Annotated in this window: 56 protein-coding genes and 1 pseudogene; 34 read left to right on the top strand and 23 right to left on the bottom strand. The window is 44.7% G+C overall.

The window, feature by feature from the left end:
• Positions 1 to 88: 88 nt before the first annotated feature.
• The 4 genes from C7Y66_RS07195 (at position 89) to C7Y66_RS07180 (ending at position 4,692) form a co-directional block, all read left to right on the top strand.
• Positions 89 to 514, top strand: a complete 426-nt coding sequence (locus C7Y66_RS07195; protein ID WP_106545036.1) for a DUF1824 family protein — start codon at positions 89 to 91, stop codon at positions 512 to 514.
• Entirely contained in the window at positions 514 to 1,119 is a 606-nt protein-coding gene (locus tag C7Y66_RS07190; protein WP_106545035.1) for a pseudouridine synthase, read from the top strand. Before C7Y66_RS07195 ends, C7Y66_RS07190 begins: the two co-directional genes overlap by 1 nt.
• Before the next feature lie 290 nt (positions 1,120 to 1,409).
• Positions 1,410 to 3,464: a serine/threonine phosphatase gene (locus C7Y66_RS07185; RefSeq protein ID WP_106545034.1), complete on the top strand. Its 2,055-nt coding sequence runs from the start codon at positions 1,410 to 1,412 to the stop codon at positions 3,462 to 3,464.
• A gap of 4 nt (positions 3,465 to 3,468) precedes the next feature.
• Positions 3,469 to 4,692, top strand: a complete 1,224-nt coding sequence (locus C7Y66_RS07180) for a protein kinase (protein ID WP_106545033.1) — start codon at positions 3,469 to 3,471, stop codon at positions 4,690 to 4,692.
• A gap of 266 nt (positions 4,693 to 4,958) precedes the next feature.
• Here the strand turns inward: C7Y66_RS07180 and C7Y66_RS07175 are convergent, their stop codons facing one another.
• From C7Y66_RS07175 to C7Y66_RS32845, 4 genes are all read right to left on the bottom strand, one after another.
• Entirely contained in the window at positions 4,959 to 5,177 is a 219-nt protein-coding gene (locus C7Y66_RS07175; protein WP_015154334.1) for a DUF4327 family protein, read from the bottom strand.
• A 280-nt stretch (positions 5,178 to 5,457) separates the two neighbouring features.
• The gene (locus C7Y66_RS07170) at positions 5,458 to 6,033 is read right to left on the bottom strand and encodes a Uma2 family endonuclease (RefSeq protein WP_106545032.1); all 576 of its coding nucleotides are present in this window, start codon (positions 6,031 to 6,033) and stop codon (positions 5,458 to 5,460) included.
• Between the two features lie 260 nt (positions 6,034 to 6,293).
• Positions 6,294 to 6,542 carry a type II toxin-antitoxin system ParD family antitoxin gene (locus tag C7Y66_RS07165; protein WP_106545031.1) on the bottom strand — a complete coding sequence of 83 codons (249 nt, stop codon included), beginning with the start codon at positions 6,540 to 6,542 and terminating at the stop codon, positions 6,294 to 6,296.
• Positions 6,543 to 6,599: 57 nt separating this feature from the next.
• Complete coding sequence (locus C7Y66_RS32845) at positions 6,600 to 6,728, bottom strand: hypothetical protein (RefSeq protein WP_255409943.1); 129 nt, start codon at positions 6,726 to 6,728, stop codon at positions 6,600 to 6,602.
• A 215-nt stretch (positions 6,729 to 6,943) separates the two neighbouring features.
• Here C7Y66_RS32845 and C7Y66_RS07160 point away from each other — a divergent pair, with 215 nt between their 5' ends.
• Positions 6,944 to 7,369: a M48 family metallopeptidase gene (locus C7Y66_RS07160; RefSeq protein WP_233222561.1), complete on the top strand. Its 426-nt coding sequence runs from the start codon at positions 6,944 to 6,946 to the stop codon at positions 7,367 to 7,369.
• Positions 7,370 to 7,506: 137 nt separating this feature from the next.
• Here C7Y66_RS07160 and C7Y66_RS07155 read toward each other — a convergent pair whose 3' ends face one another.
• The 4 genes from C7Y66_RS07155 to C7Y66_RS07140 all read right to left on the bottom strand — a co-directional run bounded on the left by C7Y66_RS07155 (position 7,507) and on the right by C7Y66_RS07140 (position 11,088).
• Positions 7,507 to 8,298: a hypothetical protein gene (locus C7Y66_RS07155; protein WP_106545029.1), complete on the bottom strand. Its 792-nt coding sequence runs from the start codon at positions 8,296 to 8,298 to the stop codon at positions 7,507 to 7,509.
• Positions 8,298 to 8,807 carry a type IV pilin-like G/H family protein gene (locus C7Y66_RS07150; protein ID WP_106545028.1) on the bottom strand — a complete coding sequence of 170 codons (510 nt, stop codon included), beginning with the start codon at positions 8,805 to 8,807 and terminating at the stop codon, positions 8,298 to 8,300. The genes C7Y66_RS07155 and C7Y66_RS07150 overlap by 1 nt, the downstream gene beginning before the upstream one ends.
• 112 nt (positions 8,808 to 8,919) lie before the next feature.
• Positions 8,920 to 9,465 (bottom strand): type IV pilin protein, encoded by a 546-nt coding sequence (locus C7Y66_RS07145; protein WP_106545027.1) that lies wholly within the window; start codon positions 9,463 to 9,465, stop codon positions 8,920 to 8,922.
• A 306-nt stretch (positions 9,466 to 9,771) separates the two neighbouring features.
• Entirely contained in the window at positions 9,772 to 11,088 is a 1,317-nt protein-coding gene (locus tag C7Y66_RS07140) for a methyltransferase domain-containing protein (RefSeq protein WP_106545026.1), read from the bottom strand.
• A gap of 251 nt (positions 11,089 to 11,339) precedes the next feature.
• Between C7Y66_RS07140 and C7Y66_RS30935 the strand changes: the two genes are divergently transcribed.
• Positions 11,340 to 11,483 carry a hypothetical protein gene (locus C7Y66_RS30935; RefSeq protein WP_158265879.1) on the top strand — a complete coding sequence of 48 codons (144 nt, stop codon included), beginning with the start codon at positions 11,340 to 11,342 and terminating at the stop codon, positions 11,481 to 11,483.
• Between the two features lie 72 nt (positions 11,484 to 11,555).
• Here C7Y66_RS30935 and C7Y66_RS07135 read toward each other — a convergent pair whose 3' ends face one another.
• Together C7Y66_RS07135 and C7Y66_RS07130 are read right to left on the bottom strand one after the other, a co-directional pair.
• Complete coding sequence (locus C7Y66_RS07135) at positions 11,556 to 11,900, bottom strand: DUF86 domain-containing protein (RefSeq protein ID WP_106545025.1); 345 nt, start codon at positions 11,898 to 11,900, stop codon at positions 11,556 to 11,558.
• On the bottom strand, positions 11,897 to 12,187 hold the full coding sequence (locus C7Y66_RS07130; RefSeq protein WP_106545024.1) for a nucleotidyltransferase family protein: 291 nt from the start codon (positions 12,185 to 12,187) through the stop codon (positions 11,897 to 11,899). The genes C7Y66_RS07135 and C7Y66_RS07130 overlap by 4 nt, the downstream gene beginning before the upstream one ends.
• Positions 12,188 to 12,249: 62 nt before the next feature.
• Between C7Y66_RS07130 and C7Y66_RS32840 the strand changes: the two genes are divergently transcribed.
• Positions 12,250 to 12,378 carry a hypothetical protein gene (locus tag C7Y66_RS32840; RefSeq protein WP_255409942.1) on the top strand — a complete coding sequence of 43 codons (129 nt, stop codon included), beginning with the start codon at positions 12,250 to 12,252 and terminating at the stop codon, positions 12,376 to 12,378.
• Positions 12,379 to 12,451: 73 nt separating this feature from the next.
• Here C7Y66_RS32840 and C7Y66_RS07125 read toward each other — a convergent pair whose 3' ends face one another.
• The 3 genes from C7Y66_RS07125 to C7Y66_RS30455 are packed head-to-tail and all read right to left on the bottom strand — an operon-like array spanning position 12,452 to position 13,242.
• Positions 12,452 to 12,697 carry a hypothetical protein gene (locus C7Y66_RS07125; protein ID WP_106545023.1) on the bottom strand — a complete coding sequence of 82 codons (246 nt, stop codon included), beginning with the start codon at positions 12,695 to 12,697 and terminating at the stop codon, positions 12,452 to 12,454.
• Positions 12,666 to 12,947: a BrnT family toxin gene (locus C7Y66_RS07120; RefSeq protein WP_106545022.1), complete on the bottom strand. Its 282-nt coding sequence runs from the start codon at positions 12,945 to 12,947 to the stop codon at positions 12,666 to 12,668. The genes C7Y66_RS07125 and C7Y66_RS07120 overlap by 32 nt, the downstream gene beginning before the upstream one ends.
• A gap of 43 nt (positions 12,948 to 12,990) precedes the next feature.
• Positions 12,991 to 13,242, bottom strand: coding sequence for a hypothetical protein (locus C7Y66_RS30455; RefSeq protein ID WP_146149747.1), 252 nt, complete (start codon positions 13,240 to 13,242; stop codon positions 12,991 to 12,993).
• A gap of 155 nt (positions 13,243 to 13,397) precedes the next feature.
• Here C7Y66_RS30455 and C7Y66_RS32315 point away from each other — a divergent pair, with 155 nt between their 5' ends.
• The 3 genes from C7Y66_RS32315 (at position 13,398) to C7Y66_RS07105 (ending at position 19,848) form a co-directional block, all read left to right on the top strand.
• On the top strand, positions 13,398 to 18,041 hold the full coding sequence (locus C7Y66_RS32315; RefSeq protein ID WP_106545021.1) for an SNF2-related protein: 4,644 nt from the start codon (positions 13,398 to 13,400) through the stop codon (positions 18,039 to 18,041).
• A gap of 21 nt (positions 18,042 to 18,062) precedes the next feature.
• Positions 18,063 to 18,938 (top strand): SWIM zinc finger family protein, encoded by an 876-nt coding sequence (locus C7Y66_RS07110; RefSeq protein WP_106545020.1) that lies wholly within the window; start codon positions 18,063 to 18,065, stop codon positions 18,936 to 18,938.
• Positions 18,939 to 19,173: 235 nt separating this feature from the next.
• Positions 19,174 to 19,848 carry a VWA domain-containing protein gene (locus C7Y66_RS07105; RefSeq protein WP_199197283.1) on the top strand — a complete coding sequence of 225 codons (675 nt, stop codon included), beginning with the start codon at positions 19,174 to 19,176 and terminating at the stop codon, positions 19,846 to 19,848.
• Positions 19,849 to 20,032: 184 nt separating this feature from the next.
• On the opposite strand, the gene C7Y66_RS07100 is transcribed toward C7Y66_RS07105, so the two are convergent.
• Entirely contained in the window at positions 20,033 to 21,844 is a 1,812-nt protein-coding gene (locus tag C7Y66_RS07100; RefSeq protein ID WP_106545019.1) for a polysaccharide deacetylase family protein, read from the bottom strand.
• A gap of 419 nt (positions 21,845 to 22,263) precedes the next feature.
• On the opposite strand from C7Y66_RS07100, the gene purC reads away from it, so the two are divergent.
• From purC to C7Y66_RS07055, 9 genes are all read left to right on the top strand, one after another.
• Complete coding sequence (gene purC, locus C7Y66_RS07095; RefSeq protein ID WP_106545018.1) at positions 22,264 to 23,007, top strand: phosphoribosylaminoimidazolesuccinocarboxamide synthase; 744 nt, start codon at positions 22,264 to 22,266, stop codon at positions 23,005 to 23,007.
• A 157-nt stretch (positions 23,008 to 23,164) separates the two neighbouring features.
• Positions 23,165 to 25,657, top strand: a complete 2,493-nt coding sequence (locus tag C7Y66_RS07090) for a BamA/TamA family outer membrane protein (protein ID WP_106545017.1) — start codon at positions 23,165 to 23,167, stop codon at positions 25,655 to 25,657.
• An 11-nt stretch (positions 25,658 to 25,668) separates the two neighbouring features.
• A complete protein-coding gene (gene lpxC / locus C7Y66_RS07085) occupies positions 25,669 to 26,592 on the top strand; it encodes a UDP-3-O-acyl-N-acetylglucosamine deacetylase (RefSeq protein WP_106545016.1) in 924 nt (307 codons plus the stop codon).
• 140 nt (positions 26,593 to 26,732) lie between these two features.
• Positions 26,733 to 27,269: a 3-hydroxyacyl-ACP dehydratase FabZ gene (fabZ, locus tag C7Y66_RS07080; RefSeq protein WP_106545015.1), complete on the top strand. Its 537-nt coding sequence runs from the start codon at positions 26,733 to 26,735 to the stop codon at positions 27,267 to 27,269.
• Positions 27,270 to 27,463: 194 nt separating this feature from the next.
• Positions 27,464 to 28,297 (top strand): acyl-ACP--UDP-N-acetylglucosamine O-acyltransferase, encoded by an 834-nt coding sequence (gene lpxA, locus C7Y66_RS07075; protein WP_106545014.1) that lies wholly within the window; start codon positions 27,464 to 27,466, stop codon positions 28,295 to 28,297.
• A gap of 88 nt (positions 28,298 to 28,385) precedes the next feature.
• Positions 28,386 to 29,585, top strand: a complete 1,200-nt coding sequence (gene lpxB / locus C7Y66_RS07070; protein WP_106545013.1) for a lipid-A-disaccharide synthase — start codon at positions 28,386 to 28,388, stop codon at positions 29,583 to 29,585.
• Between the two features lie 288 nt (positions 29,586 to 29,873).
• The gene (locus tag C7Y66_RS07065) at positions 29,874 to 32,030 is read left to right on the top strand and encodes a M48 family metallopeptidase (RefSeq protein WP_106545012.1); all 2,157 of its coding nucleotides are present in this window, start codon (positions 29,874 to 29,876) and stop codon (positions 32,028 to 32,030) included.
• A gap of 672 nt (positions 32,031 to 32,702) precedes the next feature.
• A complete protein-coding gene (locus tag C7Y66_RS07060) occupies positions 32,703 to 33,200 on the top strand; it encodes an RNA-binding protein (protein WP_015154302.1) in 498 nt (165 codons plus the stop codon).
• A gap of 698 nt (positions 33,201 to 33,898) precedes the next feature.
• Positions 33,899 to 35,179: a glycosyltransferase family 1 protein gene (locus C7Y66_RS07055; RefSeq protein ID WP_106545011.1), complete on the top strand. Its 1,281-nt coding sequence runs from the start codon at positions 33,899 to 33,901 to the stop codon at positions 35,177 to 35,179.
• A 72-nt stretch (positions 35,180 to 35,251) separates the two neighbouring features.
• On the opposite strand, the gene alr is transcribed toward C7Y66_RS07055, so the two are convergent.
• Entirely contained in the window at positions 35,252 to 36,457 is a 1,206-nt protein-coding gene (gene alr / locus C7Y66_RS07050) for an alanine racemase (protein WP_106545010.1), read from the bottom strand.
• A 245-nt stretch (positions 36,458 to 36,702) separates the two neighbouring features.
• Here alr and C7Y66_RS07045 point away from each other — a divergent pair, with 245 nt between their 5' ends.
• From C7Y66_RS07045 to C7Y66_RS07005, 9 genes are all read left to right on the top strand, one after another.
• Complete coding sequence (locus C7Y66_RS07045; RefSeq protein ID WP_015154299.1) at positions 36,703 to 37,200, top strand: HNH endonuclease; 498 nt, start codon at positions 36,703 to 36,705, stop codon at positions 37,198 to 37,200.
• 211 nt (positions 37,201 to 37,411) lie between these two features.
• Positions 37,412 to 38,701, top strand: coding sequence for a bifunctional oligoribonuclease/PAP phosphatase NrnA (locus C7Y66_RS07040; protein ID WP_015154298.1), 1,290 nt, complete (start codon positions 37,412 to 37,414; stop codon positions 38,699 to 38,701).
• 125 nt (positions 38,702 to 38,826) lie between these two features.
• Positions 38,827 to 39,363, top strand: a complete 537-nt coding sequence (sixA, locus tag C7Y66_RS07035) for a phosphohistidine phosphatase SixA (protein ID WP_106545009.1) — start codon at positions 38,827 to 38,829, stop codon at positions 39,361 to 39,363.
• Positions 39,364 to 39,454: 91 nt separating this feature from the next.
• Positions 39,455 to 40,594 (top strand): citrate synthase, encoded by a 1,140-nt coding sequence (locus C7Y66_RS07030; RefSeq protein WP_015154295.1) that lies wholly within the window; start codon positions 39,455 to 39,457, stop codon positions 40,592 to 40,594.
• Between the two features lie 355 nt (positions 40,595 to 40,949).
• Positions 40,950 to 42,068: an NADH-quinone oxidoreductase subunit NuoH gene (gene nuoH / locus C7Y66_RS07025; protein ID WP_015154294.1), complete on the top strand. Its 1,119-nt coding sequence runs from the start codon at positions 40,950 to 40,952 to the stop codon at positions 42,066 to 42,068.
• Between the two features lie 91 nt (positions 42,069 to 42,159).
• Positions 42,160 to 42,753 (top strand): NAD(P)H-quinone oxidoreductase subunit I, encoded by a 594-nt coding sequence (gene ndhI, locus C7Y66_RS07020; protein ID WP_015154293.1) that lies wholly within the window; start codon positions 42,160 to 42,162, stop codon positions 42,751 to 42,753.
• 137 nt (positions 42,754 to 42,890) lie between these two features.
• The gene (locus tag C7Y66_RS07015) at positions 42,891 to 43,538 is read left to right on the top strand and encodes an NADH-quinone oxidoreductase subunit J (protein ID WP_015154292.1); all 648 of its coding nucleotides are present in this window, start codon (positions 42,891 to 42,893) and stop codon (positions 43,536 to 43,538) included.
• A 28-nt stretch (positions 43,539 to 43,566) separates the two neighbouring features.
• Positions 43,567 to 43,872, top strand: coding sequence for an NADH-quinone oxidoreductase subunit NuoK (gene nuoK / locus C7Y66_RS07010; protein WP_015154291.1), 306 nt, complete (start codon positions 43,567 to 43,569; stop codon positions 43,870 to 43,872).
• 4 nt (positions 43,873 to 43,876) lie between these two features.
• A complete protein-coding gene (locus C7Y66_RS07005) occupies positions 43,877 to 44,797 on the top strand; it encodes an NAD(+) kinase (protein WP_015154290.1) in 921 nt (306 codons plus the stop codon).
• 6 nt (positions 44,798 to 44,803) lie between these two features.
• Here C7Y66_RS07005 and C7Y66_RS07000 read toward each other — a convergent pair.
• The 3 genes and pseudogenes from C7Y66_RS07000 to C7Y66_RS30925 all read right to left on the bottom strand — a co-directional run bounded on the left by C7Y66_RS07000 (position 44,804) and on the right by C7Y66_RS30925 (position 45,784).
• Positions 44,804 to 45,028: pseudogene (locus C7Y66_RS07000) on the bottom strand (type II toxin-antitoxin system HicA family toxin).
• Positions 45,021 to 45,248: a type II toxin-antitoxin system HicB family antitoxin gene (locus tag C7Y66_RS06995; RefSeq protein ID WP_106545008.1), complete on the bottom strand. Its 228-nt coding sequence runs from the start codon at positions 45,246 to 45,248 to the stop codon at positions 45,021 to 45,023. Before C7Y66_RS06995 ends, C7Y66_RS07000 begins: the two are co-directional and overlap by 8 nt.
• Positions 45,249 to 45,301: 53 nt before the next feature.
• Complete coding sequence (locus tag C7Y66_RS30925) at positions 45,302 to 45,784, bottom strand: ATP-grasp domain-containing protein (protein ID WP_158265877.1); 483 nt, start codon at positions 45,782 to 45,784, stop codon at positions 45,302 to 45,304.
• Positions 45,785 to 46,041: 257 nt separating this feature from the next.
• Here C7Y66_RS30925 and C7Y66_RS06985 point away from each other — a divergent pair, with 257 nt between their 5' ends.
• The 3 genes from C7Y66_RS06985 to C7Y66_RS06975 all read left to right on the top strand — a co-directional run bounded on the left by C7Y66_RS06985 (position 46,042) and on the right by C7Y66_RS06975 (position 49,356).
• Positions 46,042 to 48,054, top strand: coding sequence for a serine/threonine-protein kinase (locus C7Y66_RS06985; protein ID WP_106545007.1), 2,013 nt, complete (start codon positions 46,042 to 46,044; stop codon positions 48,052 to 48,054).
• A gap of 181 nt (positions 48,055 to 48,235) precedes the next feature.
• Entirely contained in the window at positions 48,236 to 48,883 is a 648-nt protein-coding gene (locus C7Y66_RS06980; protein ID WP_106545006.1) for a ParA family protein, read from the top strand.
• Positions 48,877 to 49,356 carry a hypothetical protein gene (locus C7Y66_RS06975; protein ID WP_015154285.1) on the top strand — a complete coding sequence of 160 codons (480 nt, stop codon included), beginning with the start codon at positions 48,877 to 48,879 and terminating at the stop codon, positions 49,354 to 49,356. Before C7Y66_RS06980 ends, C7Y66_RS06975 begins: the two co-directional genes overlap by 7 nt.
• Positions 49,357 to 49,437: 81 nt before the next feature.
• Here the strand turns inward: C7Y66_RS06975 and C7Y66_RS06970 are convergent, their stop codons facing one another.
• The 5 genes from C7Y66_RS06970 to C7Y66_RS06955 form a co-directional block, all read right to left on the bottom strand.
• Entirely contained in the window at positions 49,438 to 51,273 is a 1,836-nt protein-coding gene (locus C7Y66_RS06970) for an ABC transporter ATP-binding protein (protein WP_106545005.1), read from the bottom strand.
• 63 nt (positions 51,274 to 51,336) lie between these two features.
• Complete coding sequence (locus tag C7Y66_RS06965) at positions 51,337 to 51,717, bottom strand: hypothetical protein (RefSeq protein ID WP_106167036.1); 381 nt, start codon at positions 51,715 to 51,717, stop codon at positions 51,337 to 51,339.
• Positions 51,684 to 51,878: a hypothetical protein gene (locus tag C7Y66_RS30450; protein ID WP_146149746.1), complete on the bottom strand. Its 195-nt coding sequence runs from the start codon at positions 51,876 to 51,878 to the stop codon at positions 51,684 to 51,686. The genes C7Y66_RS06965 and C7Y66_RS30450 overlap by 34 nt, the downstream gene beginning before the upstream one ends.
• Positions 51,879 to 51,902: 24 nt before the next feature.
• Positions 51,903 to 52,544, bottom strand: a complete 642-nt coding sequence (locus C7Y66_RS06960; RefSeq protein ID WP_106545004.1) for a hypothetical protein — start codon at positions 52,542 to 52,544, stop codon at positions 51,903 to 51,905.
• The gene (locus C7Y66_RS06955; protein ID WP_106545039.1) at positions 52,541 to 53,212 is read right to left on the bottom strand and encodes a DUF2834 domain-containing protein; all 672 of its coding nucleotides are present in this window, start codon (positions 53,210 to 53,212) and stop codon (positions 52,541 to 52,543) included. Before C7Y66_RS06955 ends, C7Y66_RS06960 begins: the two co-directional genes overlap by 4 nt.
• 1,083 nt (positions 53,213 to 54,295) lie before the next feature.
• On the opposite strand from C7Y66_RS06955, the gene psaB reads away from it, so the two are divergent.
• From psaB to C7Y66_RS06940, 3 genes are all read left to right on the top strand, one after another.
• A complete protein-coding gene (psaB, locus tag C7Y66_RS06950) occupies positions 54,296 to 56,521 on the top strand; it encodes a photosystem I core protein PsaB (protein ID WP_106545003.1) in 2,226 nt (741 codons plus the stop codon).
• A gap of 454 nt (positions 56,522 to 56,975) precedes the next feature.
• Positions 56,976 to 57,461, top strand: coding sequence for a photosystem I reaction center protein PsaF subunit III (locus C7Y66_RS06945; RefSeq protein WP_015154279.1), 486 nt, complete (start codon positions 56,976 to 56,978; stop codon positions 57,459 to 57,461).
• Between the two features lie 72 nt (positions 57,462 to 57,533).
• Positions 57,534 to 57,671 (top strand): hypothetical protein (locus tag C7Y66_RS06940; protein WP_106545002.1); only part of this gene is annotated, 138 nt, incomplete at its 3' end.

Here is a 57,671-nt window from a genome sequence, read left to right as displayed (position 1 = left end):
CCCTCCGTGTTGCTTGGCATAGACTGTTCTACTATGGCAACAAGCAGAGCTTCAGGCGTTATTTCATGCATCTCATGCATCGCTGCTTATGTCTCAGCCACTTTCGGATCGTTTCGCGATCGCCTCAGCCCAAAAATTACTGGAAGCTTTCAGTTGTTTGGAAGTTAAACCGGTAGAATCGGCAGCAGAAGCCGCCCAGTTGCAACAAGCATTAGTACTCCTAAGTACGCAAGCAGATTTTGTCAACTTGGGAATTTGTGCTGACACGCCAGAGCTAGGGCTAGCAGCATTAGCATCTTATGCCAAAGCTTTAGGATCTACAGTCACGATCGCGCCTACCGATTTAGCTGCGGCGATCGCTCCGGTATATATTAAATTCAACGGTCAAAGACAGACGTACTACCTCGACTCCTACACGGGTACGTATCGCGGCGTGCTGGTATCCTATCATTCATTGGTAGAAGAATCAGTCAACGGTACTTACGGTTATTTACCGTTGGATTTGTTTGAGTAATGGGTAAACACCGATACATTTTGTTTAACAAACCCTACGGGGTGTTGAGCCAGTTTAGCGATGGCGATCGCGCTGGCGCAAAAGAGCGGCGCACGCTTAAAGATTACATTCCCATTCCCAAAGTTTATCCTGTCGGTCGCCTCGACTGGGATAGCGAGGGATTGATGCTACTAACCGATCGCGGACAACTTCAACATCGACTTGCCGATCCTAAATTTGGACATAGCCGCACTTATTGGGCGCAAGTAGAACGAATTCCAAATGCATCAGCGATTCAGCAGTTAGAACAAGGAGTGATAATTGAGAATTATCGAACTCGACCAGCCAAAGTTAAACTGCTAGAACCCGAACCAACCTTACCACCAAGAGATCCGCCAATTCGCGATCGCAAAAGCGTGCCTACAGCATGGTTAGAACTAGTCTTGACAGAAGGTAAAAACCGCCAGGTAAGGCGGATGACGGCTAAAGTAGGATTTCCCACCTTACGCTTAATAAGAGTGGCGATCGCTCACCTACACATAGGAGATCTGCCACCCGGTCAATGGCGCGATTTGACTTCTCAGGAACTGGAATTACTTTTAAAAAGTGTAGGGTGTGGGATGTAGGGACAAGGAGGACAAGAAGACTTGGGGGAATTTAGATATATTCTTCTCATTCTGGCTCCTGACTCCTGACTCCTGACTCCTGTTCGCTAATAACTGATAACTGCTAAGCTGAACAAAGTATTGATTTTTTAAGCCTCGTAGCTCTACTTGGGTATATCCTGCTATTATCTATAGCTCGAACTATTCCTGAGTAGGGAAAAGTGACTTGTGATGACTTGGATGGGTAGCCAGTTTTCTGCCGTCATCGGGGTTAAAACGGCTCCTAAAATGGGAAGACAAGGAAGTTAAAGATGCTGATTTGCCCCCAGTGTCAGAGCGAAAATGCCAATACCAACAAGTTTTGTCAAGGTTGTGGTACTCCCCTGACCTTCAAGTTTTGTCCTGAGTGCGGGACTCAGGTGGCTTTAAATGCAAAATTATGCCACAACTGCGGCGCTCAAACGGGGACAGTGTGGTGGGCGATCGTGATGGGAGTTGTAGAGGCGCAGGAAAGTTCGCCTGTTAGCAACTCAGGAGTCGTAGAAGTGCTGGACGTAGCAGGAGAACCAAAAATTGTAGAATCGCTCCCCAGCAGTATATCTCAGCAGAAATCAGAGGGAACTGCACCGCCTGCTCCCTTGGCTCTCTCACTTACCACTCACCACTCACCACTCACCACTTCTGCTTTACCAGCAGGAGCTTATTTAGATCTACAGCAGCGCTATCAGTTGCTCGATCCGTTGGAAATGCCTTTGAATCCAAGCGATCGCGTAGAGACGCAAGTGAGAGTCCTAGACTGCCAGCCATTTCAACTATCGCCCTTAGAAGCAGGCGCAAACGTGATGGTGGCGCAATCAATTCCCGCGATCGCCAAAACCTACATTGCCCTCAACTCTAAATTTGGGGAAAAATATCGTCAAAAGCTACCGAAAATCCACGATGCTTGGCAGCAGGGAAACCAGCAAGTGATCCTGATTGCCGATCGCTCCGATTGGCAAGACCTGATGCAGATGTGGCACGAACGCAGCACGACTCCAATACAGATTATGCAGTGGTTTGAGGATATGGTACGGCTGTGGCACGAACTGGAGCCTTGGCATTGTCGCCAAAGTCTATTGGAGCTATCTAACTTGCGCGTGGATGCGACTGGGAGTCTTGGATTGCAACGCTTGTATCCCGATCCACCTCAAGAAAATTTAACCTTGCAAGATTTGGGGCAGATTTGGCAGCAGTTATTTCAAGAATCTCAACGCACTAAATTTGGTTCCTTGGTAGAGCTACTGTTAGATTTAACTGCGGGCGACATCCAGACAACAGATGAGCTACAATCGCGCCTGCAAGCTACGAGTAGTGAATTACAATTAGATGCGATCGACGCACCTTATTCTCCTTCAGTATTGAATACACAGGAGGCAGCTGCCGATCGAGGAAAAGTTGGAGTAACTTTAAATAACTCTGCTGCACCAACTGTTATTCAAATGAACGAATCTCAAGAGAATTTTATGAAAAGCGAGGAGTTACCGACTTTAGTGCTGCCAATGCATTTGGTTAGCATTGAGGATGCGGGTAACACTGATGTCGGTCGTCAAAGGCATCATAACGAGGATTGTTTTGGTATCATCACCAAAGTTGATAAATACGTGTTTCCTAGCGATCGCACGATTGAGGCACAAGGTATTTATATTCTTTGTGATGGCATGGGCGGACACGCTGGCGGTGAGGTAGCCAGTGCGTTAGCAGTGAAGAAGCTACAAGAATACTTTCACGCTAATTGGCAACCGTACCAAGCTTTACCCAATGAAGCTTCCATCCGCGAGGCAATTCGCATTGCCAATCAAGGAATTTTTGACCTCAACCAGCAGGATGCCCGTTCGGGTGTCGGACGGATGGGGACGACTTTGGTACTCGTTCTCGTCCGCAACAATCAAATGACTGTAGCTCACGTTGGCGATAGCCGTCTCTATAGCTTCAGCCGCAAGCGCGGATTAGAGCAAGTCACCTTGGATCACGAAGTCGGACAGCGAGAGATTCTGCGGGGTGTGGAACCAGCGATCGCTTATGCTCGTCCTGATGCCTACCAGCTGACGCAAGCATTGGGTCCAAGGGACGAAAATTATGTCAATCCTGATGTCAGCTTTGTGGAATTGAATGAAGACACTCTGTTGATATTAGTATCGGATGGAGTTTCAGATAATGGGCTACTTGAGCAACATTGGGAAACCCATATCGAGCCATTACTTAACTCAGGCGCTAGTTTAGAACGAGGTGTCAGCGAATTGATTGAATTAGCGAATCAGTACAACGGGCATGACAATATTACCGTTGTCTTAGTACGGCTGAAAGTGCGCCCGAAGTTGGAGCATTAATCGTGTGGTCACGCTATATCTGCTACATCCAGAACAATCCAAACCCCTGCAACAATGGCAATTTAAGGATGCATCAATTATTCGGATTGGTCGCGCTCCTGACAATGATGTAGTTTTGGCAGATCCCCTAGTTTCCCGCCATCATTTACTGCTCCAGCAGCAAAATGGAGAAGATTCATCAAGTCACGTTTGGCAGCTGATCAATCAGGGGACGAACGGGACTTTTCTGGATGGCGTGTTAATCTCTCAAAGCGCGATCGTCGATGGGTCGATAATTCAACTAGCAAAAGGCGGACCTACTCTCAAGTTTCAATTTCAACCTGTCAGCACAGGAGCAGGGGAGAAGATTTGCACCCATAGCGGTAATGCGCCACAGAACCTATTCTGCATTCACTGCGGTCAGCCCCTTTCAGTACAGCAGACGATTCACCAGTATCAAGTGCTACGCATCTTGGGACAGGGGGGGATGGGAACGACATATCTTGCTTGGAATCCCAGCCAGAAAAACCATCTGGGGAACAATTCAACTCGCAAGTCTCAACCTCAATTACTCGTCCTGAAGGAAATGAATGCTGAAATTGCCAAGGTTGCCAAGGCTCAAGAACTGTTTGAGCGGGAAGCTAATGCCCTGAAGCATCTAAACCATGTAGGAATTCCCAAATATTACGATTTTTTCGTCGAAGATGGGAAAAAATACTTGGCGATGGAACTAATTCACGGTCAAAATTTAGAACAGATAATTTATAAATACGGTCCTGTCACCCCAGCAAAAGCGATTGGTTGGATGCTGCAAGCGTGTGAAATTTTAGACTACATTCACAGCCAAGAGCCACCGCTAATTCACCGCGATATTAAACCCGCTAATTTGATGTTGCGATCGCTCGATCATCGGATTGTGGTGCTAGATTTTGGTGCGGTGAAAACTGGTGGAACCGCTTTTGTGACGCGGATTGGGGCTGAGGGATATTGCGCTCCCGAACAAGAACGCGGACATCCATTAATTCAGTCTGACCTTTACGCGATCGGACCTACTTTAATTTTTTTGTTAACAGGTGAAGCACCGTATAAATTTTATCGTCCTAGTAGTAAAGGCTATCAATTTCAGTTGGATAGCATCCCAACTGTCACCCCCGAATTGCAGGCTGTCATCACACGGGTGACAGAGACTAAACCTAGCGATCGCTATGCCACGGCTAAAGAACTGGCAATAGCACTGAGCGAGTGTTAATTCAATATATCTCGGTTAGTGATGCAAAGATCCTGGAGATCCCCCAACCCCCTTAAAAAGGGGGCTTTAAGTTCCCCTCTTAAAAAGGGAGGTTAGGGGGGATCTTGCCTTAACCAAAAAGTATTGAGCGTTAATTCTGGAATTCATGTCTACACAAATAAAATCTGTTGCCGCAGACTGAATAGTAAGGTAGCCTACGCAGGTAGGCTTTGTTTGTATGCGCCTCAGACCTAATCGTCTGAGGGCAAATTTAATGCGGACAGAATTTATTCTTCGTCCCAAGCTTCTACCGATAGCAGTTCGCTGACGGGATCTTGCATGGAAAAGCCGAAATCCGTTAATTCCTGCTTCCAATAAGACCATTCATTACCAAATACGAGGGCAATTTTCCAGATACTATCTGTTGGTCTAACAATTTTGGATTCTACGAGCGAACGGATCTGGTGCTGGAACTTCACCATTGGGTGAATAACAGGCTGAGCCATAAGTTTTACTTAGATTTTCGATTGAGTTTGCTAAATACCTAACCTGAAACGCTTCCGAATTTTGATTAACACCGATGCGTGGAGTTTTTCTTCGGCGCAGAAGCAATTCTCTACTCTTGGTTCGGGAATTACTACTGTGCCAGTTGAGTAACTGGAATGCAGGGAAGTGAAATTGGACGCTAAAAGCGATTGGGTTTTCTTAGCTATGTAAAATATGATAACAATAATTGCTGCTCTTTGATGCAGTACGGTTAATTAGTATTAGGCGATCGCCCCCAACTTAGACAAAAATTCGCTGTAAATTTAACACGAAACCGGGCAGCACATCTTCACCAGATAAAGTTAAAGGAGCTAGCAAAACTTCTACTGGTTGTCCCAGGCGATAGATTTCAACTTGACGATCTTGAGGATTAATTAACCAACCCAAACGCGCACCATTATCCATATATTCCTGCATTTTAATTTGCAGATCTTCCAGAGCATCAGTGGGGGAGCGTAACTCGACTACAAAGTCAGGACATAGGGGAACGTAACCATCTTGCTGCTGTTGGCTCAAAGCATCCCAGCGCCGTCTTTCTACCCAAGAGGCATCAGGAGAACGTTTTGCCCCGTTTGGCAGCACGAACAAGACGTTGGAATCAAATCCTTCTCCCAAATTCAAGTTTGCTTCTACCCATGTATCTAATTGTCCAGTTATACTGCGATTCTTGCGGCTAGATGTTCCTCCTGTGGGTAGCACAACAATTAAATCTCCTGCTGCTGTTTGTTCAAAATTCCACTCTGGATTAGCTCGGACGATGCGATCGAACTCTGCATCCGAGAGTTTTAATGAATTTATCGTCAGGCTACTGTTCATTGCTGTGTTAAATCTACAGGCAATTCTTTTAATTCAAATGTATCATTGACTGGCGATCGCAGAATTCTAGTTTTGTTCGGTTGCGATCGCGTATTCTTTTTATATGCGATCGCAATTCTTTCTATGAAACTTGCTATATTTAGCTACAAGGGCAAACTAATAAAACCTCACCTCAATTATTTTCTCTCATATCATCGTCCAAAATTGCTTCAATATCTCTGGCACTATGAATGACTCGAAGAATTTCGATTCCTGAGTCACTAGTTAGTAATTCTCTCACGCACGGTTTGGCGAATGTCTTGCCAATCTTGAGCAGTAATCGGAGTTTCTTGACCAGAGGCTAGACCCTCCAATAATAAAGCTTCCAAACGCTCTTGGGCTTTACGCCCTCGATCTTGGCGCACTAATTCGCGAAAATACTCGCTAATTGTACTATAGCTACCGTTTGCCACTTGTTCTTCAACATAGGCTCGCATAGCATCAGGTAATGAGATATTGATGCTTTTCACAAGATTCCCCTAATTAACTTCTCTCTATATTTTGACAATTCTTGCCATTTCTTGTCACTACATATTTTTAGGCACGATCGCCATTAAGTACTCTTTAAGCAACTTGCTACATTGAACTGCAAATGCGAGTTGATAAGAAGCCACTGTTGTAGCAGAGTGCGATCGCACCTTCTCTGTAGAATGCATCTTTTTCTTAAACAAGTATTAAGTATTGAAGTCTCTTCCCGTAGAATTACTGAATTATGACTTTGTAATTGGTAAATAGATTGAATCTCTCCGTAAAATTGCGCTTGAGTAACCCCAGAAGGTAGCGTTAAATAGCTATGTCAGGGTGCTAAATCTACTTAAGTGCAAATACTTTGTAATTAATAGTAATGGAGGCGATCGCTCTTACATGAGAAGTGGGTAATTTAGAGCTATCCTTTACCCACAGTTTTTATATGCCTAAAAGACGAATCGAACGGATAGCTGCTGTTATATCAATTGTCTCATTCGGTGGCTCGATGATTTTTGGAGCTGTGCAGGCTGTTAGTAGTGTGAATCAGGCTGAAGAGATTCCTCCAGCAGTAGCTTCCACTGAATCATCATCTGTATCGTTACCAAAATCTGAAATGCAGGCTCAAGCACGGGAGTACGAAATTGTTTTAAAAAGCGAACCGAATAATCAAATTGCGTTAGAAGGATTGTTAAAAATTAGAATGCAGGCACAAGATCGCAAAGGAGCAATTCAACCATTAGATAAGTTAATTAAACTTAATCCTAACAAGCAGGAATATAAAACATTATTGGCGCAATTAAAACAGGAGGTCAGTAAAGGAAATAGATAAAAATTTATTGATTTAGCGTAGTAATATTGAGAACAATCGAAATCCAAGTAAATAATTTAAAATTTACTTCTTGCAGACAATTTAGACTTTATAGATCAAAAAGATATGTACTAGCTTCGCTTTTAGCGATAAAACATTCATTCTTTTGGTGCTATAACCTTGAAACCTCCATCTGCTCTTGTAACGATTTTCCCACCTAAAGCTTTAATTTGACTAATTGCTTGTTGCTGAGTTTTTTCATGTGGAGTACTCGATAAAACCAGCGCCCAAGCACCAATTCGAGATATTTTGCTTTTTGGATTTTTAGCCAAAAATGCAGCAGTCTGCCTAGTGCTAGCTGCTATTCTTTGGGCATCTGGGGTGTTGATTTTTTCTGCCCATTCTGCTGCCGTTTGATAGGATTCTTGAGCTGCTTTTGTGTCTCCCAAAAATAGCATTTCATCTACTCCTTTATATACCCAGATATAATATGACATGTAGGACATTTCAGGAGAAATTGACTGCAGAGCTTTTCCAAGTAGTGCAACGCTTTTCTGAGGTTGTCCAGCAAATATTGAAGTGGCTGGAGTAAGAAACCTATATGCTTCAACTAGGCGCGGATTGCGATCTACCACACCTTCAAAATATTCTGGACTGAGGGAATAGCCAATTTTTTCACGAACTTCGCTGTCACCAAAATATTGGATAAATCTTAAATAAATCCAATCTCCTAGTAAGTTACTAAATCCAAAAGAGGGAAGGTTTTTTAGTACATCTAAGCCAATTTTTTCAGTTTGCTCTTGCCTAACGTATTCAACCTTAGTAAGTGGAGAATGTTTTAGTTGCAGCCTGTTATGTTGAATTAAAACAACGCTACCTAGACAGAATACAATGACTGTAAATGTACCTGTAAGATGAGTCAGCTTTTGTACTTGCAGACTTAGTTTCATTAAAGTCTATTGCCACTCCTACAAGGATCTGTACTGATGTCAGGTGCTTCAGCAGCCCCGCCGATATTCTGGCTTTGGCAGAGGACAAGGCTAAATTGACCAGAATTATTATATATTCCTAAACTATAGTTTCTGGTAATACTAGCAGCAGGGTTTAGAGAAGTTGCTTGATGCTTAACTTTATTTGCATCGGCTACAGTTGGATTGGGGAAAGAATAATAGTTTCCTCTATTATCCTTTATAGCAATATCCAATTTAGTTAGATCGTCAGCAAAAATTGCTTTTTCAAAAAAGTAAGCTTGTTGAGCTTGTCCGAGCGCACTAAGCATTTCTCTTGCCTCTGCTTCTCTTGCTTTTCCAACTTGCGCCATTAAGTTAGGTAAGGCAACAGCTGATAAAATGCCAATGATAATAATAACAACCAGTAATTCAATTAGAGTAAATCCTTTATTCTTTCTCTGCTGTTTCAATTGAAACAGCAGATGGAGGACTAGGAGTTTGAGTTTCATAATTGTGGTTCCCCTAGCTCTTGCTTCATGTTCTTTCTAAAAAAGAACAGGTGGAGAGTTGTCCCTACCACCTGTTGGTTTGGATTAAGCAAGAGATGCTTGCTGGCTAGCTTTACTTAATTTCCTCGGCATTACCACTGCAACCTAGAGGTGTTGCGGCTCCATCAACAACAGAGTCAGGGTTAACGATATCACCCACAACTAGGGCAAAGTTAGGTCCTTGAGCATTGTTGGCGCGGCACATGATAGTATCAAAAGCCCGTGTTTTTTGATCGTACTGAACACCGCCAGCATAGTCTCTTGTACCATTGGCTGGATTACCTTTACCATTAGCAAGCTGAACTGCTGCTGCTGCTACGCTAACATTGTAGTAATCTTCTTTTCCTACTGGCACTTCTAGTTCGGCGATGGCGGCTGTAAAAGCTCCTTTCTCAGTAAATCGAGCTTGCTGAGCGCGGTTCAAAGCACCAACAACATTCTTCGCTTCAGATTCTCTTGCTTTACCAACTTGACCTAACAGGTTAGGTAGAGCAACAGCAGCGAGAACACCGATAATGATAACTACAACTAGTAGTTCAATTAGGGTGAAGCCTTCATTTTGATCTTTTTTCTTACCGAGGAAGAATTGCAGAAATTTAACTTTAAGTTCGGTCTTCATGAGATTCTTTTCCTTAAGGGGGCGAAGTGTGTGGCTCATTGCCTTGTTACAAGTAACTTACCCTCGTCCAAAACGGATCATGTCACCCTAAATCAAAATTCAGTGAATACCCACAGCTAGGAAATAGAACATAAAGAACCTATAAATTTTTTAGAAGGAATGCAGAAAGTTTTGTAGATATACTGAGCAAGGGTAGCTAAATGAGCAGGGGTAGGCTCAACAGGTATGCTTGAAACACAAGCAATACAGAGAAACCTACCCCTACATCTAATAGCGTAATTTGACCGATCTAGAAGCGATACTCAGTCAACAACGTTCGAGAAAAACATAACCGAGACTTTCTAGAGTAATCATGGTATCGATCAGTATTGCCCATGCTGCCTCTGCTGTAGTAGGTTCTAGGTTAACAGGGTTCAAGGGTCGTAACTGCTGCCACCGCGATACCAAAGCCTGCATTGACTGCGCCGCTTCCCATAATGGTAGAAGGCAAGCTGCTGTCATATTTTCTATTAGTAAAGGCTCATCGGTAACTGTCAAATGCATACCTAGTTCAAACTGCGATAGCTGTCTAATACATTTGATTAAATCTGCCTTCACTTCTGGCGTTTTCAGTTGAGGAACTATGTGTACCTTGGCTGCTTGCCAGTCAGTTCGCGTCCAATCAGCAATTGGGACAACGGGTTGACCTTGGTTAGGATGACCACACCAAAAGTCTAGCAGTCGGTGAGCCGGGTTTAATAGTTCAAATAAGTGGAGTTGTTCTTCTACAGTCGCTTCTGGCAAACTCATTGCCAAAAATGCTGGTAGATTGTCCGGTTCTTTGAATAGTTCACTCAACTTCCACTGTCGCCAATTCACCATGCTGATAAATTCCAGCTCGGCTGCTCTAATAATAGAAAACATCTCTGGAATAGTGAATCCTTTATCACCCTGAAGTAGATAATTCATCAGAATCCGCTCGTCATCGGTTTCCATTTTGGAATTCCAGGTAAGAGCTTTGAGCCTGACATTATCTTTCAATGCTTTCATCATCTCTCGCACCAATTCAACTTCCAAATCTTCAGGATTACCATCTGTCATCCCCATCATTTGGAAAACTTCTTGAGCGCGGAAATATAATACTCGCTGTAAGGCACTATGGAGATTGGCGCGGATAATTCCATCTGGTTTCAGCACTGACTTCATTGCCTGCAAGCCAGCGGATGGATCGGGCAGAAGATACAAAACTTCGTCACAATTGATATAGTCAAACTCTATACCTAGTTTAGGTAAGTCTTCAATTGAAGCTACATGAAATTCAGTATTTTCAAATCCATGATGTTTTAATCGTTGTTGCGCCAGTTCAACCGATGCTTCTGATATATCTACTCCAACTATCTTGGCTCCTGGATTAGCTTCAGCTAGAACCAGAGCCATGTAGCCACTTCCGCATCCGGCATCTAAAATTATTTTGCCTTCTGTCTCAATAAATTTTTGGTTTCTTGAATAGTAAGCAATAGAAAAGTTGTGGAAATAGAGCAACTTAGTATTGTTCTTAGGTGAAGCTTCTAATGGAGTTCTGGGATAAGGACCAGCATTGTACTGCTGGCGAATTTTCTCGGCAATTTCAATTACATTATTCATGGGCGATCCGCTCCTGATGCTGATTTCGTCACTGACTTCAGCTAGTATGCCCACAACTACACCAAATCTCCTAAAGTCTTAATGGAGTGAAACTTTCAGGGAATAGTTATTGAGTCAAAAGTCAAAAGCATGGGGCGAATAGAATTCGCGGCTACACAGGCAAAGTCCGCCTTCGCAGACTATTAAGGTTCGCCCTTTGGTAAAGTTGGGATGCGATCGCCCTTTGGTAAAAGTAGAAATGCGATCGCCCTTTGGTAAAAGTAGAAATGCGATCGCCTATTGGGAAAGTAGCAATGCGATCGCCTGTTGGTCAAGTAGAAGTGCGATCGCCCTTTGGTGAAGTAGGAGTGCGATCGCCCTATAGAAGAGTAGAAATGCGATCGCCCTTTGGGTAGAATTGGGGTGCGATCGCCTGTTGGTAGAGTAGAAATGCGATCGCCTTTAGTAGAGTAGAAATGCGATCGTCGTCAAAGTCTCTCGTCCAACTCCCGCAAAATCAACGAAACTTGCTGCTTTAGGTCTGGTAAGTTACGTTCTACCACATTCCAAACTTCATTAATGTCTACGCCTAGATAGTCGTGAATCAATACATCTCGAAACCCAGCAATCCGCCGCCAGGGAACTTCTGGATATCTCTGCTTCAAATCCTGAGAAACCCGTTTAACTCCCTCTCCAATCAACTCAAAATTGCGGCTCACTGCATCTTGAATGATGAGAGACTGTAAAAAAACATCCCTTCCACCCTGAGTATAAAGCTCTATGCGCTGGATACGCTCAGCAATGTCTGTCAAGTAAAATCGATCGTCTCTCACAAAAGTAATGCCTCGTTGAGAATGCGATCGCGTAAGCATTGCCGTAGTCCTTGCTCGGTCGCCACATCTACCTTTATTCCTAAAAGATCTTCTAAATCTTGAATAAGTGCGATGCGATCCAAAAGACTACGACTCGGCTCTAGTTCTACTAGAAAATCCACATCGCTATCTGGTCTGGTTTCCCCACGAGCTACCGAGCCAAAAATTCGTACATGAGACGCACCGTGCTGGGCAGCAATGCGGAGAATGTCTTTCCGCCTTTCTTGCAACAGTTCATGAACACTCATGGCTTAACTATCTCTAATGCTCTTGTATTATTATCTCGACTTTAAAGCAACAGGGAATATTTGTGGCAAAATCAACCATGCAAATACGCGATCGCCCGTTGGTAGAGTCGGAATGCGATCGCCCTATAGTAGAGTCGGAATGCGATCGCCCTATAGTAGAGTCGGAATGCGATCGCCCTATAGTAGAGTAGAAATGCGATCGCCCTTTGGGTAGAGTTGGGATGCGATCGCTTGCGAAAAAATAACGATACTTAGTCTAGTAACTCAGTCTTTCGTTTCTGACTTGCTCTCAGGTCTAGAGATGAGTTCTCCATAAACGGCTTGCTCTGCATCCCATGTTTCTCGCGCATGTTCTGGAACCATATTTCGTTGGATGCCTCTTGCCAACCGAGGTGTATACTTGCCTCGCACTCCACCTCGAAAATCGTACTCATCGCGTAGATCTAAATCTGAGTTAGTCTTTTCATCTTGAGGAGGTTTAGGTACTTTCTTCGTAGGTTCTGCGTTCATAGCGTGTAGCTCGTCGGGCGCTGATGATACGAATATTGTCTCCCCGATCGACGAATACGACAACCAACAGCCGTCCTCGGTTGGAAGAGCCGATAATTATATATCTTTGTTTGCTCTGCGAATGGTTGGGATCGTCAATCGCGATCGAAAGTGAGTCGAGAAATACTGTAGTGGCTTCTACAAACGAGATCTCATGCTTAACTAAATTCTGCTGCGCCTTGTTTTCATTCCACTCAAAGCCCTCAATCATCTAAAAACTGAATTCCTCAACACCATTTCGTGTTAAACCCGAGCTAACACTCAAGACTAATTATGTCAGACAACGCTAATGTAAAAAACAAATTGCACCTTGTGGTAAAAGTAGAAATGCGATCGCACCTATTGGTAAAGTTATAAACGCGATCGCCTGTTAGTACAGCGGGAATGCGATCGCTGGGTAAGATGTCATGGCAGAAATGAGATCGTCTTGTGGTGAAGTATGAATGCGATCGCCCTTTGGTAGAGTCGGGGGTGCGATCGCCCTTTGGTAGAGTGGATGAGTACATGAGTCCGATAACTCCGCTAAGCTATGATAATGCCCCATCGGTATTCTGCGATCGCGTCACGACAAAAATAATTGTATTTCTTCTAGAATAAGTTATTCAGCTATTCAGCCTAAAATACAACTCATCAGCCTGGTGCATATTGACTCGTCGAACATATGGCAATTTTACACTGTAATTGGATTCAAAAAGACCAGCAAAGCTATCTATTTGTTTGGGGTGAAGTTTGGCGTTCTTTAGTAGGAGATATCGAGATAAACTCGGCTACAGACGTTCCCGTTCACCCTTTAGCAATGACAGCTCACGAACTATTAGAATGGTGGCGTGGCTCAGATATTTCTATTCCTAAATCTTTATCTTTATCAGAGCAAAAGCAGGGGCGATCGCAGAAAAATAGCGAACCGTCACCGACGAGCGACCTCCCAATTTTAAACCAAACTCTTGCCTTACCAAGCATAGAGACTCAGAAACAAAAAAAAATCTCGCTCCGTCCATTGTATTCTGCTCCTATAACGGAAGAAAACGACGAACGAGAAACTACAAAATCTCAATTTTTCTATCCGTGGCAAGTTGAAGGTTTTTACCTAAAACCGCAAGAGGCGATCGCATTTTTAACATCACTACCTTTAGCCGTCGATCGCCCAGAAAATTCGTGGATGGGAGGCGATTTACGCTTTTGGTCGCAAGTAGCCCGATGGAGTTTAGATTTACTCAGTCGAGGCAAATTCGTTCCTACTTTGAGTCAACAAAATCACGATTCTAACAATAATGTTATGGCTCGTTGGCGATCGCTCCTCGACAGTGCGATCGATTCCTCGCGGTTGGCAAAATTTGCCAAAGCAATGCCTGCAGTTTGTTGTTTTTATCAGAATACAAGAATTGTAGGGGCGCACAGCCGTGCGCCCCTACAGATCGAATTCCCATTACTGCCGCAGGAATTAATCTTAGAATTTCTCAACGATACAATTGACGCACAGGTTAGAGCGATCGCCCAAAATAATTCACAAAATAATTCTTTCTCTACTGTACCTTCACCACTGAAAGAATGGTTACAAAGTTTGGTTGCTGTTGACGCAAAAATAATAGCAGAGCTAGCACAATTAGAACGCTTAGACGTAATTGTCAAAGCTTGGACTGCACCAATTCAATATCAATTAGAAGGGCGAAGTTTATTTCGGACTTGTTTTCAGTTATCTCCTCCAACTGAAGGTAAGAATAATTGGACTCTAAGTTACTATCTACAAGCAGTAGACACGCCCGAATTTATTATTGATGCAGCTACAATTTGGCAGCATCCAGTTGCTAATTTAGAGTATCGTGACCGCACGATCTCGCAACCGCAGGAAACTTTACTGAGGGGTTTGGGATTAGCTTCAAGACTTTATTCTCTAATTGCACCAAGTTTAGAACAACCATTTCCTCAATCTTGTAGCCTCAATCCCCTACAAGCATACGAATTTATTAAATCAGTCGTATGGCGATTTGAGGATAGCGGTTTGGGTGTGATTTTACCCTCCAGTTTAGAGCGCGAGGGTTGGGCAAATCGCTTAGGATTAAAAATTAGTGCCACAACTCCGAAGAAAAGCGATCGCCTGGGATTGCAAAGCCTACTGAATTTTAAATGGGAATTGGCGATCGGCGGGCAAACTTTATCGAAAGCAGAATTCGATCGCTTGGTGAAGTTAAACAGTCCCCTAGTCGAAATTAACGGCGAGTGGGTAGAATTGCGTCCCCAAGATATCAAAACAGCCCAAGCTTTCTTTACGGCGCGTAAAGATAACTTGAATTTAAGTCTAGAAGATGCTCTGCGATTGAGTACGGGCGACACCCAGACGATTGAAAAGCTTCCTGTCGTCAGTTTTGAAGCATCAGGGGCGCTGCAAGAATTAATGACAGCACTAACAGATAACCAAGCGATCGCACCTTTAGCCACACCAGAGGGCTTTCGCGGCAAATTGCGTCCCTATCAAGCACGGGGTGCGGGGTGGTTGAGTTTTCTCGAACGTTGGGGCTTAGGTGCGTGTCTGGCGGACGATATGGGGTTGGGTAAGTGCGTAGCGAAAGATACTTTAATTTATATTAACGGTACGCTCCAGCCAGCAGAAAAAATTTGGGACAATTATGCCACAGAGACACAATTTGATGGCGAAGGATTCTGGGCTAGTTCTACACAGCAGTTACTAGTTAATTCAATTGATGAAAACACTGGCAAAATTGTCCAAGCTCCTATCCGCAAATTATATCGGCAGCTAGTGCATGAAAAACTCAGAAAAGTGACGCTGCAAGATGGCAGCAGTATCACAATTACTCATCGTCACAAACTATTGACCGATCGGGGTTGGACAAATCAGTTGCAGGTGAACGATTATGTGTGCGTACCTGCAAAAGCAGAGTGGAAAGGCAAGCCAGAAGATTCAGATTTAATTAAGTTTGTGGCTTGGCAAATTGCCGAGGGACATGAATTATCCGATCGCGCTACCGTCAACATTTCGCAAAAAGATACTACGCTTTTAAAAGAACTACTGCAAATCTTTCAAAATCTTAGCGATCGCTACCACTTGAAAATTAATCAGCCTAGCATTTGTTATTTTCCTGACAAAGTTCCCACACTTCGGATCGATAGTCAAGCCTATCGAAGATTTTTAGAAGCTAAAGGGTATGTTTGGGGCAAGCTATCGGCAGAAAAAACAATTCCATCTTTCATTATGCAGGCTGATTTGGATAGTATACGTATCTTTTTACGTAACTATTTTGATGCTGAGTCATCTGTTATCTCTAATATGCGAACTCTTGAAGTTTCAACAGCTTCACCAATACTGATTCAACAGCTATCAATACTGCTACGGCAGTTTGGAATCTGGCTACAAATTTCACCTAAACAGAAGTGTGCAACAAATGGAAGTCGCATATATCGCACTTACTATATAGGTACTATTGGAGGTAATAGCATTCGGAGATTTTTGCAAGAAATTGGATTGGACATCTCTAAAAAACGGCAGATTCTAACAGCAATTTGTCAACCTGTCAGCAACACAAACATTGAAGGAATTCCTGCTGTCGATATTGATGCTCAAGCGGTTAAAGTCACTGGAATTCCTTTGAGACACTTCGGTATGCATAACACTGTTTATATCAATGGGACGCAGCAATTTTCTAAAGATAGCTTAGAGCGAGTTGTAGCTGGAATGAATTCCATTATTAGTGGAGAGTCTCAGCAACAGTATCAGATGCTAAAACCTTCTAAATGGACAGTTCAAACTCTTGCGGCGTATGCTCGATTAGATATAGAACAATTATCACTTGCAAAGCAATCTTTAGAAAATCTGCTCACTCAGGAAGTATTCTACAGTAAAATTAAAAATATCGAAGAGGTCGAATATGAAGGATGGGTTTATGATTTTGAAGTGAGCGATTATCACAATTTTGTTGCCAATAACATTATTTGTCATAATACAATTCAATTCATCGCTTTTCTGCTCAATCTCAAGCAAAAAAAAGCATTAGAAAAACCAACTTTACTAGTTTGTCCTACTTCTGTATTGGGAAACTGGGAACGGGAGGTAAGAAAATTTGCCCCACAGTTAAAAGTATTGATGTATCACGGGGATAAAAGACCAAAAGGTAAGACATTTGAGCAAACTGTCGCAGGTAAGGATTTAGTTATTACCAGTTATGCTTTGATATATCGCGATTTAAAAACTCACCAAAGTGTTTCTTGGCAAGGAATTGTTTTAGATGAAGCACAGAATATTAAAAATTCTGAAGCCAAGCAATCTCAAGCAGCGCGTCAATTAGAAGCCCAATTTCGGTTTGCTTTGACGGGTACGCCAGTAGAAAACAGATTGCAAGAATTGTGGTCAATTCTAGATTTTATCAACCCTGGTTATTTAGGACAAAAGCAATTCTTTCAAAGACGATTTGCAATTCCAATTGAGAAATATGGCGATGCAGCTTCTTTAAAAACATTGCGATCGCTAGTTCAACCTTTTATTTTGCGACGATTAAAGAGCGATCGCAGTATTATTCAAGACTTGCCTGAAAAACAGGAGATGACTGAATTTTGTGGTTTATCTCCCGAACAGGCAAAACTGTACGAACAATTAGTTGAAACATCCTTAGCTGAAATTGATGCTGCTGATGGAATTCAACGCCGAGGGATGATTTTGGCACTACTAGTAAAATTAAAACAACTATGCAATCATCCAGGGCAGTTTTTGAAAGAAACAACGCTGAAAGAACCACAGCGATCGGGTAAATTGATTCGGCTACAAGAGATGTTAGAAGAAGCAATTTCAGAAGGCGATCGCGCTTTAATTTTCACTCAATTTGCGGAATGGGGCAAATTATTAAAACCGCATTTAGAACAAAAGTTAGGTCGAGAAATCTTTTTCCTCTATGGTAGTACTTCCAAGAAACAAAGAGAGGAAATGATCGATCGTTTTCAGCACGATCCACAGGGTCCACCCGTGATGATTTTGTCTCTCAAAGCTGGGGGAACGGGATTAAATTTAACGCGGGCAAACCACGTATTTCACTTCGATCGCTGGTGGAATCCAGCCGTAGAAAACCAAGCCACAGATCGGGTATTTCGGATCGGACAAACTCGTAATGTTCAAGTTCACAAATTTGTTTGCACGGGAACGTTGGAAGAGAAAATTAACGACATGATTGAAAGCAAAAAAGCCTTAGCAGAGCAAGTGATAGGCGCGGGTGAGAATTGGTTAACTGAATTAGATACAGACTCTTTACGTCAATTATTAGTGTTGGAACGCAATGCGGTAATTGAAGAGAATGAGGATTAACAATAACTGTAGGAAGATACAATGACTACAAACCAAAGCTTTCAAGCCAGCCGAGAATGGTGGTCGCAACGCTGGTTAGATTTATTAGATTCCTATCGGTTTAAAAAGCGGTTAGAACGCGGTCGCAACTATGCACGACAGGGAAACATTTTAAATATCAAATTTGAAGGTTCTCAAGTATTAGCACGGGTGCAAGGAACAGATCCAGAACCATATAAAGTTTCACTATCTTTAGAAAAATTTGATGACGAACAGTGGGGATATGTTGTAGAAACTATGTCTCAAAAAGCAGTTTATGCAGCCAAATTACTAGCAGGAGAAATGCCGCAAAACATAGAAGAAGTTTTTACTGCTAATGGTTTATCTTTATTTCCTTTTACCCTATCAGAAGTCAAAAGTCACTGTTCTTGTCCCGACAAAGCCAACCCTTGCAAACACGTCGCTGCAGTTTACTATCAACTCGGCGATCGCTTCAGCGAAGATCCCTTTGTGCTGTTTCAACTACGGGGACGCACTAAGGATGAAGTTCTGACTTCCTTAAGAGAATTTCGGAGTAAAGAAGAAAAGTCAAAAGTCAAAAGTCAAAAGTCAAAAGTTAAAAGTCAAAATTTCCCAACTCCTGACTCCCGTATGGGCGGGTATGGAAACCCACCCCTACTGACTCCCTCATTTTGGCAATACAATGAATCACTCGACCCATCATTAGTAGTCATAGCACCGTCACTCAGCGGCGAAACAGTTTTAGATGTCTTAGGAGAAATTCCTGTGGCAGAATTAGAGACTGATGAAGCAGATCGAGGTGATGCTACTGCATCTGAAATGGTACAAAAATACTTAACTGACATTTACCAACAAGCCAGCCAACAAGCCGCGATCGCAGCGATGAGTACTGGATGAGGGGCTGGAGAATTCACGCATTCACGTATTCACGCATTCAAAATTCGCCACTCTCTCCCCAACTACCAAATATCCATTACCAATTACCGCATCCCATACTCCACAACCTATTAGCCGACAACTGACAACTGATAACCGATAACTGATAACTGACAATGGGTGGAATATATGGCGATCGCGTCGTTTAATAAACTAAGGTCTTAAATCTTAATGTTGTTTATTTTCTGACTCAACTATGGCTGAAGCTTTGAAACTTGAAGATGCGGTGGAATTTGCCGAAAACCCAGAACCGCGCTGTCCGTGCGTCCTACTGTTAGATACTTCTGGCTCCATGCAGGGAGTCGCTATTGACGCTCTTAATGAGGGTTTGCGCACTTTCAAAGAGGAACTCGACCAAGATAACTTAGCGCGAAAGCGGGTTGAAGTGGCGATCGTCACGTTTGGTAGTGACGTGAAAGTAGCGCAGGATTTCGTCACGGCTGACATATTTGAACCACCTAGCCTATCAGCTCAAGGCTTAACTCACATGGGTGGGGCAATTCTTCAAGGGCTAGATATGATCGAAGCCCGTAAAGGTCAATATCGTAGTAATGGCGTGAATTACTATCGTCCTTGGGTGTTTTTGATCACGGATGGCGAACCGCAAGGAGAACCAGACAGTATCATCGACCAAGCTACCCAGCGGATTCGCGACGATGAGGCAGGTAAGCGAGTTGCTTTCTTTGCTGTAGGGGTAGAATCAGCTAACATGACGCGCTTGAGTCAAATCGTCGTCCGCAGCCCCTTAAAGTTACAAGGATTAAACTTCAAAGAGCTGTTTATCTGGCTATCGGCAAGTATGCAGCGGGTTTCTCAATCCAAACCAGAAGATCAAGTTGCTCTCCCACCGCCTGGGTGGGGCGTAGTCTAAATCAGTGACCAGTGACCAGTGAACAGTGACCGATATTTGTCTGTTGCGATCGCTGTCAAACCTTACGATTCTGTTTCTCTTGACAATAGATTTACCTCTCTTTTGCCCCCCTTAAAAAGGGGGGTTGGGGGGATCTTCCAAGGCACAGTTTCAGTGAAATAGTAGGGCGACTGTTTACAGCCTCTCATTTAGCATTCACTACCAAACAACTAGCTTTCTCTTCTCCGTCTGGTGGCAGTAGGGCGACAACGTGAGGCACGGGACGGGGGGTATAAGGAACTAATAATTCACCCTTGTAGACAAGCGAAGAACTGTCGCCAGAGTCGAGCATCACCGCATCTCGCAACCCAGCTTTAGCTAATACTGCACCTAGCCTTACAGCATCGACATTTCTCGGAGCCACGCCAATTGTGGGCTGTCCTGCCTGGTTAATTCCCCAGAAAGCTCGACGACGCGCCGCATCGAAACCAAATAAGTTACCAAAAGACTCTCGCGATCGCGGTTGTCCGTCTTTTACCAGCCAAGCAGCAGCGACAAAAGCATCTGTTACGTCTGACATCTCCGCCTGGATTCCTTCTAACGTGTTGTGTAAGAAGGGATCGAAGGGAATATATTTAACTGCTTGAGTCCCAATTAATACTAACGGTCTACCTGCAAGCCTAAGATTCTCACTTGCATTACCAGGGACAAAGTTACTCGCTTTTTGACTGAGTACGGGACCGATCATAATGTTGGAATTGATGACTTTGAGCGAGAAAAAGCCCCCATCTACGCCCGCAACTGCGGCAGTATCAGCTAAGATCTCCGGGACTTGATAGCGACTTTTGGCATGGATCGTCATTGGTCTACCACCAGAGATTAATAACAAGTAGGTGCGATCGATGGTGGTTTTGTTGACGGTGACATTGGCAGAAAAATCGAATTCTTCTCCCCACTTAGGAATTTTCATGCCACCTGAAGTTTGAGAGAGAATGCTAGATTCTGGGTTGGCGATCGCCCGTGCTAAATTAGATTGACCGAAGCGATCGATGGCAAGTAAACTTTCCGAGTCGCCAGCAAAGCGTTCGTCGTTGTCGTTCATCGTCAGCGCCGATAGATAACCAGCCTTCTTGACTGCTGCGGCAACTTTTTGGTTATATTTCCCAGCCGGATAAGTAAAGTAGCGGATCGATATACCTAGCTTAGTTTCCAAAATCTGTTTGGATTTAGTCACTTCCATCTGGAGTTTGTCGTCGGACAGGCGACGCAAATCTTCAGGATGAGTGACGCTGTGAGCTGCAACAGTAATTAACGGATCTGCTGCCATTTCCTTCAGTTGTTCCCAACTGACATGACTTCTACCGACGTTGTTGCCTACCCCAGAAGTATAAATAGAAAACACGGCTGGATAGCCATATTTTTTTAGAAGTGGATAAACATATTCGTAATGTCCCCCGTAGCCGTCATCAAACGTTAACATAATCGGCTTTTCTGGCAAGGGTAAACCCGTCCGCAGATGAATGACGAGTTGGTCGTAACTGATGGGGGTAAAACCCTGTTGTTTAATAAATTGAAGATGCTGCTCGAATTCTTGGGGCGTGACATCAAAAAAGACTTGTTTTTTGGGCAAGATGTCGTGATACATCAAGATGGGAACCTTTGCCAATTTTGCCCTTTCATTGATAGTGGGGTAAGGGCTGGAATTGAAATAGGCAGCTAATTGGGGTCCCAACTTCAAGCTGAGAAACTCAAAGAGTTTGGTTTTATCTTCTGTCCAATTTGTCGTCTGAAGCAACTGAGTTGCCAAGCTAGTAAGTTCGGTTCCATAAGGCGAAGCTTGCGGACAATGACTTAAAGACGGTGCTGGTGTTGAGGAATTGTTTTGCTTTTCTTGCGCTTGAGCTACAGTTGCAAAAAGCGACACGGAAAAAGTCAGCGTTACTGACAGAAGTAGTTTTGACAGCACCGGACTGAAATATTGAGCAGTAAAAAACCGATAAAAGCAAGTTGACAACATGGGTATCTACAAAAACGAGCGAGACTCTTAGATTCTGAGCCAATAAAGTTTTAGCCAAGTGTAAGCCATTCCCAAAAGTGAGACAATTACACCCTAATCGCAATGCATTAAAAGTCTAATATCTACTGCTTAAGTTCCCGCTAAGGCAGCTTTAAGTTAGTGCAAATACCGTGAGGAATATAAGTCGGGAGTCGGGGAAGAGAGCAGAGGGGTTTCAGGGGCTTCAGGTGCAAGAACTGTCTTCACGCAGTGTAGCGTAGCGTTTACTGTCAACCAACTACCAATTACCAACTACCAATTACCAATTACCAACTACCATCAACTCCATTCCCTGACTCCTCATTTAAGTGTCCAATAGTGGCTAAAATGATTAAGCCTGTACCTGGCAAGCTAGAACGCTAATCAAGAGTAATCCTGAAATGGTTGCACGATCGCTGCTCTACGAAGGCAAAGCCAAAATTGTTTACACGACAACAGAGCCAGAAATATTACTGGCACATTTCAAAGACGATGCCACTGCCTTTAATGCTCAAAAGCGAGGCAGTATTGTCGGCAAAGGAGAGATTAACTGCACCATCTCCACTGTGTTGTTTCAGTATTTAGAAAAGCAAGGCATTCCGACACACTGGCTGGAAAGCATTAGTGCCAATCAAATGCGCGTCAGGCGATTGCAAATCTTGCCGTTAGAGGTGGTCGTCAGGAACATTGCCGCAGGGAGTCTCTGTCAACAAACAGGATTACCTCTAGGGACAGTTTTGAAACAGCCGTTGGTAGAGTTTTATTACAAAAACGATAGTTTAGGAGATCCCTTATTGACGAGCGATCGCCTCTTTTTGCTAGAGCTAGCAACTCCAGAACAAGTCAACCAATTACAACAAATGGCGCGCCAAATTAATCGCTATCTGAGCGAATTTTTCCAGCGTTGCGATATGACCCTGGTAGACTTCAAGCTAGAGTTTGGGTACGATGCTCAGGGACAGTTACGGCTGGGTGATGAAATTAGCCCCGATACTTGTCGTTTATGGGACGTAGCTGAAACAGACCCTAATCGGCGAGTCATGGACAAAGACCGTTTCCGTCGCGACTTAGGCAATGTCGAAACTGCCTACCAAGAGGTGCTGCGTCGCGTGTTAGCTCAAGGTAATGAGGGAGACGGGAATTAGGGAGTCGGGAGTCGGAAGTGGGAGACAAGGAAGACAAGGGGGACAAGGGAGACAAGGGAGATAATTTTAACCTCAACGTTCAAAAATAATTGCGAATTACGAATTACGAATTACGAATTTTGATTGGTGTGCGGACGTGCTAAATAGGTGAAACATAATGCGTTTATTTCGAGTATGGGTGGCGATCGCGGCGATCGCGAGCTTTAGGCAAGTCATGCTGGTGCAAATGCCAGCAACATATGCATCTCCTGCCAACCAAAGTGTGACAGAGGAGCAAGGAAAACAATTTAAAGTCAAAAGTCAAAAGTTAAAAGTTAAAAATAAGTCTGAAATTGCCAGAATTCCGAATTCCGAATTCCGAATTCCGAATTCCGAATTCCGCTATGGTGCAGCGGCACTCAAAACGCGAGCGATCGCCCAACTCGACTCGCAGGACGAAACCCCCAGAGGAATTGAAATTCCGATTAACCGCGATCGCCAGCCAGCACCGGATTCTAAACCAGCAACAGAACCAGCTACGCCGCCAACAGTACCAGTGCAACCTGCTCCAGGTACGGAATCTCTACCGCAGCAAGAAACACCCAATCGCATTCAAGTGCCTGTTACTCCTAACGGCGCACCTGCACCAGGCAGCGTTCCCAATCAGCCAAATCCACCTATTCCTCCATCCACTCCCACACCAGAACAAAAACCGCCAACAGATGCGCTTCCTCCTACGCCAACTCAGCCAGGAACGCCGGGAGAAACTCAACCCACGCCAACTCAGCCAGGAACGCCGGGAGAAACTCAACCCACACCAGAAACTCAACCCGAAGCCGCAGAACCTAGAGTTCTTGTCGCAGAAGTTGCTGTGAGTAGCGAAACTGGCACTTTGACTGAAGAATTACAAAACGAAGTTTACCAAGCAATTCGTACCGCTCCAGGGCGAACGACAACGCGATCGCAATTACAAGAAGATATCAACGCCATTTTTGCGACAGGCTTTTTCGCCAACGTCCGGGCTATACCGGAAGATACACCCTTGGGCGTGCGGGTTGCCTATATCGTGCAACCCAACCCAACCCTTCAGCGAGTCCAAATCGAAGCTAACCCTGGTACAAATGTTCCGTCTGTCTTGCCTCCCAAATTAGTTGAGGATACTTTTAAGCCGCAGTACGGCAACATTCTCAACTTCCGCCGCTTGCAGGAAGGAATTAAGCAGCTCAACGAGTGGTATCAGAAAAACGGTTATGTCTTGGCACAAGTGATTGCCGCGCCCCAAGTTGCACCGGACGGCACGGTGACGCTCCAAGTATCGGAAGGGGTTGTTGAAGATATCCAAGTCCGTTTCGTGCGCGAAGGGGAAGCAACCGACGATGAAGGCAAACCAATTCGCGGTCGGACGCGAGATTTTATTATCACGCGAGAACTTGCTCTAAAGCCCAATAACGTATTCAATCGCAACGTGGTTCAAAGCGACTTGCAGCGAGTTTACGGACTAGGGATCTTTGAAGATGTAAACGTTGCCCTCAACCCCGGTCAAGACCCCCGGAAAGTGGTTGTCGTGCTGAACGTAGACGAACGCCGCAGCGGTAGTTTGGGATTGAGCGGTGGTATTAGTTCTGCTAGTGGCTTATTTGGAGCAGTCAGCTTTCAACAAAACAATTTGGGTGGCAACAACCAAAAATTAGGGGCAGAGTTGCAGGTTGGTACGGAACGGAGCGAGTTGCTGTTCGATCTTCGGTTCACAGACCCCTGGATTGCTGGAGACCCCTATAGAACTTCCTATACAGTCAACTTATTCCAGCGGCGATCGATTTCGCTGATTTTTGATGGAGATGACGAGAATATCGAGGTAGGCGACCCCGATGATGGCGTGCGTCCCCGCGTGCGGCGACAAGGTGGCGGCGTTACCTTTACCCGTCCTTTGTCTCGCAATCCCTTGGCTCGGTCAGAATGGACGGCATCCGCAGGCTTGCAATATCAGCGTATTTCCATCCGCGATGATGATGGTGAAGTCACGCCAGAAGGTAGATTTAACGGTAGAGAAGATATCCCCTTGAGTTTTTCTGACGACGGTTCAGACGATTTGCTCACCGTACAGTTAGGAGCAGTGCGCGATCTCCGAAATAACATCACGACACCTACTGACGGTTCTTTCCTGCGATTAGGCGTAGAGCAATCGATTCCCATCGGTAGCGGCAGCATTCTCCTGAATCGATTGCGGGGTAGCTACAGTCAATACGTTCCGGTCAACTTTACTAGTTTCAATGAAGGACCGGAAACTTTAGCTTTCAATATTCAAGCTGGAACGGTCATTGGCGATCTACCTCCCTACGAAGCCTTTTCCATTGGTGGTAGTAATTCAGTACGGGGTTACGGAGAAGGAGAATTAGGCAGCGGACGCAGTTTTGTCACTGCTACAGCCGAGTATCGCTTTCCGATTTTCTCGGTTGTCGGTGGCGCTCTATTTGTCGATTTTGGCTCCGATTTAGGGACGGCAGGTAACGTACCTGGAGAACCAGCAATTCTACTCGATAAACCAGGTACGGGAGTCGGCTACGGTGTTGGCGTGCGAGTCAATTCTCCCTTGGGACCCCTGCGCCTAGACTACGGCTTGAACAGCGACGGCGATAGTCGCATTCAGTTCGGTATTGGGGAGAAATTTTAGGGGTAGGGGTTATGGATAGGACACAGGAAATAGGAGGACAAGGAGATAAGGGTGACAAGCGAGAAATTAATTCCAAATTCCGAATTCCGAATTCCGAGTTCTCCTCACAACAACACACTCTCGCAGGTACGATAAGTCAGTCGGGAGTCGGATTGCATAGTGGAGAGACTAGCCAAGTTCGCATTTTACCCGCCGCAGCGGGAGAAGGGCGCTATTTTGTGCGGGTCGATTTGCCAACTCAACCAATAATTCCTGCTCGCGTTGAGGCGGTTAGCCAAACCGTACTTTCAACGCAGCTCGAAACTGGAACGGCATCCGTTCGCACCGTAGAGCATTTGTTAGCAGCTCTAGCAAGCAGTGGAGTCGATAATGCCAGGATTGAAATTGACGCGGCAGAAGTGCCGCTGTTAGATGGTTCTGCTCGGATTTGGGCAGAGGCGATCGCCAAAGTTGGGCGATCGCCTCTGCCAGCGCCTACTATTATTCCCCAATTACTAGAACCTGTTTGGGTACGCGAAGGCGATACTTTTGTCGCAGCTTTGCCCGCACCAGAAACCCGCTTTACTTACGGAATTGACTTTGAGACTGAGGCGATCGGCAATCAATGGCATAGTTGGACGTATAATACATCTACATTTGCGGCAGAAATTGCCCCAGCACGCACTTTCGGTTTGGCAACCCAGATCGAATTCTTGCGATCGCAAGGGTTAATTAAAGGTGGAAGTCTTGAAAATGCTATTGTTTGTACCCCCCAATCATGGCTGAATCCACCATTGAGATTTGCAAATGAACCAGCACGTCATAAAATTTTAGATTTAGTGGGAGATTTGTGCTTACTGGGGACATTCCCCAACGCTCATTTCCTTGCTTATAAAGCAAGCCACAAACTACACGTTCAACTTGCCCAACTGCTGGAGCAAAAAATGAAATCATGAAGGAGACAGGAGACAGAGACAGGAGACAAGAAAGACAAGGGGGTAATTCTAGTCACTAGCCACCAGCCACCAGTCACTCACCTGACTCCCTGCTCCCTAATCCCTTCTCTGCACAGCCCCGATCTTTGAGAAATTCAGCCATGTCAACCCTGATCCAAGTCAATTCCCCAGATTCTCCTGCTAGCGATGATGCTAATCTTCAGCATCTCGATCGTCAAACTGAAGTTACTCCTACCCCAGATAAAACAACCCTCACAGTCGAGCAAATTCATGCACTTTTGCCTCATCGCTATCCTTTTGCCCTGGTAGATAGAATTATTGAGTACATCCCAGGGAAAAGAGCGGTTGGGATCAAAAATGTGACTTTCAACGAACCTCATTTTCAGGGACATTTTCCCCAGAGACCATTGATGCCTGGAGTTTTGATTGTAGAAGCTATGGCACAAGTCGGTGGAGTCGTGTTAACTCAAATGCAAGAAATGGACGGCAATTTGTTTGTCTTTGCTGGCATGGATAAAGTTAGGTTTCGGCGACAAGTAACTCCCGGAGATCAGTTGGTGATGACAGTGGAACTGTTGTGGGTAAAGCGTCGTCGTTTTGGGAGAATGCAAGCCCGTGCTGAAGTTGACGGTCAACTGGCAGCAGAAGGTGAATTACTCTTTTCCCTTGTAGAGTAATTTAGCAGAAGTCAGAAGTCAGAAGTCGGAAGTCAGAAGTCAAAGGTCAAAAGTCAAATGTCAGAAGCGATTTACGCACCACTCACCACTCATCGATCGCTGATAACTTTGTAGAGACGTTACATGTAACGTCTCTACACTGATAACTGATAACTGACAACTGATTTTCTAGCGCCTCGATTGGAGATGCATCCTTGAAAACACTCATTCATCATACTGCTGCAATCCATCCAGGAGCAGAACTACACCCGACCGTAGAGGTAGGTCCCTACGCGGTTATTGGTCGGGAAGTCAAAGTTGGTCCCGAAACTACCATTGGCGCTCATGTTGTGTTGGAGGGACCAACAGAAATTGGGGCGAGAAATCAAATTTTTCCGGGAGCGGCAATTGGACTAGAACCACAAGACCTTAAGTACGATGGCGGTTCCTCAATGGTAAAAATTGGTGATGGCAATCGTATCCGCGAGTATGTCACCATTAATCGCGCCACTCGCACGGGAGAAACTACGATTATTGGTAACAATAACTTATTAATGGCTTATGCTCATGTAGGTCATAACTGTATCATTGAAGACTCTGTGACGATCGCCAATGGTGTGGCTCTAGCCGGACACATCCATATTGAATCACGCGCCACAATCAGCGGCGTTTTGGGCGTACATCAATTCGTGCATATCGGAAAACTAGCAATGGTGGGTGGTATGAGTCGTATCGCTAGGGACGTGCCACCCTATATGTTAGTAGAAGGCAATCCCGCACGAGTGCGATCGCTTAACATTGTAGGCATTAAACGCGCAGGTATTGCCCAAGCAGAACAAGGACAAGTCTATCGTTCCTTGAAAAAAGCTTTTCGCATTCTTTATCGTTCCGATCTCACTCTCAGTCAAGCTTTGGAACAATTAGAGCTAATTGCAGATAACGAACACGTACAGCATCTGTTGCAATTTCTGCGAATGTCCCAAATCAAACCTAGGCGCGGTTCCATTCCTGGGCGACAATTGCCTAACAGTGACGAGGAAATATGTTAGGCAAAGTCAAAAGTCAAAAGTCAAAAGTCAAAAGTTAAAACACAATTGACAACCAACAACCAACAACTTATCAAATGACAAATGACGAATGACAAATGACTACAGAATTTTCATTAGTACGGGCGAAGTTTCGGGCGATCTTCAAGGAGCTTTACTTGTAGAAGCATTGCACCGTCAAAGCCGCGATCGCAATCTGCCTCTAGAAATTGTTGCCTTGGGAGGCGATCGCATGGCAGCATCCGGCGCTCGTCTTTTGGCTAATACTGCTAGCATTGGCTCTGTTGGTACTGTCTGGGAAGCAATTCCATTTGTCTTACCTACCCTCAAAATTCAAAGTCAAACTAAACAATATCTTCAACAACATCCCCCCGATCTTGTCGTACTCATAGACTATGCCGGACCCAATTTGGCTTTAGGCAGCTACATCCGACGAACTTTTCCCCAAGTTCCAATCGTGTATTTTATTGCTCCCCAAATGTGGGTCTGGTGGTCTAATCGGGGAGAAATCGATCGCTTAGTCAAGATGACGGATCGGTTGTTGGCAATATTTCCCGCAGAAGCCAGTTATTTTGAACGCTTGGGCGTGTCAGTTACTTGGGTAGGGCATCCTCTACTCGATCGCGTGCAGGCAGCACCTAGTCGCGAAGTAGCAAGGGCTAAGCTAGGTATTGCACCAGAGGCTCTGAGCGTAGCGTTAATTCCTGCCTCTCGTCACCAAGAATTAAAATATCTGCTGCCAGCAATGTTTCAAGCAGCAAAAGCAATTCAGGCAAAACTACCACAAGTAAGTTTTTGGATTCCCCTATCTTTAGAAATCTATCGCCAACCGATCGCCCAAGCAGTAAAAGATTACGGCTTACAAGCAACTATACTTTCCGGTCAAACTTTAGAGGCGATCGCGGCAGCTGATTTAGCAATTACTAAATCTGGTACGGTCAATCTAGAAATTGCCTTGTTAGACGTGCCGCAAGTCGTAATTTATCGCGTCAGTCGGTTTACAGCGTGGATTGCCCGCAATCTCCTCAAAATTAACTTACCCTTGATTTCGCCACCGAACTTAGTTGTCGATCGCGAGATCGTCCCAGAGTTACTTCAAGATCGAGCCACACCGGAAAATATTACCCAACAAGCTTTAGAATTGCTGCTCAACCCAACTCGCCGCCACCAAGTTTTAACAGACTATCAGCAAATGCGATCGCTTCTAGGAGAAACAGGCGTAGGCGATCGTGCTGCTACAGAGATATGGCAAATGTTGTTAGCTAGAAGTCGGGAGTCGGGAGTCGGGTGAGTGGCTAGTGGTTGGTGGCTGGTGGCTAGATGGTTCTGACTTGTGACTTGTCCCCACACCCTTTTCTTCGCTACTCGCGACTCACTTTCTACTCATATCTAGCTGATTGTGCCAGAATCGGTGGCGATAAGGTCAGGAGTTACGCACAAGAAAATCTGAGATCTCGATCCCCCCTGGCTCCCCCCTTAAAAAGGGGACTTTAAGCCCCTTTTTAAGGGGGTTTGGGGGATCGGCTGCGTAAGTTCTGAAGGTATTGGCGATCGGTGAAAGCAAGAAAGTTTATGGTTTATGGCTATGACTGGCGATCCTGAAATGTTGCTAGAAGCAACAAAAACAGCACTCCAACAAGAAGACTATCAAGGGGCGATCGCTCATTTAGAAATCCTCTGTCAGACAGAAAATATTTCCATCGCCGAGCAACAAACTCAGCCAGCAACTTCTAGTAGCAATATCAAATACCTGCTCTCCCTTTGCCGACTCTTAGCGCAAAGCAGCAATCTCCAAATCGAAGAGCTGAGGGAGTTTCTAAGCAGAAGAGCAGAGGAGACTATGAGACTAGGAGCAGAGGGAGCAATTCTAGCCACCAGCCACCAGTCACCAGCCACTTTTCTCCAATTCAAGCAAGCACCAAGAGCGCAACGCTGGCAGCCATTACCAACTATTAATTTGATTCCATTTTGGTTGTTACAGTGCGGTAGCGCGATCGCTCTATTTTGGTCGATCCAACAACTCATTGAGTTGGCGATGGGATTGACTAACGATTTATTGGTAAAACTCCCCTATCTAGAACCGTTTCAGCCGTTCTATCACGACCATACTACCAAGATCGTATTCGTATTAGTGCTGTTGCTAGCTCTATCTCCTTGGTTTTTAGATGGGTTACTGAGATGGTGGCACGGGCTTCAACACCTATCTCTGGAAACTTTGGCAATTTCCAGCCCAGAAGCTAGCAGGCTGCTACAGCGCTTTAGTCGGCAGCACCACTGTCGTTTACCTCAGTTACGTCTGTTACCTACAGCCGTGCCGCTTATTTTCACTTATGGCAACCTGCGCCGCACGGCAAGAATAGTCGTAAGTCAAGGTCTGCTAGAGCAACTCGCAGATGATGAAATTGCCGCTATCTATGCAACACAATTAGGGCAGATAGCTAATTGGGATTTTATCGTTTTATCTCTATTTTTATTAGTTACTCAGTTACCCTACATAACCTATTCCCAGTTATCGCAGTGGGGCAACAAGATATCGAATAAAACTCTCCAAGCTTTTATCGCGATCGCCGCTAACTTTGCTTATGGACTTTGGTTGCTTCTGCGTTTACCAGCGTTTTGGCTCTCTCAGTTACGCATATACTACAGCGATCGCCATGCCGCAGAATTAACTGGCAATCCTAACGCCCTCAGTCGCGCCATACTCAAAATTGCCCGTGGTGTGGCTCAAGATATTCAACAGCAAGGACATACCAGTTGGTTGCTAGAAGGTTGGGACTTACCCACAATTATCAGTTACAAACAAGCGATCGCCCTGAGTAACCTACATTCATTACCCGAATTAGAAGTAGCTTTAGCCTGGGACTGCACGAATCCTTTGCGCTACTGGCTTAGCATCAACCAAGCTCATCCCTCAATGGGCGATCGCCTCCAACGGCTGAATCAAATTGCCCACTTTTGGCGCTTGGATACTGAATTAAATTTACGAATGAGTCGGGAGTCGGGAGTCGGGAGTCGTTGGGGGACAAGGGGGACAAGGAAGCTAGAGGAGAACGATCGCGCACCACACCCCACACCCTTCTTTCTTCACGACTCGCTATTATTACAAGTTTCTCCTTACTTAGGAGTTCTCCTCGGTGCTGCTTTTAGCAGTTTTATGTGGCTAATTGGATGGCTCGGCGGTTACTGGTTGGGTAATCCTTACTTAGCGTGGATGTGGGGTGATTGGTGGATCGTGCGCGGTAGCTTGGCGATTGGCTTGAGCCTCGGTATTTTTCTGCGGCTAAATGCTTTATTTCCAGAAACAAAGTCTACCAGCTTGCTAAATCGTCCCAATCTTGCCGAGCTGTTGTCTAATCCCGATTTATTACCAGTTGTCCCGCAGCCTCTCCGCCTCCAAGGTAAGTTGTTAGGACGGCGCGGTATTGGCAACTGGTTCGGACAAGATTTACTGCTGCATTTACCAACTGGCTTAGTCAAGCTGCATCATGCTTCTTGGCTGGGACCCCTCGGCTGTCTTTTGCTTAGACCCTCTACCGACCCTACCGATTTAATTGGAAGGCATGTTATTTTAACAGGCTGGTTCCGCCGTGGGGCTACGGCTTGGATCGATATTGAAATTTTACGAACTCAAGCCGGTAAAACCAGTACCAGCAGCCATCAGGGTTGGTCGATCGCCAGTGCGATCGCCGCTACAATTTGGGGCGTGTACGTGATTGTAAAGGGAAGCAGTTATTAATTATCAGCTATCAGTTATCAGAGAGCAGGGAGCAGAGGAGAATAACAACCAATTACCGATTACCAACTACCAATTACCAACCAATAATGTAAAGATTAATTGCAAAATCCTAGTTGTTTATGTTACATTTATTTACATAAATAACTAAAGTCCAGATCTAGCTGCAAGTTAAAGCGACCTAACGTCTTACGCTTCGGTTAGTTTGGGTCAGGTTTTTCTCCTTCCAACACAGCAACAGCCAGACCAGCCACAGGCTGGTTTTTATTTCAGGAGTTAGTGAGACAGGTATCGCATTTCTGTACTCAATAGCCCGATCCGAAGTTAAAAAACTGACAATAAGCACAAATCTATTTTGAAAACAATATCTATAGTGTCAACCGTGATATTTTAGAAGATGGTGTCAACTTTCCAGGCGATCGGAAATATCATCAGGAGTCAAACGCCGTTGCGATCTAACCGCCAAAACTGCGCAGTCAAGCTTTTAGATCGTACCGTAGCATGATAAACTTATCAGTCTTTGCCAATACAATGAATTGGATTTTAGAAGTTGACAGTTTAAGGCAAAAGTTAGTTGGCGACGGTTTGCGGCGATTCTTGCCACTATTCACCTCACCCTCCTGTCAGAAATTTTGTTAACAACCTTAATTGCATCCAAGTTGAGAGGTACATTTCATGCCAGTCCGTTTATACATTGGTAATTTGCCAAAAGATGAAGTCGATCGGCAAGAGTTGCAAGCAGTTTTTGCTGATGCGGGTAGTAACGTGACTACAAAAGTCATTAAAGACCGCAAGACCGGAAAGTGCCGTGGTTTTGGTTTTGTTACTGTCAATAATGACGAGCAAGCAGACGAAATCATCGAGAAATATAACGGCTATATGTTTAAGGAAACGCCACTAAAGATTGAGAAGGCGTTGCCTCGTAACAAAGGTCAAGAAGAGGAAGACCAAGCCCCTGTTGCTAGTAGTGCTAACACTGGAGATGCTCCTGTTAGTAGCAACGCAGAAAAAAGCGGTGGCAATAAGCGTAGTGGGAAAAAACCTCGTCGTGGTGGTTCTGCCGGAACTTCTACAGGCTCGTCTGATGCTGAGGGAATTCGTCCCGATCCTCGTTGGGCTTCTGAACTAGAAAAGCTGAAACAGATGTTGGCAGCTCAAACTACTAATGGATAGGCATCTGATTGAGGGTTAGGTGTTGGGAGTCAAGGATTGTTTGCAATTAGCGGTTGACGATTAGCGAATAGTTGTTGTCAGCTGTTTCTCATCTGCACTCCTACTCTCCCCCTATACTCTCTGAGTGGGCGTTCTAGTTGTTAGAGTGACTGCGACATGAACTCAGCCTTGCCTCAGAATCTTCTGGGAAAAAATGTGCTAAGCGATCGCTCTAGAGGCATATGGAAAAAGTCGGATATTGAATGTATTCAATTAAATTTTTAAATATTATATAGAAAATAAACTTATACGTTAAGTCAAAAATTATACAAAATCAACCGGAGGTTTTGCTCGTATACTTAGTTGTTTTTATACTTAAATTTCATAGAAAAACTCGCTCGTCAGTTAACTCTTGCCAACAATAACTAATTGAAGCTGTGCTTTAGGTAAAGAGAACTTGCAGCCATGCAACCTTTCTTAAATATTTTTTGACATACCTAACTGTCATCAATAAAAAGTAACAGTAGAAATCTATCTTTTGGAGCGGATAATCCCTAAGGAAGATTTGTATGCATGGCAATTCATCCACCTAGAGGATGCGATCGCGTGTGGTATTGTGTAAATTAAACTTAATAAACTTTAGGGGTAAAGACAGAAGCCTTTGTAAAGTCTCCTTACATTCACCCCTGTTACGGTGCAAATTCAATAGCCACAAAGCTATGAACAACAAAAATCAAAAGCGAATTGCCCTAATTTCAGTCCACGGCGACCCTGCGATTGAGATTGGGAAAGAAGAAGCTGGAGGGCAGAACGTTTATGTCCGCCAAGTGGGTGAAGCATTGGGTAAACTGGGATGGCAGGTTGATATGTTTACCCGCAAAGCTAGCGCCGAACAAGCAAAGATTGTCGAACATAGCGAGAATTGTCGGACAATTCGCTTAACCGCTGGTCCTGAGGAATTCGTTCCGAGGGACAATATTTTTGGTTATGCCTCGGAGTTTGTCGAAGCATTCCTCCAGTATCAACAGCAAACTGGTTATCGATATCCTCTAGTGCATACCAACTACTGGATTTCTAGCTGGGTGGGCATGGAATTGAAGAAAGCCCAATCCATCAAACAAGTCCATACATATCACTCTTTAGGCGCAATTAAATATAAGTCGGTTGCAACCGTACCACTGATTGCCTCGAAGCGGTTGGAAGTCGAAAAAAGGGTACTAGAAACAGCAGAGCGAATTGTTGCCACTAGCCCGCAAGAAAAAGAACACATGCGATCGCATGTCTCTACCAAAGGTAATATTGACATTATTCCTTGCGGTACAGATATTCATCGCTTTGGCGCGATCGACAGCAAAATTGCCAGACAACAGCTAGGAATTCCCCCACAAAGCAAAGTTGTCTTTTATGTCGGACGATTTGACGAGCGCAAGGGAATTGAAACTTTAGTGCGAGCAGTTGCCCAGTTGCAATTGCGTGGCAAAGAAGACATCAAACTGATTATCGGTGGTGGTAGCCGCCCAGGACAAAGCGATGGCATCGAGCGCGATCGCATTGAAGGTATTGTCAAAGAATTAGGGATGAGCGATTTTACCTCCTTCCCCGGACGGCTAGGCGATGTCGATCTACCTGTTTATTACGCCGCTGCCGATGTTTGTGTCGTTCCCAGTCACTACGAACCATTTGGTCTAGTTGCCATTGAAGCAATGGCAAGCGGTACGCCAGTGGTGGCTAGCGATGTCGGCGGATTGCAATTTACTGTCGTCCCAGAAGAGACAGGTTTACTCGCTCCACCTAAAGATGATGCAGCCTTTGCTGTTGCTATTGACCGAATCTTGAGCGATACTGCCTTCCGAAATCGCCTCGGCTCATCAGCAAGACAACGGGTAGAAGATATGTTTAGTTGGGAAGGAGTCGCCAAACAACTAGGCGAGCTTTACACCAAACTGATGACAGAAACATCAACCGTCGTACCCACGAAGAAAAAAGCTATTAGCGCGTAATGAGTGGTGCGTGGTGAGTGGTGAGTGGTGAGTGGATGATTTCCTTGCCAATTGCCACTCGTCACTCTTTTCCTACTCCCTGCTCCCTGCTCCCTGCTCCCTATTCACAGCAACCCGAGGCAGACGGTGCTTAAAGCCGCAGAGGATTTCCCAAGAAATTGTTTTTAAGACTGCTGCCCAATCATCAGCAGTAATTTGTTCTTTACCTTCTTGTCCGAGGAGAGTGACGACTTCTCCAACTGCTACATCTGGAATTGCCGTCACATCTAGCATTAACTGATCCATAGTAATAGCACCAATTTGGGGGATGCGCCGACCGCAAATCAGAGCCTCCATGCGGTTAGAGAGATTGCGCGGTACGCCATCAGCATAACCAATTCCCACCACAGCCAAGCGGAGTTCGCGATCGCTGGCAAAATGATGTCCGTAGCTCACGCCTGTATTGGGGGGGATAGTTTTTACCTGCGTAATTCGCGCTTTGACTTGCAGTACGGGTTTCAACTGGACAGAACTGCTGAGATGAGCTGCTGGGTAGAGTCCATACATTGCTAACCCCACACGTACCAAATCGTAATGTAGATCGGGGCTAGTCAAAGTAGCAGCTGAGTTGGCTAAATGCAGCAATGGAAGAGACATACTAGCTGCTTGAACCTGTGCGATCGCCGTTTCAAATCGCTGCTGTTGTTGCTGCATTATCCTGCGGTCTGGGTTTTCTGCCGTTGCCAGGTGAGAATAAATACTAGCGATTTGCAAATGCGGTAAAGAATGGACTAGCTGCACGAACTCTGTTGCTTGTTCCCACAGAGGTCCAAGGCGAGACATTCCCGTATCGAGTTTGACATGAACTGGTAAATTACCACCCGTAGTCGCAGCCAAAGTTTCAGAGAAGACCAAAGCTTGTTTGGGGTCGCACAGCGTCGGTTGAAGTTGCCAGTGGGCGATCGCCTTTAGTTGTTCCGGCGTATACGTTGCACCTAAAATCAAAATCGGCGCGTCAATTCCTGCTTGGCGCAGTTCAATTCCTTCCGGTATAGTTGCCACACCCAACCAATTTGCTCCAGCATTCAAAGCTGTACGTGCCACCGTCACCGCTCCGTGACCGTAAGCATCTGCCTTCACAACCGCCATTAACGCTGTTTTAGCCGCTAGCAAGCCCTTGAGTTGCCGCACGTTATGGGCTAAAGCACCTAAATTGATTTCCACCCAGGCTCTTTGACGCAATCCACCCACGACATCATTACTAAAAACCGTCTTCTCACTCTGCTCCTGACTCAGCATCCCCACTCCTCTTGTTTTCAGTGACCAGTGACCAGTGACCAGTGACCAGCTAATTCCGAATCCCTCGGACTTTCAATTTTCAAAGCAGGTCTAAATATAGGCAAATATTTGCTTTATCACAAGATGGGACAATTTTGTTTCTTTTTTCTTACCACGCACCACTCACCACTTAATTAATGACAAATGACGCAAATATGAGTAATTATGTTAATATCTTGTAAAAAAGTTGGCTGCTGCGATACTCAATGGCTAAGGTATTAGTCCTGAACGCCTCTTACGAGCCGATTAACATCACGAGCTGGCGACGGGCAATTGTATTGCTAATTAAAGGCAAAGCGGAGCAAGTCGAACACAACGGCAAAGTCATTTACGCCGAGTTTCCCTTGCCGACTGTCATCCGCCTGCGTCACTACGTTCGCGTCCCTTACAAAGAAATTCCCCTTACCAGACGTAATATCCTCCATCGAGACAGTCACAGTTGTCAATACTGCGGCTACATCGGGGAGGATTTAACGTTAGATCACGTTCTACCGCGATCGCGTGGCGGGATGGATACTTGGGAAAACATCGTTACTGCGTGCGTCCGCTGCAACGTCAAGAAAGGTAGCCGCACTCCATCTGAGGCACACATGCATCTGCGCCATCCGCCGCGCAAGCCCTACAGCAGCCTCTACTTTGAAGTCACCAAGCATCTCAAGAGCGGTCTGCATGATGAGTGGCAAAAGTATGTCATCGGTCTTTAATCGACCTCTGGCTGAATAGTTGCTATAGAGCTATGATGAGAAATAGAATTTGTATTTCATCCCAGCGCCGGATTGAGTAGCATAACCGTTGATGCCTAAAATAATTGCAGTAAAAAATTGCAGTCACTGTGCGATGAGGCTGATACAGTTTATCGAGTAATAGTAACATTTTTGACCACAATTTTCGCTTCACACGCATACGATAGTATTTATGCCCTTGAACTCGTTCAAGCAGCTTAATAGTCTGCCTTCCACTTCCAATAGCGAGTCTTCTGTTGAAGAAGTTGAGATAGATATGGGATCTGCGGTCGCAACCCAAGAACCATCTCTCGCTCCCTTGTCCGGCGATTCTGGGACTCAACCAGTTGGACGCAACAACAATGGTTCTTCCACCACGTCAAAAGTGGAAGCATTGCGGCAAGTTTTAGAGCGACATCAGCACGAACGACATTTAGTCTTATTGCAAGACTTCCCCGACCCCGATGCTCTTTCGTCGGCGTGGGCGTACCAACTCATCGCGCAGCAATATGATTTGCAGTGCGACATCGTTTATGCCGGAACCTTGAGCCATCAAGAGAATATTGCTTTAGTCAAACTAACGGGACTACCAGCGCAGCGCCTACCAGTTCAAACAGCTAAAAGCAAAGACTTATCTGGTTATAAAGGTTACGTGCTAGTTGACAACCAAGGGACGACAAGTCAACTGCTCTCGCTCGTTTTAGAAGCAGGTTTGCCACTCATATCGGTCATTGACCATCACAGCCTGCAAGGAGAACTCAAGCCAGAGTTTGCCGATATTCGTCCCAACGTTCGCGCCACAGCCACGATTTTGACCCAGTACTTGCAAACAGGGTTACTGGTACTCGATAGTAGCGTCGGACAACACGTCAAATGCGCCACTGCCTTGATGCACGGCTTGCGTTCCGACACCAGCAGCTTGATGCAAGCACAAGAAGAGGATTTTCAGGCAGCAGGCTTTTTGAGTCGATTTTACGATTACCAATTGCTCAAAGCCGTATTGCAGACCAATCGCTCCAAACGGGTGATGGATGTGATCGAGCGATCGCTGAAAAATCGTATAGTTCAAAATAACTTTTCTATTGCAGGTGTGGGATACCTACGTTATGACGACCGCGATGCTATTCCTCAAGCAGCTGACTTTTTAGTGACAGAAGAAAACGTCCACACGGCTGTCGTTTATGGTATCGTTCACGACGAAGATGAAGAACTAGAAGTTGTCATTGGGTCGCTACGTACCACCAAACTTACCCTAGACCCCGACGAATTTCTCAAAGAAGCTTTCGGACAAGACAATCAAGGACGCTTCTTCGGCGGCGGACGTAGCGGCGCGGGTGGCTTTGAAATTCCGATGGGCTTCTTATCTGGCAGTAATGAAATTTCTGCGTACGCCAAAATGAAATGGGAAGTCTTCGACGCTCAAATCAAGCAGAAGCTTCAACGACTGGTCAACCCACAAGATAGTCCGATTCAGACTGAATAGGGGCTTTTTCAGTGACCAGTGACCAGTGACCAGTGACCAGTGACCAGTGACCAGTGACCAGTGACCAGTGACCAGTGACCAGTGACCCATTACCAATTCCATAATCCAAAATCTAAAATCGTATTATGGAATTGTATTTAATCCGTCACGGTATTGCTGAAGAAAGAAGTCCTGATGTGGAGGATGAAAAACGGGTATTGACAGCCAAAGGGCGGGAAAAAACCCAACAAGTAGCAAAACGCCTCTACGAACTCGGCTTGCGATTTGAGCTAATTTTGACCAGTCCCCTCGCTAGAGCAAGGCAAACGGCAGAAATTTTGCAAACTTGTGCATTAAGTTCTCAAATTGAAGAATCTAGCCACCTGTCTCCAGAAGGAGATTTTCGTCTGTGGTTAAGCTGGCTAGAACAAAAGCAAATGCTGGCTACTGATACTCAACTAGCTTTAGTCGGTCACGAACCAGATTTGGGACAATGGGCAGAAATGCTGATTTGGGGAAAACTCAAACAAGAGTTAGCATTTGCTGAAAATTCTCTGGATGATGACTCTGCTGCCCTAGTTCTGAGAAAAGCAGGTATCATTGGTATTAACTTACCAAAAGTCAACTCTCCCGTGGGTCGAAGCCAACTGTTTTGGCTAGCTCCACCGAAGTTTCTGCTCTAGATAGCATATAATTCTGGTAAAACTAACTACACAAGGCAAGTTTTTGGTAAGTTAGCTTGAGTATTGTCTTTTCTATGCAGCCAGTGTAGCTATGTCCGTTTGCGAATTTAGACCAGGTCTAGAAGGCATCCCTGCCGCCCAATCCGGTATCAGCTTTGTCAACGGACAACAAGGGATACTGGAGTATCGCGGCATCCGCATCGAAGAGTTAGCCGAAAAAAGTAACTTTTTAGAAACTGCCTACCTCTTAATTTGGGGTGAACTTCCAACTCAGCAAGAGTTAGAGGAATTCGAGCATGAGGTGAGACATCATCGGCGAATTAAGTATCGCATTCGGGATATGATGAAAAGCTTTCCTGAAAGCGGTCATCCGATGGATGCACTACAAGCCTCAGCAGCGGCATTAGGCTTGTTCTATTCTAAACGCGACTTAGAGAACCCCGTATATGTCAGAGATGCCGTCGTGCGGCTACTAGCAACAGTACCGACGATGATCGCAGCGTTTCAGTTGATGCGGAATGGCAACGACCCCGTGCGCCCCCATGACGGCTTGGATTACTCCGCAAACTTTCTCTACATGCTCAACGAACGGGAACCAGACCCATTAGCTGCACGGATCTTTGATGTTTGCTTAATTCTCCATGCCGAACATACGATGAACGCTTCCACGTTTTCGGCACGGGTAACGGCTTCAACGCTAACCGATCCTTACGCTGTAGTCGCTTCAGCAGTTGGTACTCTCGGCGGACCGCTACATGGAGGAGCCAATGAGGAAGTGATTACGATGCTAGAAGAAATTGGCTCGGTAGAAAATGTCCGTCCTTACTTAGAGGACTGTATGCAGCGCAAAGCTAAGATCATGGGCTTCGGTCATCGAGTCTACAAGGTGAAAGACCCGCGAGCAACCATTTTACAAAAATTGGCAGAGCAGTTATTTGAAAAATTCGGCTACGACAAATACTATGACATCGCCGTAGAGTTAGAACATGCCGTAGCAGAAAAACTGGGCGGGAAAGGCATCTATCCTAACGTTGATTTTTACTCTGGCTTGGTATACAGAAAGATGGGTATCCCTACGGACTTATTTACGCCCGTATTTGCGATCGCCCGCGTAGCAGGTTGGCTAGCTCACTGGAAAGAACAGCTCGTCCAAAACCGCATTTATCGTCCCACTCAAGTTTACAACGGTCATCACGATGTCTCCTATACTCCAGTGCATTTGAGACAGTGAGTCGTGAGGAGTGACTAGTGGTTAGTGACTGGTGAGTAGACATAAAAAGCTGACTCTGCTAGCCACCAGCCACCAGCCACTATCCAATCACCAATTACCTAACTATAGACAAACCTCGAATACAAGTATAAGTACAACTTCTCAAGTACTCTGCTTTGCTGTGAGCCAGCGAACGATATACTAGGCAGTGTAATGTTAAAAAAATCTTCATGAAGAGGAGTAAAGAGTGAGAAATGAGCCTAGTGTTTCCACTACTCACTACTCACCACTCACTACTACGCAGCTAATATCGCAGAGGTTTTTTCTGCGCCCGCTGCTTCACTACTCACTACTCACTGCTTACTGAGTGCAAAGCATGAATTCAGGAATAGACCTGCAAGGTACTTTTATTGAAACCCTAATGGATTTGGGACTACCTGCGGATGTAGCCAAAGTCATATGGATGCCACTGCCGATGATTTTAATGATTATTGGCTCGACAGTGGGGGTGTTGGTATGCGTGTGGTTGGAGCGGAAAATTTCTGCTGCCGCGCAACAGCGAATTGGTCCTGAATATATCGGTCCATTTGGTTTACTAGCTCCTGTAGCTGACGGTTTGAAACTGGTCTTCAAGGAAGATGTGGTTCCAGCCAAATCAGATTCGCTACTATTTACCCTCGGACCCATCATTGTTGTCATTCCCGTGTTTCTGTCTTATTTAATCGTGCCGTTCGGACAGAACTTGGTAATTACTAATGTAGGGATGGGAGTTTTCTTATGGATTTCGTTGTCGAGCATTCAGCCGATTGGTTTGCTGATGGCAGGCTATTCCTCCAATAATAAATACTCCCTACTCGGAGGTTTACGAGCAGCAGCGCAGTCAATTAGCTACGAAGTTCCCCTTGCCCTATCAGTGCTGGCGGTTGTCATGATGTCTAACAGCCTCAGCACCATCGACATTGTGGAACAGCAATCGGGCTACGGTATTTTAGGCTGGAACGTATGGCGACAGCCGCTTGGTTTTGTCATTTTCTGGATTGCAGCTTTAGCAGAATGCGAACGGATGCCCTTTGACTTACCAGAAGCAGAAGAAGAACTGGTGGCGGGATATCAAACTGAATACGCTGGCATGAAATTCGGTTTGTTCTACTTGGGTTCCTATGTTAACCTTGTCCTTTCTGCCTTAATGGTAGCTATTTTATACCTCGGTGGCTGGGAATTTCCCATTCCCCTAGACATTCTTGCTGATTGGGTAGGAGTGAGCAGAGATAGCTCTTGGTTGCAAGTAGTAGATGCTGCTTTAGGCATCACGATGACACTACTCAAAGCTTATTTCCTCGTCTTTATCGCCATCCTACTGCGCTGGACAGTACCCAGAGTAAGGATCGATCAGTTATTAGACTTAGGATGGAAGTTTTTGCTGCCTGTAAGTCTAGTTAATTTACTTTTGACCGCAGCACTGAAGTTAGCTTTTCCCTTTGCCTTCGGCGGGTAATGGGTAATGGGTAATTGGCGATCGACTACCAATTACCAACTACCAATTACCAATTGCCTATGACCTTAAAAGAGAGAAACACCACAGTACCATGTTGAAATTTCTCAAGCAAATTGGCGATTATGCCAAAGAATCAGTTCAAGCAGCTCGCTATATCGGTCAAGGGCTAGCAGTAACCTTCGACCACATGCAGCGGCGACCGATTACAGTTCAGTACCCCTACGAAAGACTGATTCCCTCGGAACGCTTTCGCGGCAGAATTCACTTTGAATTTGATAAGTGTATTGCTTGTGAAGTGTGCGTTCGTGTTTGTCCGATTAACCTACCTGTAGTCGATTGGGAATTTGACAAACCATCGAAAAAGAAAAAACTCAATCACTACAGTATTGATTTTGGTGTTTGTATTTTCTGCGGTAACTGCGTGGAATACTGCCCGACAAACTGTCTATCCATGACAGAAGAATACGACCTCTGTACTTACGATCGCCACGAACTCAACTACGATAACGTAGCTCTAGGTCGCTTACCGTATAAAGTTACCCAAGATCCAATGGTTACGCCACTGCGGGAACTCGTTTACTTGCCCAAAGGCGTACTCGACCCGCACGATCTGCCAGCAGATGCCAAACGAGCTGGTATGCTACCAGAAGAAATTGTCAAGCAAGAAGAACAGACTGCTCAGTAGGTAACGGGTAATAGGTAATGGGTAAGGGAATCAAAAGTCAAAAGCTAAAAGTCAAAAAAGATCGACTTCTAACGACAACCAACTACCAATTACCAATTACCAATTACCAATTACCAATTTGCAAAGGATAAAGAGTTGTGAACATAGCACAAGGGGTACAGATTGTTTCGTTTGGCATCTTAGCAGCGATGATGATTGGGGCAGCCTTGGGAGTGGTGCTGCTGTCCAATATCGTCTACTCTGCTTTTTTATTAGCAGGGGTATTTATCAGTATTGCGGGAATGTACTTGTTGCTGAATGCTGATTTTGTCGCCACGGCTCAGGTGCTGATTTATGTCGGAGCGGTGAACGTACTGATCCTATTCGCGATTATGTTGGTGAATAAGCGCGAGGATTTCGCCCCGCTACGGAATGCTTGGGTACGCCCGACATTAACTGCGATCGTCAGTTTGGGATTATTCGCGCTGTTAAGTACGATGGTGCTGGCAACGCCTTGGGTATATTCTACTGGCGTGACACCTGGTAATAATTCCATCGTCTCGATTGGACAACATTTCTTCAGCGACTTCTTGCTACCGTTTGAACTGGCTTCAGTTTTGTTATTAATGGCAATGGTAGGGGCAATTATTTTAGCGCGGCGGGAATTTTTGCCAGAACAAATAATTTCGCCTCGTAAAGAACAACCCGTATTGACATTGCCAGAACGTCCGCGCGAACTCATTACCGTGTCGGGCGATCGCACCAGCAATTTAAGTAAAGACAAGCAAGCCAAAGGCAACTCTTAGATTTAGATACTCGCAAGCCAAGAAATCAATGCAACTCCAGTACTTTCTCATTCTCGCCGCCGCCCTATTTTGTATTGGGATCTACGGCTTGATTACCAGTCGCAACGCCATCCGCGTATTGATGTCAATTGAATTGTTACTCAATGCCGTAAATTTAAACTTGATGGCATTTTCTAACTTTTTAGATTCACAAGCAATTAAGGGTCAGGTCTTTACTGTATTTGTCATTACCGTTGCTGCGGCTGAAGCAGCTGTAGGATTAGCAATTGTGTTAGCGATTTACCGTAACCGCGACACAATTGATATGGAGCAATTCAATCTACTAAAGTGGTAGTTGAGTGCAGTTAAAGCAAGTCATCATCGCTCATAAAGCAGGAGATTCCCTCAGTCGCCGCTGGGCAGAAATTTGCGCCCAGCAGTTAGAAGACCGTGGCTGTAGAATACTGATGGGTCCGAGCGGTCCCAAAGACAATCCTTATCCAGTATTTCTCGCCTCAGCAGTTGCACCAATCGACCTAGCGATAGTTCTAGGAGGCGATGGCACGGTACTCACAGCTGCAAGGCACTTAGCTGCTGAGGGAATCCCTATTTTAGCTGTCAATGTGGGTGGAAATTTAGGTTTTTTAACCGAGTCATTTGAGAGTTTTAAAGATTCAGAACAAGTCTGGGATCGCCTGTTAGAGGATAGATACGCGGTTCAGCGGCGGATGATGTTACAAGCGGGACTTTATGAAGGCAATCGCTCGCAGATAGAAAGAGTTAGCGATCGCTTTTTAGCATTAAATGAAATGTGTATAAAACCCGCATCTGCTGACCGCTCGATCACCTCTATTCTAGAAATGGAAATTGACGGGGAAGTGGTCGATCAATATCAGGGTGATGGGTTAATTATTGCGACTCCCACTGGTTCCACAGGCTACACCATTTCCGCCAATGGACCCATCGTTCATGACGGGATGAAAGCGATTACCGTGACTCCCATCTGTCCGATGAGCCTTTCCAGCCGACCGATTGTTTTACCACCTGGTTCCGTCGTCAGCGTGTGGGCTTTAGGCGACTATGAACTGAATACTAAATTATGGATGGATAGTGTTTTAGCAACTGCAATTTGGCCCGGACAGCGAGTTGATATTCAAATGGCAGATTGCGACGCTAAGTTCATTATTTTGCGAGAAAACTATTCTTATTACCAAACTTTACGCGAGAAATTGCAGTGGGCAGGAGCGAGAATTCAATATACTAATAATCACCGGAATTGAGCGCTATTATTGCTCCTCAAATAGAGAGCGAGGTAATCCTGACTGCCGAATAATAGATTGCAGAGTACCTATACGTATCTCCGACTAGTTCGGCACGGGAACAGTAATTGTTGTATCTTCGGTTCGCTTTTGCATGATAATATGACTGCCACGCTGCCGAACTTTAATAAACCCAAATTGTTCGAGAATTTGACAAACTTCTTGAGCGGAGAGAACTCGCAGCCTACCCAATCGCAACCTCCAACCTAGTGATAAATACTTCACCATGCAATCGAGTTTCTATTTCAGTAGGTTCTGCTGTTTCAAAAAATAATTCTAATGCTTCAATTAAATTATTTCTTGCTTCCTCAACTATACTACCTTGACTGGCAATATCCAGCTCTGGACACAAAGAAACGTATCCATTTTCTTCCCGTTCAATAATTCCTGTAAACTGCTTTATTTGTTTCATGGACAGAGAGACATAAATTGTAGGTCAGATAATTGTTTACCGTTACTAAAATCTTAGCATTCATCTAACCAAATCTCAGCAAAACGTTCCGTTGTCCATCCTACAAGATCTGAAACTTGCCCGTCGCCAATTTCAACAATGCGTTTAACTCCGTCTCTACGTTTTATCACATCTACGGAGAAAAACTTACTATTAATTCTTTTCGCACATTCTTCTACAATAGTTGGAATTTTCTTTTCTGAATTGGCAGCAAACACTCTACCATTAATAACAAAGTAACGCCGCTCGGAATCCGATATAAAATCTTCAACTCGTCGAACACAAACACCACCTTCAATTGTGCCACGAAACTTTTGCATTTCACTCACAACTGTTTTAATATCTGAAGGTTTTTCAATCGTTGAGCCAATTGAAGTTTTGAGAGATTTGACGTAATCTTTAATAAAGAAACATTCCCAGCCTAAATTGCTCAATTCTCTTTCTAAATCGCTATCGACTGTTTGACAAACATACAGCTTGAGCAAGATAGGCTTCATCGATTTTTTTCGGATTAAAATAATCGCTAGGAAAAAGAAATGTTAACATATCCAAACTGACATACCATTCAATAGAATAAATCAGTATATATTCAATAAAATGAAAATAGGTGAAATTTAGCGCTGAATCGAGCATGATGAAAAAGTCTTTCGAGCTGCAAGGGCGATCGCTCTGCTGAGAGCGGTTTCAATAAGCGGTATAAATAAGCTATAGAAACGACTTATCATAATACCCAACGGTTGGTTAACGGCTGATTATGAGTTACTGCCTCAACCCTAGTTGCCAGAAGCCTTTGAATCCCAAAGGAACGCCCTTCTGCCACAGTTGCGGCAAAGAAATTCAGCCGCTGCTGCGCTATCGCTATCAGATCGTCCGCCAGTTGGGAAGCGGCGGGTTTGGTAGAACTTTTTTGGCAGAGGATACAGACAAGCTAAATGAACCGTGTGTTGTCAAGCAATTGGTATCGCAATTTCCAGGAACCAAAGCTTGGCAAAAGGCAAATGAGCTGTTTCAGGAAGAGGCACAGCGCCTACAACAGTTAGGGGAACATCCGCAGATTCCGGCGTTATACGCCTACTTTGAACAGGATAACTACCTGTATCTGGTACAGCAGTTGATTGTAGGGCAAACTTTGCAGCAGGAAGTCGAGCAACAAGGGATATTTAGCGAAGAAAAAATTTGGCAACTGTTGAGTGACTTATTGCCAGTTCTCCAGTTTATCCACGCCCATCATGTGATTCATCGGGATCTCAAGCCAGAAAACATCATTCGCCGTCAGAGTGACGGTAAACCAGTTCTGATCGATTTTGGCGTTTCCAAGCAATTATCGGCAACGGCGATCGCTAGCCCAGGAACAAGCATCGGCTCCTTTGGTTATGCCTCGCTAGAACAAATGAATATTGGGGATGCCTATCCAGCTAGCGATCTCTACAGTTTAGGCGTAACTTGCTTTTATCTGCTGACCCAGATCCATCCATCTCAACTGTGGACGGAAAAAGGCTACAGCTGGGTGACAGACTGGCGACAATATCTTAAAACGCCAATTAGTCAAAAATTAGAGCGAGTTCTAGACAAGTTGCTGCAAAAAGACTTTCTCCAGCGCTATCAACATGCTGATGAAGTGCTGCGAGACTTTAGCGATCGCATCCAGTTATCTGTTGACCCAGCGACAATCGAAACCCAACTACCATCAAGCGAAATTAGTAGCATCAAGGCAGATTCTAACCCTATAGGACAGCCTTCGAGTCAGGGAAAGCGACTGCAACTCAAGCGCGATCGTACTCAAGCGCTGCCCACGCTTGTTCCTCTCCAACGGTTGCAGAAGCGACTGCTAGTGGGGGGTGTTATCCTGCTACTAGGATTGCTGGGATATGGTTATTGGTATCTCAATCGAATCTCCACGATCGCAGGGCATACTGGGGAAGTTAATACGATTGATTTCAGTCCAGACGGACAGAAGTTTGCTAGTGGTAGCGACGACAAAACGATTAAAATTTGGAATTTTAGCGATCGCCGAGAACTCAACACCCTTAAAGGTCATACCAACTGGGTTTACTCTGTCGCCATTAGCCCAGATAGTCAAACTCTAGTCAGTGGCAGTAAGGATAATACAGTCAAAGTTTGGAACTTGAATACGGGACGGGAACTTCGTAGCCTCAAGGGTCATGCTAGCTATGTTGATACCGTTGCCATTAGCCCAGACGGTCAAAAATTTGCTAGTGGGAGTTATGACAAAACAATTAAAATCTGGAACTTCAAGACAGGAGAGGAACTTCGGACTTTGAGGGGTCATGCTGCTGAAGTTTTGTCCGTTGCCATTAGCCCAGATGGTTTAAGGCTTGCCAGCAGTAGTACAGATAGAACGATCAAAATCTGGAATTTCAATACAGGACAGGAAATTTTCACCCTCAGAGGGCATACAGGCGATGTTAACTCCCTCGCTTTTAGTCCAACTGGTCAAGAACTGGCAAGCGTCAGTGACGATCGCTCGATCAAAATTTGGAATCCCAACACGGGACGAGAAATACGCACCTTGACGGGACATTCAGCTGATGTCAATTTTGTCACCTTCAGCCCAGACGGTCAAAAAATTGCTACGGGCAGCGATGACAAGACTATTCGAGTATGGAACTTGACTACAGGAGAGACACTAGCTACCCTGAGAGGACATTCAGCTCCGGTTTGGTCTGTTGCTTTCAGCCGCGACGGACAAACTCTAGTTAGTGGTAGTGCAGACAAGACAATCGCTTTTTGGCATCTATCGCCGTAATCGGAAGCAGGGAGAAGAGAGCTGACTGAGGGAGCAGAAGAGAGCTGAGGGAGCAAGTCACAACTAATTCCGAATTCCGAATTCCGAATTCCGAATTCTCCCCACACCCTGCTCCCTGTGAATTAAAACATTTTAGGGACGCGGATTTGGTAATCTATTCTTGTCCCTAGAAAGATGCGCAATGGCTCGGCAACCCAAGATAATTGTTGTGGCGAATGGTAAAGGTGGCGTGGGTAAAACCACAACAAGTATGGCTTTGGCAGGAATTCTTGCCGAGCATTACAAAGTCTTAGCGGTCGATGCTGACGTTCAAGGCAGTTTATCTTGGTGGGTCGATCGCGGCGAACAAAAAATGGGTTTCGATTTAGTACAGGAAACCGATCCCTTACTATTGGGCAAATTGAAGCGGGTAGACGAATACGAACTCGTCGTCGTCGATACACCACCAGCGCTCAACTCGGAATCATTGGCAGCAGCGATCGCAGCGGCAGATTATTTATTGTTACCAACGCCGCCAGCACCGATGGATTTAGCTATCCTAGTTGAGACAGTCAGACGTGCAGTCGTACCATCAGGGGTAGCCCATCGCGTCCTCTTAACGCGAGTCGATCCTCGTAGTTGGACGGACGCGCAAGCAGCTCAAAACACCCTTAAAGAACTCGGTATTCCAGCTTGCAAGACTGTCATCCGCGCCTATAAAGCCCACGAACGAGCAGCTTTAGATGGCGTGCCAATCGTCCAGTGGCGAGGAAAGCACGCAAAAGAGGCACAATTAGATTACCGTAAAGTCGCCGACGAAATGGAGAGGGATTGGAGGAAGTTATGGTGAGAAAAAATCTATCCGATTTATTGAAAGAAGAGGCGCAAAAATCTGCCGAACCGCAGGAGATTACGGTAGAAGCAAAACTTGTTGTGGAGGAACCCACTTCAGAAGAGACAAATTCTGAATCTGCCACAAATCATCGCCGTACCAGTCCCACTAAAGCCGAACTGGAAACCACAGTGAAAGACATACAAGCAGCACTAGAAGCTGCCCAAACCGAGAATCAGGAGTTGCGATCGCAACTCCAAGACCAAAAAACTTTAGTCGAAAAAGTTGAAAAGTTGCAAGCAGAACTCGACCAAGCCAAAGAAACAATCTTGAAACTGACAGAAACAAACACTAAATCTAGCTCCAAAACAACCTCTAAATCTAACTCTAAACCCGTTAGTTCTGCCTTAGCTAGACCAGTACAATCCTACTCTTTACCTGACATGTCATCATCTACATTTTCAGATAAAGATATTGGTTGGTTTGATTGATTTAAAAAAGTACTGTGATAGTAAGGTGGGCATTGCCCACCCCACACAATTTTGACTTTTAACTTTTCACTTTTGACTTACTCACTGATACCCCGCTGCTTGCAGGCGAAACAAATGAGCATAGCGTCCTCCCGCCTGCAATAATTCTTCGTGAGTTCCCTGTTCTACCACTTTCCCACCAGATAAAACCATAATTTTGTCTGCCATTCTCACGGTAGAAAAGCGGTGGGAAATCAGAATTGCCATCTGATTTTGAGTTAGCGATCGCAAACGTTCAAAAATTTGAAACTCTGCTTCCGCATCCATAGCGGCTGTGGGTTCGTCTAGAACTAAAATATCTGCCTTATTTCGCATAAAAGCGCGAGACAAAGCGATTTTTTGCCACTGTCCCCCCGATAATTCTTGTCCGCCGCGAAACCATTTACCTAATTGCGTTTGAAAGCTATCTGGTAATTGTTCGATTAAAGGTAGCGCCATTCCTTTGTCTGCTGCTACTTGCCATAGATCTCTATCTTCAATGCGGGTAACATCACCGACACCAATATTTTCACCTACGGTAAATTGGTAGCGAATAAAGTCCTGAAATATTACCCCAATGCGTCTTTGTAAAACTCCTAAATCCCATGCTTGCAAGTCTAAACCGTCAAGTAAAATTCGCCCTTTATCTGGATTATATAATCGAGTCAATAACTTAATTAAAGTCGTTTTGCCAGAGCCGTTTTCACCAACTATGGCTAATTTTTCTCCGGCTCGAATCCGAAACGAAACATTATTTAAAGCAAGTTTATTACTACCAGGATAAATAAAGGAGACATTTTCAAATCGAATGCCATCTCCAGGTATTAAACCTTGGGTAGCTTTGCCTTTAGGTAAAGAAATAGGTTGTTCTAAAAATTCGTATAAATTAGATAAATAGAGATTATCTTCATACATTCCGCCAATACTAGTTAAAGTGCTAGAAAAAGTCGTTTGTCCCTGACGGAATACCATCAGATACATTGTCATATCACCCAGCGAAAGTCGTCCGGCGATCGCTTCAACAACAATCCAAGCATAGGCAAGATAAAACGCTGCCGTACTCAACAAACTTAATAAATATCCCCACACACCACGCCGCAGAGTTAAATCTCGATCTTCCCCATATAGCCGATTAAAGATCGAACGGTAACGTTCTAACAACATCGCCCCCAACTGGTATAACTTTACTTCCTTAGCAAAGTCTTCGCGAGCGATCAAAGTTTCTAAATAAGTCTGTTCCCTTGTTTCCGGCGCACGCCACCGAAATAGGCGAAAAGCTTGCCCAGCAAATCGCGTCTCCGCAATAAATGCAGGTACGGCTGACAACAACAAGACTATGACTGCCCAGAAAGAAAACTGTAGCAACAAGCCACCGTAGGTCACAAGAGAAATCGCATTTTGGACAATACTAAACGTGCTACTCACTAAAGACAACGGACGACTAGAAGCTTCTCTTCTCGCTCTAGTCATCTTGTCGTAAAATTCTGAATCTTCAAAATGGATAAGGTCTAAAGTTAACGCCTTCTGCAAAATTAATAGATTGACTTTTTGTCCCAGCAACACTCGCAACAAAGACTGGGATATCGTTAATCCTCTCTGACTTCCTGCGAGTAATGCGACTAAAATCGCCTCAATTCCCAGATAGCCTAGTGTAATCAGGCGATCGCGTTCTAATCCCGACTGATGGGCTAAAACCACACCATCGACAATTAACTTACCCACATAGGCGATCGCGGCTGGGAGTAAACCCGCTACCACAGTCACAATCGCCAAAACAAAGGTTAGGGCGCGACTTGTTTGCCAAACTAATCCTACCGCTCTACCTGTATATTGAAACACCTGCGATCCTTGTTTCAATTGTGTCAGCAGTCTTTGCAGGATGTTTCGTGGCTTTGGCATTTTTGGAGTTAGTAATTATTGGTGGTAGAAACGCACACCTGTGCGCCTCTACTGATGCGATCGCTAATTTTTATGTTCGTAATACTCTGAAATGTGTTCGTAGACGTGTTCTGGAAATTGTAGATCCTTATACACATTACCTGCATCAGGATCGTCAGCATTAGGACAAATCGGAAAATCTTGGTGCTGTTGCCATTCTAATATCCGTTCCCGTTTGGGCGGATTGTAGTCTTTGGCTTGTACCTGGTGGTAGAGGCTGCGTGCTTCTGTTTCACTACAGTCTTTATCTTTAGTCAGGTAGTTAATTAATTCTTCTTCACTTAAAAAATGACGCGCCACCATTGCAAACACCAACCTACCGTAGTGTCCGATATCCTCACCTGCGTCTAGGGCATCCAGAAGATGCGCCATCATCCCATTCTTTCGCAATTCTGCCACTGCCATAACTCATCGTTCTCCCAATAACTACTTCTTATATGGTACACATGAACTATATATGTTGTTGGTTGTTGTCTCTCGTCAGGGCGGGTTTTGAGGAAAAATTTTTCGTTGAGGCTGTTATATTTGTTTGCTAAACCCACCCCTACAAATTCTGATAACGTCACTGGTTACTGGTTACTGGTCACTGGTCACTGTCTTAAGGGGGGTCGCCAGCAAAGGTAGGCAAGGGGACCGAGTAATGGAATTAGGGCAATCAGCCAAAATAACTGAGAATTGCTGTAGTATCCGCGCCGCGCCATGTCATCACCGAGGACTGTGGGGAACAACAAGCAAAATAGACAAAATGCTAAACTCATGCCATTGATAAAGCGATCGCTTAGAAATTGCTGAAGATAATTTCCCCAGTCACCAAAAATAATTCCGAAGCCAAGTAAAGCAAGAGTAAATAAAGTCAGAAACAACCCTGTAATGCGCGAATCTAACAACTGCAAAAAAGTATCTTTCTGCCCTGTAAACTCTTGATTTGCTTCTCGCAAAGCTAAGTATGGGATTAACCCAATTACCCCCGTGCCTATAGAGGCGATCGCAAAAGGATAAAATGGTAACTTCTGCATTCTGCCATCAAAGAAAAGCACGCAACTGTAGAGAGCAATACAAACACCAATTAGGGCAAACAAAGACAAAATTACTGGGTTGACACTTGCCCACTGGAACGTCAATATTTTCATCAACAAATTCAAAGTTTCTTGCCAGTGAATCGGCGGGGCAAGAAACAATACATAAATGAGAAAACCCGCCCAAATCGTCCATAAAGCAATTTTTCTGTTCATGTCACCACTTGCTGACTCGCTATTGCCGAACTATCCTCTGGTAGAGGCGGACGCACGCACAAATAACCTAAAGAGCCAAATAAAGGAATTAACGCTGTTAACCAAAAAATCACCGAATTATTCATGCCTCTGCGTGCCATATCATCCCCTAATAAAGCAGGAAATAAAACACACAGTAAGCAAAAATCCAAACTCATGACATGAATAAAACGGCTAGTTTGCCACTGCTGCAAAAAATCTGCCCAATCTCCTTTACCCAAACCGTATGCAACTAACGCGATCGCACCTATACTCAAAACAACACCAGTTAGCCGTGCATCTAATAACTTGAGCAACAGATTTTTCTGACCTGGGAACGTTGGATTCGGTTGACGTAACGCCAAATAAGGCAATAAAGCAAATGCGCCTACACCCATTGATATAGTTGCAAATATCCAAGCAGGAATCTTTTGCCCCCTACCATCAATAAACAGCAAACAACTGTAAATTAGTGGAAAAACTCCCATCAAATTAAATAGGGAAACAATTAGAGGATTAATTCCCGCCCACTTGCCAGTAGAAAGATTTGTAATTAACTCCAGTGTATTTGGTTGGTCGGGGGGCGCGAATACGAAAGCGTAAGTAATAAATCCTAGCCACAGCAACCAAAATCCAATCTTTCTGCTCATCATAAGGTAAGTATGTAGAGTAAAAGAACTAAATAACAACTCTACTTTAATTTTTGCGATCGCCCAAGATATTTAGATAGAATCTTCGACTCGCTCTCTTAAATCTTAAAATTGCTCTCTTTTACTCGCTTACGCCTAAAGGAAGAGTTGTTTATCAGTTGTCAGTTTATTTCAACTTACGACTTACGACTTACGACTTACCAATTACTTATTACCAATTTCCCTCAACACCTTCTCTGCTTGCCCAATAAAGCGACGATTGCGTTTGTAGTGAAAATGCGTGCAGTTTACAAAGCGCCCACAATCAAAATTCAGTCATGAGAAAATAGAGGATGTTTATCATTACTTATATTCCTTGAACTATAGTTTGGTAACTTCCTTTATATGGGAAAAATTACCTTTGCATACTATAGTTAGAATGCCCAATTTAACTAATAAAACTGAACTTTGTGATGTAGAGAGTATTTAGAGCATATTTTGGCGATCGCACATTAGAATTATTTATATTTTTCCTCGTAGGGTAGGCAGCGCCCACCTTTAGCTCATTTATCTAGAGAGCGTTTGAAACGTACTCTAACAATCGCATATTAGAATTATTTATGGATATAATTGATTAAGTCACTCGTGAGTTGTTGACTTACTGCGGCATAACATAAAGTGCCAAATTAAGAAGGTTGCTTAAACAAATGCAACATTACTCTGTGGCGATACTTTAGCTGCAAAAGCTTAGTAGAGTTAGGGTTTGATAGATTTAACCAGAACGCTTCAATTTATAAATCTAAAAGCAATTTCATAATTTGAAAAGTGCTTTACTAGCCTTAATAAATCGCTAAATAATTTAATAATGCTTCTATGTGCGAATGCACAAGGACTGAGTTAGTTTTTATTCGCAATAAGTTAGTTTTGTTGCATTTAGCTACTGAATTGCGCTATTAAAACTACACCTCAATACGGTATCTAGTGAATTTAATTACAGTAGTTTCTCTTCGGCTTCATGTCGAGGGAGATTTCGTTTGTCTGTACTGTTTTGCTAATTCAGATTAATAACAACGGATTAGCTAATTGGAGGATTTAGTAAAGTAAATGGCAACTAAATTTCCCAAATTTAGCCAAGATCTCGCACAAGACCCGACCACTCGTCGGATATGGTATGGGATTGCTACCGCCCACGACTTTGAAAGTCACGATGGAATGACTGAAGAAAATCTTTATCAAAAGATTTTTGCTACACACTTCGGTCACATTGCCATCATCTTTCTTTGGGCATCCAGCCTTCTATTCCACGTAGCTTGGCAAGGAAATTTTGAGCAGTGGATAAAAGATCCGCTGCACGTCCGTCCCATTGCCCACGCAATTTGGGACCCTCAATTCGGTAAAGCCGCAGTTGATGCTTTTACCCAAGGTGGGGCAAGCTATCCCGTCGATATTTCCTACTCTGGTGTTTATCACTGGTGGTACACCATCGGGATGCGGACGAATAACGACCTCTATATGGGTTCGGTGTTCCTACTCGTGCTAGCTTCAGTATTCTTGCTAGCTGGCTGGTTGCACTTACAGCCCAAATTCCGCCCAGGACTTGCCTGGTTTAAGAGTGCGGAATCTCGCCTGAACCATCACCTAGCGGGATTGTTTGGCGTTAGCTCCTTAGCTTGGACTGGACACCTGGTTCACGTTGCAATTCCCGAAGCTCGCGGACAGCACGTCGGTTGGAGTAACTTTCTGACTACACCACCCCATCCAGAAGGTCTAACGCCCTTCTTTACGGGGAAATGGGCGGCTTATGCTGCTAACCCTGATACTACCAATCATGTCTTTGGAACCTCTCAGGGTGCGGGTACGGCGATCTTGACCTTTTTGGGTGGCTTCCACCCTCAAACTCAGTCTTTGTGGCTGACGGATATCGCTCACCATCATTTGGCGATCGCAGTATTATTCATCGTTGCCGGACACATGTACCGTACCAACTTCGGTATCGGTCACAGCATCAAGGAGATGATGAATGCTAAAACCTTCTTTGGTGTTCCAGTAGAAGGTCCGTTCAATATGCCTCACCAAGGCATTTACGACACCTACAATAACTCTCTCCACTTCCAGCTCGGCTGGCACTTGGCTTGCTTAGGGGTCATCACCTCGTTGGTGGCACAACACATGTATTCCCTGCCTCCCTATGCATTCATGGCGCAGGACTACACGACCCAGGCAGCGTTATACACGCACCACCAGTACATTGCTGGATTCATCATGCTGGGGGCTTTTGCTCACGGCGCGATCTTCTGGGTACGGGACTACGACCCAGAACAGAATAAGGGCAATGTCTTAGAGCGCGTCTTGAAGCACAAAGAGGCGATTATCTCTCACCTGTCTTGGGTATCGCTGTTCTTGGGCTTCCATACCCTCAGTCTTTACGTTCACAACGATGTAGTGGTTGCCTTTGGAACTCCTGAAAAGCAAATTCTGATCGAACCCGTGTTCGCACAGTTCATTCAGGCTGCTCACGGTAAGGTGTTGTACGGCTTCGATACTCTGTTGTCTAACCCAGATAGTATCGCTACAACAGCTTGGCCCAATCACGGGAATGTCTGGTTGCCTGGTTGGTTAGGTGCGATCAATGCTGGTACGAACTCTTTGTTCTTGACGATTGGTCCTGGTGACTTCTTAGTCCACCACGCATTTGCTCTCGCTTTGCATACAACCACGTTGGTATTAGTTAAAGGTGCGTTGGATGCCCGTGGTTCCAAGCTGATGCCCGACAAAAAAGACTTCGGCTATGCCTTCCCTTGTGATGGTCCTGGTCGGGGTGGCACTTGCGATATCTCCGCTTGGGACTCCTTCTACCTGGCTGCGTTCTGGATGCTAAACACGATTGGTTGGGTGACGTTCTACTGGCATTGGAAGCATCTAGGAATTTGGCAAGGCAATGTGGCTCAGTTCAACGAGTCTTCGACATACCTGATGGGTTGGTTGCGCGATTACCTGTGGCTATATTCAGCTCAGTTAATTAACGGCTATAACCCCTATGGCATGAATAACCTGTCTGTCTGGTCTTGGATGTTCCTGTTGGGACACTTAGTATGGGCAACTGGTTTCATGTTCCTGATTTCTTGGCGCGGTTACTGGCAAGAGTTGATCGAAACTTTGGTCTGGGCGCACGAGCGGACACCTCTAGCAAACTTGATTCGCTGGAAAGACAAGCCTGTGGCTCTGTCAATCGTTCAAGCTCGCGTTGTGGGGTTAGCTCACTTTGCGGTTGGCTACGTCCTCACTTATGCTGCTTTCGTAATTGCTTCGACTGCTGGTAAGTTTGGTTAATCGAGCGTAGGGTAAATAAAATCCCCTACTTCACAAATAGGGGATTTTATTAATTGGTTAGTTATCAGTTATCGGTGGTTAGTTATAACTTCTGTCGCTTGTCTACTCAGTTTTAACTTTTAAATTTTGACTTTTGACTTTCTGAAGTTTTCTTCATAAATGAAGCTATGAAATGAGGCAGTCGCTTACTAGTATTTTCTAAAATCCTTTTGTAGTGAAGTTTTAGTTCTTGAAAAACAATATGTAAAGTAATAAAACACAAAACGTTTTTTATCTTGTAGTCAGGACAATTTAAATTTTATCAAATCAGATTAAATTGGATTTTGAGTCTGTTAGGATACTTGCCAAAGACAACGACGATCGCTCTTTTGCAGAGGCGATCGCGCCTCTAAAACAAACCATTAACAATGCTATGCAGTTCATAAAAAGTGACAGAACAAAAAGCGAAATTAACATGAGGCGGTTATTATTTACACTAGCGATCGCCTTTGTAATTTGGGGCAGTACAATTCCTACGGCTTCTGCGGCTAATAGCACTCTCGTACCTTGTAGCAAATCGCCAGCTTTTCAGGCGCGGATGAAAAATGCTCCTGATACCTATTACTTCAATAAGCCATTTAAGGCTTACGCAAAATACGAACTTTGCGGCACGGATGGTTTACCTCATTTGCCACTCGATCGCTTAGATCGAGCTACTGATGTTTTAGTTCCCATCGGTCTATTTTTGTACGTTGCTGGTTTTATCGGCTGGAGCGGTCGTTCTTATCTCCGTGCCACTAAATCAGCTAGCGATCCCGAAATGAAAGAAATTTTTATCGATTTACCGTTGGCATTGCAGTCTATATCGAAAGCTGTTCTTTGGCCTCTTTTAGCACTGCAAGAGTTCTTGAGTGGTGACTTGACTGCTAGAGATGAGGAAATTCCAATCTCGCCACGATAGCCGAATTAGTTAAGTTGAATTAGTTCAAAACTTTGTGCGCACTATTCGCAATCTCACATTAGGAAAATAGCCATGCAACATGTGTTTAAATATCTCACTCTTGCCCCTGTAATGGCAACTTTTACAATGGTTGCTCTTTCGGTAGTGCTAATTATGTTGCAAATTTGGTTTCCAGGTTTGCAGTATGGCACCTGTCTCTTATACACATCT

Source organism: Chroococcidiopsis sp. CCALA 051 (genome assembly GCF_003015105.1).
Classification (GTDB): domain Bacteria; phylum Cyanobacteriota; class Cyanobacteriia; order Cyanobacteriales; family Chroococcidiopsidaceae; genus Chroococcidiopsis; species Chroococcidiopsis thermalis.
Note: the sequence above shows the minus strand (reverse complement) of the source record. Positions and strands in the feature narration are given on the sequence as shown.

Excerpts from the sequence above, each read along its gene's own strand:
- C7Y66_RS07065 (WP_106545012.1), top strand. The coding sequence starts at position 29,874 with ATGGCTATGACTGGCGATCCTGAAATGTTGCTAGAAGCAACAAAAACA.
- C7Y66_RS07100 (WP_106545019.1), bottom strand. The coding sequence starts at position 21,844 with ATGTTGTCAACTTGCTTTTATCGGTTTTTTACTGCTCAATATTTCAGT.
- C7Y66_RS07175 (WP_015154334.1), bottom strand. The coding sequence starts at position 5,177 with ATGGCTCAGCCTGTTATTCACCCAATGGTGAAGTTCCAGCACCAGATC.
- C7Y66_RS30925 (WP_158265877.1), bottom strand. The coding sequence starts at position 45,784 with ATGAAGCCTATCTTGCTCAAGCTGTATGTTTGTCAAACAGTCGATAGC.
- C7Y66_RS07090 (WP_106545017.1), top strand. The coding sequence starts at position 23,165 with ATGCGTTTATTTCGAGTATGGGTGGCGATCGCGGCGATCGCGAGCTTT.
- C7Y66_RS07060 (WP_015154302.1), top strand. The coding sequence starts at position 32,703 with ATGCCAGTCCGTTTATACATTGGTAATTTGCCAAAAGATGAAGTCGAT.
- C7Y66_RS32845 (WP_255409943.1), bottom strand. The coding sequence starts at position 6,728 with ATGCATTCTACAGAGAAGGTGCGATCGCACTCTGCTACAACAGTGGCT.
- C7Y66_RS07145 (WP_106545027.1), bottom strand. The coding sequence starts at position 9,465 with ATGAAGACCGAACTTAAAGTTAAATTTCTGCAATTCTTCCTCGGTAAG.
- ndhI (WP_015154293.1), top strand. The coding sequence starts at position 42,160 with ATGTTGAAATTTCTCAAGCAAATTGGCGATTATGCCAAAGAATCAGTT.
- C7Y66_RS06970 (WP_106545005.1), bottom strand. The coding sequence starts at position 51,273 with ATGCCAAAGCCACGAAACATCCTGCAAAGACTGCTGACACAATTGAAA.
- sixA (WP_106545009.1), top strand. The coding sequence starts at position 38,827 with ATGGAATTGTATTTAATCCGTCACGGTATTGCTGAAGAAAGAAGTCCT.
- C7Y66_RS32315 (WP_106545021.1), top strand. The coding sequence starts at position 13,398 with ATGGCAATTTTACACTGTAATTGGATTCAAAAAGACCAGCAAAGCTAT.
- psaB (WP_106545003.1), top strand. The coding sequence starts at position 54,296 with ATGGCAACTAAATTTCCCAAATTTAGCCAAGATCTCGCACAAGACCCG.
- C7Y66_RS06975 (WP_015154285.1), top strand. The coding sequence starts at position 48,877 with ATGGTGAGAAAAAATCTATCCGATTTATTGAAAGAAGAGGCGCAAAAA.
- C7Y66_RS07130 (WP_106545024.1), bottom strand. The coding sequence starts at position 12,187 with ATGAGTGTTCATGAACTGTTGCAAGAAAGGCGGAAAGACATTCTCCGC.
- C7Y66_RS06945 (WP_015154279.1), top strand. The coding sequence starts at position 56,976 with ATGAGGCGGTTATTATTTACACTAGCGATCGCCTTTGTAATTTGGGGC.
- C7Y66_RS06960 (WP_106545004.1), bottom strand. The coding sequence starts at position 52,544 with ATGAACAGAAAAATTGCTTTATGGACGATTTGGGCGGGTTTTCTCATT.
- C7Y66_RS07190 (WP_106545035.1), top strand. The coding sequence starts at position 514 with ATGGGTAAACACCGATACATTTTGTTTAACAAACCCTACGGGGTGTTG.
- C7Y66_RS06955 (WP_106545039.1), bottom strand. The coding sequence starts at position 53,212 with ATGAGCAGAAAGATTGGATTTTGGTTGCTGTGGCTAGGATTTATTACT.
- lpxC (WP_106545016.1), top strand. The coding sequence starts at position 25,669 with ATGGATAGGACACAGGAAATAGGAGGACAAGGAGATAAGGGTGACAAG.
- nuoH (WP_015154294.1), top strand. The coding sequence starts at position 40,950 with ATGAATTCAGGAATAGACCTGCAAGGTACTTTTATTGAAACCCTAATG.
- nuoK (WP_015154291.1), top strand. The coding sequence starts at position 43,567 with ATGCAACTCCAGTACTTTCTCATTCTCGCCGCCGCCCTATTTTGTATT.
- C7Y66_RS07195 (WP_106545036.1), top strand. The coding sequence starts at position 89 with ATGTCTCAGCCACTTTCGGATCGTTTCGCGATCGCCTCAGCCCAAAAA.
- C7Y66_RS07120 (WP_106545022.1), bottom strand. The coding sequence starts at position 12,947 with ATGATTGAGGGCTTTGAGTGGAATGAAAACAAGGCGCAGCAGAATTTA.
- C7Y66_RS06995 (WP_106545008.1), bottom strand. The coding sequence starts at position 45,248 with ATGAAACAAATAAAGCAGTTTACAGGAATTATTGAACGGGAAGAAAAT.
- lpxB (WP_106545013.1), top strand. The coding sequence starts at position 28,386 with ATGACAAATGACTACAGAATTTTCATTAGTACGGGCGAAGTTTCGGGC.
- C7Y66_RS06985 (WP_106545007.1), top strand. The coding sequence starts at position 46,042 with ATGAGTTACTGCCTCAACCCTAGTTGCCAGAAGCCTTTGAATCCCAAA.
- C7Y66_RS07055 (WP_106545011.1), top strand. The coding sequence starts at position 33,899 with ATGAACAACAAAAATCAAAAGCGAATTGCCCTAATTTCAGTCCACGGC.
- C7Y66_RS07170 (WP_106545032.1), bottom strand. The coding sequence starts at position 6,033 with ATGAACAGTAGCCTGACGATAAATTCATTAAAACTCTCGGATGCAGAG.
- purC (WP_106545018.1), top strand. The coding sequence starts at position 22,264 with ATGGTTGCACGATCGCTGCTCTACGAAGGCAAAGCCAAAATTGTTTAC.
- C7Y66_RS07185 (WP_106545034.1), top strand. The coding sequence starts at position 1,410 with ATGCTGATTTGCCCCCAGTGTCAGAGCGAAAATGCCAATACCAACAAG.
- C7Y66_RS06965 (WP_106167036.1), bottom strand. The coding sequence starts at position 51,717 with ATGGCAGTGGCAGAATTGCGAAAGAATGGGATGATGGCGCATCTTCTG.
- C7Y66_RS07105 (WP_199197283.1), top strand. The coding sequence starts at position 19,174 with ATGGCTGAAGCTTTGAAACTTGAAGATGCGGTGGAATTTGCCGAAAAC.
- alr (WP_106545010.1), bottom strand. The coding sequence starts at position 36,457 with ATGCTGAGTCAGGAGCAGAGTGAGAAGACGGTTTTTAGTAATGATGTC.
- C7Y66_RS30455 (WP_146149747.1), bottom strand. The coding sequence starts at position 13,242 with ATGTACTCATCCACTCTACCAAAGGGCGATCGCACCCCCGACTCTACC.
- C7Y66_RS07150 (WP_106545028.1), bottom strand. The coding sequence starts at position 8,807 with ATGAAACTCAAACTCCTAGTCCTCCATCTGCTGTTTCAATTGAAACAG.
- fabZ (WP_106545015.1), top strand. The coding sequence starts at position 26,733 with ATGTCAACCCTGATCCAAGTCAATTCCCCAGATTCTCCTGCTAGCGAT.
- C7Y66_RS07045 (WP_015154299.1), top strand. The coding sequence starts at position 36,703 with ATGGCTAAGGTATTAGTCCTGAACGCCTCTTACGAGCCGATTAACATC.
- C7Y66_RS06980 (WP_106545006.1), top strand. The coding sequence starts at position 48,236 with ATGGCTCGGCAACCCAAGATAATTGTTGTGGCGAATGGTAAAGGTGGC.
- C7Y66_RS07125 (WP_106545023.1), bottom strand. The coding sequence starts at position 12,697 with ATGAACGCAGAACCTACGAAGAAAGTACCTAAACCTCCTCAAGATGAA.
- C7Y66_RS07140 (WP_106545026.1), bottom strand. The coding sequence starts at position 11,088 with ATGAATAATGTAATTGAAATTGCCGAGAAAATTCGCCAGCAGTACAAT.
- C7Y66_RS07040 (WP_015154298.1), top strand. The coding sequence starts at position 37,412 with ATGCCCTTGAACTCGTTCAAGCAGCTTAATAGTCTGCCTTCCACTTCC.
- C7Y66_RS07155 (WP_106545029.1), bottom strand. The coding sequence starts at position 8,298 with ATGAAACTAAGTCTGCAAGTACAAAAGCTGACTCATCTTACAGGTACA.
- C7Y66_RS07110 (WP_106545020.1), top strand. The coding sequence starts at position 18,063 with ATGACTACAAACCAAAGCTTTCAAGCCAGCCGAGAATGGTGGTCGCAA.
- C7Y66_RS07030 (WP_015154295.1), top strand. The coding sequence starts at position 39,455 with ATGTCCGTTTGCGAATTTAGACCAGGTCTAGAAGGCATCCCTGCCGCC.